This is a genomic window from Glycomyces dulcitolivorans (assembly GCF_003265355.1).
Classification (GTDB): domain Bacteria; phylum Actinomycetota; class Actinomycetes; order Mycobacteriales; family Micromonosporaceae; genus Glycomyces; species Glycomyces dulcitolivorans.
In genome coordinates, this window is record NZ_QFRW01000322.1 from 1 (window position 1) to 48,058 (window position 48,058).

The 48,058-nt window shown below is 71.1% G+C and carries 45 protein-coding genes and 1 pseudogene; 25 read left to right on the forward strand and 21 right to left on the reverse strand.

Features of this window, described 5'->3' with window-relative positions; translation table 11 throughout:
* Nucleotides 1–143 precede the first annotated feature (143 nt).
* The 6 genes from DI269_RS23970 (at nucleotide 144) to thrS (ending at nucleotide 10,195) form a co-directional block, all read left to right on the forward strand.
* Nucleotides 144–752, forward strand: a complete 609-nt coding sequence (locus tag DI269_RS23970) for an urea amidolyase associated protein UAAP2 (RefSeq protein ID WP_112140667.1) — start codon at nucleotides 144–146, stop codon at nucleotides 750–752.
* A gap of 1 nt (nucleotide 753) precedes the next feature.
* Complete coding sequence (locus DI269_RS23975) at nucleotides 754–4,359, forward strand: 5-oxoprolinase/urea amidolyase family protein (RefSeq protein ID WP_112140669.1); 3,606 nt, start codon at nucleotides 754–756, stop codon at nucleotides 4,357–4,359.
* 150 nt (nucleotides 4,360–4,509) lie between these two features.
* Complete coding sequence (locus tag DI269_RS23980) at nucleotides 4,510–5,655, forward strand: alkaline phosphatase PhoX (RefSeq protein ID WP_112140671.1); 1,146 nt, start codon at nucleotides 4,510–4,512, stop codon at nucleotides 5,653–5,655.
* Nucleotides 5,656–5,769: 114 nt separating this feature from the next.
* Nucleotides 5,770–6,744 (forward strand): NAD(P)/FAD-dependent oxidoreductase, encoded by a 975-nt coding sequence (locus DI269_RS23985; protein ID WP_112140673.1) that lies wholly within the window; start codon nucleotides 5,770–5,772, stop codon nucleotides 6,742–6,744.
* A gap of 101 nt (nucleotides 6,745–6,845) precedes the next feature.
* On the forward strand, nucleotides 6,846–7,808 hold the full coding sequence (locus tag DI269_RS23990) for an NAD(P)H-quinone oxidoreductase (protein ID WP_112140675.1): 963 nt from the start codon (nucleotides 6,846–6,848) through the stop codon (nucleotides 7,806–7,808).
* A gap of 374 nt (nucleotides 7,809–8,182) precedes the next feature.
* Complete coding sequence (gene thrS, locus DI269_RS23995; protein ID WP_232822884.1) at nucleotides 8,183–10,195, forward strand: threonine--tRNA ligase; 2,013 nt, start codon at nucleotides 8,183–8,185, stop codon at nucleotides 10,193–10,195.
* Nucleotides 10,196–10,240: 45 nt separating this feature from the next.
* Here thrS and DI269_RS24000 read toward each other — a convergent pair whose 3' ends face one another.
* The 6 genes from DI269_RS24000 to DI269_RS24025 all read right to left on the reverse strand — a co-directional run bounded on the left by DI269_RS24000 (nucleotide 10,241) and on the right by DI269_RS24025 (nucleotide 18,346).
* Entirely contained in the window at nucleotides 10,241–12,286 is a 2,046-nt protein-coding gene (locus DI269_RS24000; protein ID WP_112140679.1) for an Hsp70 family protein, read from the reverse strand.
* 24 nt (nucleotides 12,287–12,310) lie between these two features.
* On the reverse strand, nucleotides 12,311–14,170 hold the full coding sequence (locus DI269_RS24005; RefSeq protein WP_198667702.1) for a dynamin family protein: 1,860 nt from the start codon (nucleotides 14,168–14,170) through the stop codon (nucleotides 12,311–12,313).
* The gene (locus tag DI269_RS27315) at nucleotides 14,167–14,724 is read right to left on the reverse strand and encodes a hypothetical protein (protein WP_112140683.1); all 558 of its coding nucleotides are present in this window, start codon (nucleotides 14,722–14,724) and stop codon (nucleotides 14,167–14,169) included. The genes DI269_RS24005 and DI269_RS27315 overlap by 4 nt, the downstream gene beginning before the upstream one ends.
* A gap of 2 nt (nucleotides 14,725–14,726) precedes the next feature.
* Nucleotides 14,727–16,316 (reverse strand): dynamin family protein, encoded by a 1,590-nt coding sequence (locus DI269_RS24015; RefSeq protein WP_198667703.1) that lies wholly within the window; start codon nucleotides 16,314–16,316, stop codon nucleotides 14,727–14,729.
* Nucleotides 16,317–16,412: 96 nt separating this feature from the next.
* Nucleotides 16,413–16,811 carry a hypothetical protein gene (locus tag DI269_RS24020; protein WP_157975179.1) on the reverse strand — a complete coding sequence of 133 codons (399 nt, stop codon included), beginning with the start codon at nucleotides 16,809–16,811 and terminating at the stop codon, nucleotides 16,413–16,415.
* Between the two features lie 41 nt (nucleotides 16,812–16,852).
* Nucleotides 16,853–18,346 (reverse strand): potassium/proton antiporter, encoded by a 1,494-nt coding sequence (locus DI269_RS24025; RefSeq protein ID WP_112140690.1) that lies wholly within the window; start codon nucleotides 18,344–18,346, stop codon nucleotides 16,853–16,855.
* Between the two features lie 72 nt (nucleotides 18,347–18,418).
* On the opposite strand from DI269_RS24025, the gene DI269_RS24030 reads away from it, so the two are divergent.
* The 7 genes from DI269_RS24030 to pdxS all read left to right on the forward strand — a co-directional run bounded on the left by DI269_RS24030 (nucleotide 18,419) and on the right by pdxS (nucleotide 23,837).
* Nucleotides 18,419–18,964: an HIT family protein gene (locus DI269_RS24030; protein ID WP_232822885.1), complete on the forward strand. Its 546-nt coding sequence runs from the start codon at nucleotides 18,419–18,421 to the stop codon at nucleotides 18,962–18,964.
* A gap of 114 nt (nucleotides 18,965–19,078) precedes the next feature.
* Complete coding sequence (pgsA, locus tag DI269_RS24035) at nucleotides 19,079–19,708, forward strand: phosphatidylinositol phosphate synthase (RefSeq protein WP_112140692.1); 630 nt, start codon at nucleotides 19,079–19,081, stop codon at nucleotides 19,706–19,708.
* On the forward strand, nucleotides 19,701–20,591 hold the full coding sequence (locus tag DI269_RS24040; protein ID WP_112140694.1) for a phosphatidylinositol mannoside acyltransferase: 891 nt from the start codon (nucleotides 19,701–19,703) through the stop codon (nucleotides 20,589–20,591). The genes pgsA and DI269_RS24040 overlap by 8 nt, the downstream gene beginning before the upstream one ends.
* An 8-nt stretch (nucleotides 20,592–20,599) precedes the next feature.
* Nucleotides 20,600–21,715 (forward strand): glycosyltransferase family 4 protein, encoded by a 1,116-nt coding sequence (locus DI269_RS24045; RefSeq protein WP_112140759.1) that lies wholly within the window; start codon nucleotides 20,600–20,602, stop codon nucleotides 21,713–21,715.
* 105 nt (nucleotides 21,716–21,820) lie between these two features.
* Nucleotides 21,821–22,264, forward strand: a complete 444-nt coding sequence (locus DI269_RS24050; RefSeq protein WP_112140697.1) for an SPW repeat protein — start codon at nucleotides 21,821–21,823, stop codon at nucleotides 22,262–22,264.
* Between the two features lie 66 nt (nucleotides 22,265–22,330).
* The gene (locus tag DI269_RS24055; RefSeq protein WP_157975180.1) at nucleotides 22,331–22,819 is read left to right on the forward strand and encodes a hypothetical protein; all 489 of its coding nucleotides are present in this window, start codon (nucleotides 22,331–22,333) and stop codon (nucleotides 22,817–22,819) included.
* A 97-nt stretch (nucleotides 22,820–22,916) separates the two neighbouring features.
* Entirely contained in the window at nucleotides 22,917–23,837 is a 921-nt protein-coding gene (pdxS, locus tag DI269_RS24060; RefSeq protein ID WP_112140703.1) for a pyridoxal 5'-phosphate synthase lyase subunit PdxS, read from the forward strand.
* Nucleotides 23,838–23,887: 50 nt separating this feature from the next.
* On the opposite strand, the gene DI269_RS24065 is transcribed toward pdxS, so the two are convergent.
* Nucleotides 23,888–24,307 carry an SSI family serine proteinase inhibitor gene (locus DI269_RS24065; RefSeq protein WP_112140705.1) on the reverse strand — a complete coding sequence of 140 codons (420 nt, stop codon included), beginning with the start codon at nucleotides 24,305–24,307 and terminating at the stop codon, nucleotides 23,888–23,890.
* Nucleotides 24,308–24,367: 60 nt separating this feature from the next.
* Here DI269_RS24065 and DI269_RS24070 point away from each other — a divergent pair, with 60 nt between their 5' ends.
* Nucleotides 24,368–24,670, forward strand: a complete 303-nt coding sequence (locus tag DI269_RS24070) for a hypothetical protein (RefSeq protein WP_112140707.1) — start codon at nucleotides 24,368–24,370, stop codon at nucleotides 24,668–24,670.
* Here DI269_RS24070 and DI269_RS24075 read toward each other — a convergent pair.
* A complete protein-coding gene (locus DI269_RS24075) occupies nucleotides 24,667–25,269 on the reverse strand; it encodes a hypothetical protein (RefSeq protein ID WP_112140710.1) in 603 nt (200 codons plus the stop codon). The two genes, DI269_RS24070 and DI269_RS24075, sit on opposite strands and share 4 nt — an antisense overlap.
* A 34-nt stretch (nucleotides 25,270–25,303) precedes the next feature.
* Nucleotides 25,304–25,717: a hypothetical protein gene (locus tag DI269_RS24080; RefSeq protein WP_112140712.1), complete on the reverse strand. Its 414-nt coding sequence runs from the start codon at nucleotides 25,715–25,717 to the stop codon at nucleotides 25,304–25,306.
* A 177-nt stretch (nucleotides 25,718–25,894) separates the two neighbouring features.
* Between DI269_RS24080 and pdxT the strand changes: the two genes are divergently transcribed.
* Nucleotides 25,895–26,509 carry a pyridoxal 5'-phosphate synthase glutaminase subunit PdxT gene (pdxT, locus tag DI269_RS24085; RefSeq protein ID WP_112140714.1) on the forward strand — a complete coding sequence of 205 codons (615 nt, stop codon included), beginning with the start codon at nucleotides 25,895–25,897 and terminating at the stop codon, nucleotides 26,507–26,509.
* A gap of 40 nt (nucleotides 26,510–26,549) precedes the next feature.
* Complete coding sequence (locus DI269_RS24090; protein WP_112140717.1) at nucleotides 26,550–27,311, forward strand: YebC/PmpR family DNA-binding transcriptional regulator; 762 nt, start codon at nucleotides 26,550–26,552, stop codon at nucleotides 27,309–27,311.
* A gap of 53 nt (nucleotides 27,312–27,364) precedes the next feature.
* Here DI269_RS24090 and DI269_RS24095 read toward each other — a convergent pair whose 3' ends face one another.
* The gene (locus DI269_RS24095; protein WP_198667704.1) at nucleotides 27,365–28,615 is read right to left on the reverse strand and encodes a multidrug effflux MFS transporter; all 1,251 of its coding nucleotides are present in this window, start codon (nucleotides 28,613–28,615) and stop codon (nucleotides 27,365–27,367) included.
* A gap of 268 nt (nucleotides 28,616–28,883) precedes the next feature.
* On the opposite strand from DI269_RS24095, the gene ruvC reads away from it, so the two are divergent.
* From ruvC to secF, 6 genes are all read left to right on the forward strand, one after another.
* On the forward strand, nucleotides 28,884–29,435 hold the full coding sequence (ruvC, locus tag DI269_RS24100) for a crossover junction endodeoxyribonuclease RuvC (RefSeq protein ID WP_198667705.1): 552 nt from the start codon (nucleotides 28,884–28,886) through the stop codon (nucleotides 29,433–29,435).
* Complete coding sequence (ruvA, locus tag DI269_RS24105; RefSeq protein ID WP_112140720.1) at nucleotides 29,432–30,031, forward strand: Holliday junction branch migration protein RuvA; 600 nt, start codon at nucleotides 29,432–29,434, stop codon at nucleotides 30,029–30,031. The genes ruvC and ruvA overlap by 4 nt, the downstream gene beginning before the upstream one ends.
* Nucleotides 30,032–30,034: 3 nt before the next feature.
* Complete coding sequence (gene ruvB, locus DI269_RS24110; RefSeq protein WP_112140722.1) at nucleotides 30,035–31,123, forward strand: Holliday junction branch migration DNA helicase RuvB; 1,089 nt, start codon at nucleotides 30,035–30,037, stop codon at nucleotides 31,121–31,123.
* A gap of 66 nt (nucleotides 31,124–31,189) precedes the next feature.
* A complete protein-coding gene (gene yajC / locus DI269_RS24115; protein ID WP_198667706.1) occupies nucleotides 31,190–31,663 on the forward strand; it encodes a preprotein translocase subunit YajC in 474 nt (157 codons plus the stop codon).
* 167 nt (nucleotides 31,664–31,830) lie between these two features.
* Nucleotides 31,831–33,666 (forward strand): protein translocase subunit SecD, encoded by a 1,836-nt coding sequence (gene secD / locus DI269_RS24120; RefSeq protein ID WP_112140724.1) that lies wholly within the window; start codon nucleotides 31,831–31,833, stop codon nucleotides 33,664–33,666.
* A gap of 6 nt (nucleotides 33,667–33,672) precedes the next feature.
* The gene (secF, locus tag DI269_RS24125; protein ID WP_112140727.1) at nucleotides 33,673–34,866 is read left to right on the forward strand and encodes a protein translocase subunit SecF; all 1,194 of its coding nucleotides are present in this window, start codon (nucleotides 33,673–33,675) and stop codon (nucleotides 34,864–34,866) included.
* Between the two features lie 81 nt (nucleotides 34,867–34,947).
* Here secF and DI269_RS24130 read toward each other — a convergent pair whose 3' ends face one another.
* The gene (locus DI269_RS24130) at nucleotides 34,948–35,139 is read right to left on the reverse strand and encodes a YtxH domain-containing protein (RefSeq protein WP_112140729.1); all 192 of its coding nucleotides are present in this window, start codon (nucleotides 35,137–35,139) and stop codon (nucleotides 34,948–34,950) included.
* Nucleotides 35,140–35,282: 143 nt separating this feature from the next.
* On the opposite strand from DI269_RS24130, the gene DI269_RS24135 reads away from it, so the two are divergent.
* A complete protein-coding gene (locus tag DI269_RS24135; protein WP_112140731.1) occupies nucleotides 35,283–36,470 on the forward strand; it encodes an FAD-dependent oxidoreductase in 1,188 nt (395 codons plus the stop codon).
* 42 nt (nucleotides 36,471–36,512) lie between these two features.
* Here the strand turns inward: DI269_RS24135 and DI269_RS24140 are convergent, their stop codons facing one another.
* The 4 genes from DI269_RS24140 to DI269_RS24155 form a co-directional block, all read right to left on the reverse strand.
* A complete protein-coding gene (locus DI269_RS24140) occupies nucleotides 36,513–37,031 on the reverse strand; it encodes a hypothetical protein (RefSeq protein WP_157975181.1) in 519 nt (172 codons plus the stop codon).
* A gap of 22 nt (nucleotides 37,032–37,053) precedes the next feature.
* Nucleotides 37,054–39,402 carry a RelA/SpoT family protein gene (locus tag DI269_RS24145; protein ID WP_269814196.1) on the reverse strand — a complete coding sequence of 783 codons (2,349 nt, stop codon included), beginning with the start codon at nucleotides 39,400–39,402 and terminating at the stop codon, nucleotides 37,054–37,056.
* 145 nt (nucleotides 39,403–39,547) lie between these two features.
* Nucleotides 39,548–40,444 carry a peptidylprolyl isomerase gene (locus tag DI269_RS28465; RefSeq protein ID WP_112140738.1) on the reverse strand — a complete coding sequence of 299 codons (897 nt, stop codon included), beginning with the start codon at nucleotides 40,442–40,444 and terminating at the stop codon, nucleotides 39,548–39,550.
* Between the two features lie 31 nt (nucleotides 40,445–40,475).
* Nucleotides 40,476–40,811, reverse strand: a complete 336-nt coding sequence (locus DI269_RS24155) for a hypothetical protein (RefSeq protein ID WP_112140740.1) — start codon at nucleotides 40,809–40,811, stop codon at nucleotides 40,476–40,478.
* 125 nt (nucleotides 40,812–40,936) lie between these two features.
* Between DI269_RS24155 and DI269_RS24160 the strand changes: the two genes are divergently transcribed.
* Both DI269_RS24160 and hisS read left to right on the forward strand, forming a co-directional pair.
* A complete protein-coding gene (locus DI269_RS24160; protein ID WP_112140742.1) occupies nucleotides 40,937–41,605 on the forward strand; it encodes an MBL fold metallo-hydrolase in 669 nt (222 codons plus the stop codon).
* A gap of 52 nt (nucleotides 41,606–41,657) precedes the next feature.
* Nucleotides 41,658–42,983: a histidine--tRNA ligase gene (hisS, locus tag DI269_RS24165; protein WP_112140745.1), complete on the forward strand. Its 1,326-nt coding sequence runs from the start codon at nucleotides 41,658–41,660 to the stop codon at nucleotides 42,981–42,983.
* 43 nt (nucleotides 42,984–43,026) lie between these two features.
* Here hisS and DI269_RS24170 read toward each other — a convergent pair whose 3' ends face one another.
* The 6 genes and pseudogenes from DI269_RS24170 to DI269_RS24195 all read right to left on the reverse strand — a co-directional run.
* Nucleotides 43,027–43,269 carry a hypothetical protein gene (locus tag DI269_RS24170; protein ID WP_112140747.1) on the reverse strand — a complete coding sequence of 81 codons (243 nt, stop codon included), beginning with the start codon at nucleotides 43,267–43,269 and terminating at the stop codon, nucleotides 43,027–43,029.
* Nucleotides 43,270–43,276: 7 nt separating this feature from the next.
* Complete coding sequence (locus DI269_RS24175) at nucleotides 43,277–44,146, reverse strand: hypothetical protein (RefSeq protein WP_112140749.1); 870 nt, start codon at nucleotides 44,144–44,146, stop codon at nucleotides 43,277–43,279.
* A 151-nt stretch (nucleotides 44,147–44,297) separates the two neighbouring features.
* Nucleotides 44,298–45,128 (reverse strand): SDR family NAD(P)-dependent oxidoreductase, encoded by an 831-nt coding sequence (locus tag DI269_RS24180; RefSeq protein WP_112140751.1) that lies wholly within the window; start codon nucleotides 45,126–45,128, stop codon nucleotides 44,298–44,300.
* A gap of 43 nt (nucleotides 45,129–45,171) precedes the next feature.
* Nucleotides 45,172–46,371, reverse strand: coding sequence for an NAD(P)/FAD-dependent oxidoreductase (locus DI269_RS24185; RefSeq protein WP_112140753.1), 1,200 nt, complete (start codon nucleotides 46,369–46,371; stop codon nucleotides 45,172–45,174).
* Between the two features lie 102 nt (nucleotides 46,372–46,473).
* A complete protein-coding gene (gene sigJ, locus DI269_RS24190) occupies nucleotides 46,474–47,421 on the reverse strand; it encodes an RNA polymerase sigma factor SigJ (RefSeq protein WP_112140755.1) in 948 nt (315 codons plus the stop codon).
* Between the two features lie 53 nt (nucleotides 47,422–47,474).
* Nucleotides 47,475–48,058 (reverse strand): annotated as a pseudogene (locus tag DI269_RS24195) (hypothetical protein); the annotation flags it as partial.

The window sequence follows — 48,058 nt, forward strand, 5'->3', positions numbered from 1 at the left end:
CCGGCTCCGGCCTACACCGCCTCGCCGCTGCGCGTCCTCGCCTGGCGCGGGCGCCCCACTTCGCCCGGCGACCCCCGCTGGGACGCCGCCCCCGAGGGCCGCCGCGCCCTCGCCAACACCGCCGCCGCCATCGGAGTCGCCGCATGAGGACCGTCGCCGAACACGTCGTGGGCGCCCGCGCGCCCTGGTCCGGGGCCGTCGCCGCCGGGCAGACCCTCGTCATCACCGACCTCGAAGGCAACCAGGCCGTCGACTTTCTCCTCTTCGACGCCGCCGACCCGGCCCTGCGCTACAGCGCCCAGAACACGATCGCCGCCGCCGGGGCCCTGTACCTGTCGACCGGCTCGGTCCTGCGCGACGTCGAGCACGGCCCGCTCGCCACCGTCACCGCCGACAACTGCGGCCGCCACGACACCGTCGGCGGCGCCTGCTCCAAGGAGTCCAACACCCTCCGCTACGGCCACCACACGTGGGCGCAGCACGCCTGCGTCGAGAACTTCCTCCACGAAGGCGCCCGCTGGGGCCTGGGCAAGCGCGACATGACCGGCAACGTCAACTGGTTCATGAACGTCCCCGTCGAGGACGACGGCGCCCTCGGCATCGTCGACGGCCTGTCCGCGCCCGGCCTGGAGGTCGCCATGCGCGCCGAGCGGGACGTGATCGCGCTCGTCTCCAACTGCCCCCAGATCAACAACCCCTGCAACGCCTTCAACCCGACCCCGATCAAGATCGCCGTCACCGAGGAGTCCTGACTTGGCCTTCGACACCCTCCTGGTCGCCAACCGCGGGGAGATCGCCGTCCGCGTCATCGCCACCGCCAAGCGCATGGGGCTCAAGACGGTCGCCGTGTATTCCGACGCCGACCGCGCCGCCGCCCACGTCGACGCCGCCGACACCGCCGTCCGCATCGGCGGCCCCGCCCCCGCCGACTCCTACCTGCGCGCCGACGCGATCCTGGAGGCCGCAGCGGCCACCGGGGCCGGGGCCGTCCACCCCGGGTACGGGTTCCTGTCCGAGAACGCCGCCTTCGCGCGCGCCGTCGAGGACGCCGGCCTCGCCTTCGTCGGCCCCGCCCCCGCCCACCTGGACCTGTTCGGCGCCAAGCACACCGCCCGCGCCGCCGCCGAAGCCGCCGGGGTCCCGCTCCTGGCCGGGACCGGCCTCCTCGACGGCGTCGCGCACGCCCTCGACGAGGCCGAGCGCATCGGCTACCCCGTGATGCTCAAGGCCACCGCCGGAGGCGGCGGCATCGGGATGCGCCCCGCCGCCGGGCCCGACGAGCTGCGCGACGCCTGGGACGGCGTCGAGCGCCTCGCCCGCTCCGGCTTCGGCGACGCCGGCCTCTTCCTCGAACGGCTCGTGCGCCGCGCCCGCCACGTCGAGGTCCAGGTCTTCGGCGACGGCCGCGGCGGCGTCGCCGTCCTCGGCGACCGCGACTGCACCCTCCAGCGCCGCAACCAGAAAGTGATCGAAGAGGCCCCCGCCCCCGACGTCCCCGACGCGCTCCGCGAGCACTACCTCGACGCCGCCCGCCGCCTGTGCGCCTCCGTCGGCTACCGCTCCGCGGGCACCGTCGAGTTCCTCTACGACACCGAGCGCGGCGAGGTCGCCTTCCTGGAGGTCAACACCCGCCTCCAGGTCGAGCACCCCGTCACCGAGGCCGTCTACGGCGTCGACCTCGTCGAGTGGATGATCCGCCTCGCCCAGGGCGACGACGCCCCGATGCGCCGCCCCCTCAGGCCCGCCGGGCACGCCGTCCAGATGCGCCTCTACGCCGAGGACCCCGCCCAGGGCCACCGGCCCTCCACCGGCACCGTCACCCACCTCGCCATGCCCGAAGACGTCCGCGTCGACACCTGGATCGAGGCCGGGACCGTGATCGGCCCCGACTACGACCCGATGATCGCCAAGCTCATCGCCCACGGCCCCACCCGAACCGACGCCATCGCGACCGCCGCCGACGCCATCGCGGACCTGCGCATCGCGGGCGTCGAGACCAACCAGGGCCAGCTCGCCGCCGCCCTCGCCGACCCCGGCTTCACCGCCGCCCGCCACACCACCGCGACCCTCGCCGACGTCCCCGACCCGCGCCCGCGCATCGATGTCCTCGCCGCCGGCACCCAGACCACGATCCAGGACTGGCCCGGGCGCACCGGCTACTGGCAGGTCGGGCTCCCGCCCTCGGGCCCGATGGACGACCGGTCCTTCCGCCTCGGCAACCGCGCCCTCGGCAACCCCGAAGGCGCCCCAGGACTCGAATGCACCGCAACGGGTCCCACCCTCCGCTTCAGCGCCGGCGCCGTCGTCTGCGTGACCGGCGCCCCGGCCCCGGTCACCCTCGACGGCACCCCGGTCCCGCAATGGGAAGCGATCGACGTCCCCGCCGGAGCCGTGCTCGCGATCGGCGCCCCCGACCGCGTCGGCCTGCGCACCTACCTGCTGATCCAAGGCGGCCTCGACGTCCCGCTGTACCTCGGCTCGGCAGCCACGTTCACCCTCGGCGAGATCGGCGGCCTCACCGGCGGCGCCCTCCGCGTCGGCGACGTGCTCCGCCCCGCGACCGAAAACGATCGACCGATCGAAACTCTGGCGGCCGCGCCGGGCGCACCGGAGCGGCCGACCGGCAAGGACCGCACCGATACCGGTCAACCGACCGAAACCCCTGGCACCGTCCCCGAAGCCGACCGGCCCGTCTTCACCAACCACTGGGAGCTGCCCGTCGCCGCCGGGCCCCACGCCGCCCCCGACTTCTTCACCCCCGCCGACATCGACGACCTCTACAGCGCCGCCTGGGAGGTCCACTTCAACTCCGCCCGCACCGGCGTGCGCCTCACCGGCCCGAAGCCGCGCTGGGCCCGCCCCGACGGCGGCGAGGCCGGCCTCCACCCCTCCAACATCCACGACAACGCCTACGCGATCGGCGCGGTCGACTTCACCGGCGACATGCCCGTCCTCCTCGGACCCGACGGTCCCAGCCTCGGCGGATTCGTCTGCCCCGCAACGGTGGTCACGAGCGAGCGCTGGCGCATGGGCCAGCTCCGGCCCGGCGACACGGTCCGCTTCACCCGCGCCGACCGCGCCCCGGCTGTCCTCGGCGGCGCCCCCGCGGCCGCCGACCACCCCGCCGCGGCCTACCGCCGCTCCGGCGACGACAACGTCCTCGTCGAATACGGCCCCAACGTCCTCGACCTCGGCCTGCGCATGCGCGTCCACGCCCTCGCCGACGCCGTCGCCGACCGCTTCGGCGGCGAGGACTCCGGACTCCTCGACCTCACCCCCGGCGTCCGCAGCCTCCAGGTCCACTTCGACCCCGCCCGCATCGACCAGGCCGCGCTCGTCGATCAACTGACCGAAATCGAGGCCCGGCTGCCCTCGACCGAAGCGCTCGCCGTCCCCAGCCGCGAGGTCCGCCTCCCGTTGTCGTGGGACGACCCGGCCACCCGCGAGGCCATCGACCGGTACATGAACGGCGTCCGCGACGACGCCCCCTGGTGCCCCTGGAACATCGAGTTCATCCGCCGCGTCAACGGCCTCGACGACGTGGAGGCGGTGCGCCGCACCGTCTTCGACGCCGAGTACATGGTCCTGGGCCTGGGCGACGTCTACCTCGGCGCGCCCGTCGCCACCCCGCTCGACCCGCGGCACCGGCTCGTGACCACCAAGTACAACCCCGCGCGCACCTGGACGCCGCAGAACGCCGTCGGCATCGGCGGCGCCTACATGTGCATCTACGGCATGGAGGGCCCCGGCGGGTACCAGTTCGTCGGCCGCACCGTCCAGGTCTGGAACACCCACCGCGCCCGCGGCCCCTTCACCGAGGGCAAGCCCTGGCTGCTGCGGTTCTTCGACCGCATCCGCTGGTACCCGGTGTCCACGGAGGAGTTGGACGAGCTGCGCGCCGAGATGGCCGCGGGCCGCTTCACCCCCGAGACCAGCGAAGGCGTCTTCCGCTACAGCGACTACCGGGCCTTCCTGGAGGCCAACGCCGAAGGCATCGCCGACTTCAGGGCCCGCCAGTCCGCGGCCTTCGCCGCCGAGCGCGAGGCGTGGGAGGCCTCGGGCGAGTTCGACCGCCAGCAGGTCGAGCCGCCCGCGGCCGAGACCGGGACGGTCGAGGCCCCGCCCGGCGGCGCGGTCGCGTCCTCCCCGCTGGCCGCGGCGGTCTGGAAGGTCGCGGTCCGCCCCGGCGACGAGGTCGAGGCCGGGCAGGTCCTGGTCGTCCTGGAGGCGATGAAGATGGAGACCCCGGTGACCGCCCCGCAGGCGGGCCGGGTCCTGAAGGTCCTCGCCGAACCCGGCGGGCAGGTCGGCGCGGGCGCGCCCCTAGTGGTGCTCGACGGCCCCTCGTCAGCACCGTGACGGGTGAACCACCCCGGACGTTCAACGGAACGACTACAGTCCGTCACTGGAACGTCTCGTGAGATCTACTCGCAAAAGCCGCGATTTCCCTACGCTGGCCTGCGGCAGCGCTTCCGCTGCGTCCCATCATTCCGCAAAAGGACTGCCACCATGAAACGACGGAACGTCATGCGCGCCGCGGTCGCCGGCGCCGGATCGGTCGCCCTCGGCTTCACCATGACCCGCCCCTCCTTCGCGTACCCGGCCCTCCCCGGCACCAGCCCCTACGGCGCCCTCCAGGCCGCCGACGCCCGCGGCATCCAGCTGCCCGCCGGGTTCACCTCCCGCATCGTCGCCCGCTCCTCCCAGACCGTCTCCGGCACCTCCTACACCTGGCACAGCGCCCCCGACGGCGGCGCCTGCTTCGCCGACGGGAACGGCTGGATCTACGTCTCCAACTCCGAGGTCTCCTCCGGCGGCGGCGTCGGGGCCCTGCGCTTCGACGCCGCGGGCAACGTCGTCGACGCCTACCGCACCCTCAACGGCACCCGCACCAACTGCGCCGGCGGCGCGACCCCCTGGAACACCTGGCTCTCCTGCGAGGAAGTCGACCGCGGCTACGTCTACGAGACCGACCCCTGGGGCGACGACGCCGCCGTCCGACGCGACGCCATGGGCCGCTTCAAACACGAGGCCGCAGCCGCCGACGCCGACCACGGCGTCGTCTACCTCACCGAAGACGTCACCGACGGCGCCTTCTACCGCTTCCGCCCCACCACCTGGGGCGACCTCGCCACCGGCACCCTCCAGGTCCTCACCCAGACCGGCTCGACCCTCGCCTGGGCCACCGTCCCCGACCCCGACGGCTCCCCGACCGCCACCCGCAACCAGGTCGCCAACACCAAGCGCTTCAACGGCGGCGAGGGCTGCTACTACACCGACGGCATCTGCTTCTTCACCACCAAGGGCGACAACAAGGTCTGGGCCTACGACGCCGACGCCAACACCCTCGCCACCGTCTACGACGACAACGTCTCCGGCGCCCCGCTCTCCGGCGTCGACAACATCACCGGCGCCACCGGCTCCGGGGACCTGTTCGTCGCCGAGGACGGCGGCAACATGGAGATCTGCGTGATCACCCCCGACGACATCGTCGCCCCGTTCCTGCGCATCACCGGCCAGAGCGGCTCCGAGATCACCGGCCCCGCCTTCAACCCGGCCGGGAACCGCCTCTACTTCTCGTCCCAGCGCGGCACCAGCGGCTCCAGCAGCGGCGGCATCACCTACGAGGTCACCGGCCCCTTCCGCAGCCTCTGACCCGCACGGGGCCGCACGAGCGCATTTGTGCGGCCCCACCAAAGGCCCTCCGCCGCTAGGATCGTGGGAACTGCCGCGACAACGCTGTGCCTTTTTAGGGAGCCGTGAACGCCCTTGCCTCTCATCACAGTGGACCTAGCGATCGTCGGCGCGGGCCCGACGGGCCTCTTCGCCGCCTACTACGCGGGCTTCCGCGGCCTGCGCACCGCCGTCATCGACGCCCTCCCCGAGGCCGGCGGCCAGATCACCGCCATGTACCCCGAGAAGCAGATCTACGACGTCGCCGGATTCCCCGAGATCAAGGGCCGCGACCTCGTCGAGAACCTCCTGCGCCAGGCCGCCCCCTTCGAGCCGGTCTACCTCCTCGGCCACCAGGCCCAGAAACTCGAACACTCCGGCGGCCTGCCCGTCCTCGGCCTCTCCGGCGACGTCACCGTCGCCGCCAAGGCCCTGCTCATCACCGGCGGCCTCGGCAGCTTCGCGCCCCGCCCGCTCCCGGCCGCCGCCGACTTCCACGGCGCCGGGATCGTCTACTTCGTGCCCGAACTCGCCGCCCACGCCGGGCAGGACGTCGTCATCGTCGGCGGCGGCGACTCCGCGTTCGACTGGGCGCTGGCCCTCCACGGCGTCGCCCGCTCCACGGTGATCGTGCACCGCCGTGAGAAGTTCCGTGCCCACCACGCCACGATCGAGCGCGTGCGGGGCCTCGGCGTCCCGATCATCGTCAACGCCCAGGTCACGGCCATCCACGGGACGACGCACATCGAAGGCGTCGCCCTCGACGTCAAGGACGAGGGCCCGCGCGAGCTCCCCGCCGACGCGATCGTCGCCGCCCTCGGCTTCACCGCCGACCTCGGGCCGCTGGGGGAGTGGGGTCTGGACCTGGACCACCGCACGATCACCGTCGACTCGACGATGGCCGCGAGCCTGCCGCGCACCTACGCCGCGGGCGACATCGCCGCCTACCCCGGCAAGGTCAAGCTCATCGCGACCGGCTTCGGCGAGGCCGCCACGGCCGTCAACAACGCCGCCGTCGCGATCGACCCGGCCGCGCACCTCTTCCCCGGCCACTCCAGTGAGAACCCGTAAACCGTTGCAGCACAAGGGAATCGATCTATCGATGCGGTCCTGATATGACTTACTGACGGGTATGTCGCTTTGGGTTCCAGGCGCAGTCATACTATGCGGGAATGCTTGCCATGACCGTGTCCGGCGGGAGCCTCACCGCCGCCCAGGTGCCCGAGCCCGCGCCCGGACCCGACGAAGTCCTCATCGAGGTCGCCGCCGCCGGCGTCAACCGCGCCGACCTCCTCCAGGTCGCCGGCCACTACCCGTCCCCGCAGGGCGCGCCCGCCTGGCCCGGCCTGGAGGTCTCCGGGACCATCGTCGATGTCGGCAGCGCCGACAACGCGACCCTCCTCGGCGCCGAGGTCTGCGCCCTGCTCCCCGGCGGCGGCTACGCCCAGTACGCCACCGTGGACGCAGGACTCGTGCTCCCCGTGCCCGAGAACGTCTCCCTAGCGGACGCCGCCGGCCTGCCCGAGGCCGCCGCGACCGTCTACTCCAACCTCGGCTACCTGCTCGAAGACGCGTCCCGCAAGCGCCGCGTCCTCGTCCACGGCGGTTCCGGCGGCGTCGGCACCTTCGCCGTCCAGTTCGCGCGCAAGCTCGCCGACGCCGAGACCTGGACGACCGCCCGCGGCGAGTTCACCAAGCAGCTCGAAGCCCTCGGCGCCGACCGGGTCGTGGACTACCGCAGCGAGGACTTCGCGGCCCTCGCGCAGGAAGCCGGCGGAGCGGACGCGATCCTCGACGTCATCGGCGCGGCCTACTTCGAGCCCAACCTCAAGGCCCTCGCCCAGGACGGCCGCCTCGCCATCATCGGGCTCCAGCAGGGCAACGCCGCCCAGATACACCTCGGCGGCCTGCTCGCCAAGCGCGCCACCATCACCGGCACCACGCTCCGCGCCCGCCCCCTGGACCAGCGCCGCCAGATCCTCGCCGAGGTCTTCGAACGCGTCTGGCCCGCCCTCGACACCGGCGACATCAAACCCGTCGTGACGACGAAGCTCCCGCTCGGCGAGGCCGCCGAAGCCCACCGCCTCATGGGCGCGGGCGGCCACTTCGGCAAGATCGTCCTCACGGCCAAGTAAGCGACCGGCACCGCCGGATCGTCGGACCCTCCTGGCATTGTTGAAGCCGGGGGCGGCCGCGAATGCCCGATTCGCGTAGAACCGCCGAGACACGCCCGGCCGGCCCCGAACGGGGCCGGCCGCGGGCGACCACTATTTCTCGCAGCAGCCGTGGCAGCAGTCCTGGCCGCCGCACTTGCACGCCTCGTCGTTGCAGCAGTTGCAGCACTCGTCGCTCATCGCGCTCACCTCCGCCCGCCATTGTCCGGTCCGCATTTCCCGCGGGCGCGCCTCACCCGCCGGTAATGGGCTCGATCGCACTTCAGGGCGGCGACTACCATGGACCCGAACGTCAAGCGCCGGCCGCTCGACCGGCCCATTCCATGAGGAGAACCGTGGCTTCCGCAGCACCGAATCAGAGTCCCAGCGTCGTCGAACCCCTCTGGGTGACGGCTGGCACGACCGGTGCCGACGCGGTGGCCGAGGCCGGCCTCCCCGTCAACGGGCCGAACGCCATCGTCGTCGTCCGCGACGCCGAAGGCCAGCTCCGCGACCTCTCCTGGGCCCCCGAGACCGACCAGAAGGTCGAGCCCGTCGCGCTCAACAGCCCCGACGGCCTCAACGTGCTGCGCCACTCGGCCGCGCACGTCATGGCCCAGGCCGTTCAGGAGCTCCACGAGGCCAAGCTCGGCATCGGCCCGCCGGTCACCGACGGGTTCTACTACGACTTTGACGTCGCCGAGCCGTTCAACCCCGACGACCTCAAGGCCGTCGAGAAGCGCATGCTCCAGATCATCAAGCAGGGGCAGACCTTCCACCGCCGCAAGTACGCCTCCCTCGACGAGGCCCGCGCCGAGCTCGCGAACGAGCCCTACAAGCTCGAACTCATCGAGACCAAGGGCGAGGGCACCGACGCCGACGAGGTCATGGAGGTCGGCGGCGGCGAGCTCACCGCCTACGACAACCGCGACCGCACCGGCGAGAAGGTCTGGTCCGACCTGTGCCGGGGCCCGCACCTGCCCTCCACCAAGCTCATCGGCGCCGTCAAGCTCATGCGCTCGGCCGCCGCGTACTGGATGGGCTCGGAGAAGAACCCACAGCTCCAGCGCATCTACGGCACCGCCTGGCCGACCGTCCAGGAGCAGAAGGACTACCTCGCGCGCCTCGCCGAGGCCGAGAAGCGCGACCACCGCAAACTCGGACAGCAGCTCGACCTGTTCTCCTTCCCCGACGAGCTCGGCTCCGGGCTCCCGGTGTTCCACCCCAAGGGCGGGATCATCCGGTACGAGATGGAGAACTACCTGCGCGAACGCCAGCGCGAAGCCGGGTACGAGCTCGTCAACACCCCGCACATCACCAAAGAGGGCCTGTTCCACACCTCGGGGCACCTGCCGTACTACGCGGACACCATGTTCCCGCCCATGGAGTTCGAGGGCGCGAACTACTACCTCAAGGCCATGAACTGCCCGATGCACAACCTGATCTTCCAGTCGCGCGGGCGCTCCTACCGGGAGCTGCCGCTGCGCCTGTCGGAGTTCGGGACCGTGTACCGGTACGAGAAGTCCGGCGTCGTCCACGGCCTCACTCGCGTCCGCGGCCTGACCCAGGACGACGCGCACATCTACTGCACCGAGGAGCAGGCCCCCGGGGAGATCCGGAGCCTCCTCGAATTCGTGCTCCAGCTGCTGCGCGACTACGGGCTCAACGACTTCTACCTGGAGCTGTCGACCCGCGGGGACTCCGAGAAGTTCATCGGCGCCCCCGAGCTGTGGGAGTCGGCGACCGCGACCCTGCGCCAGGTCGCCGAGGAGTCCGGCCTCGACCTCGTCCCCGACCCGGGCGGCGCGGCCTTCTACGGCCCGAAGATCTCCGTCCAGGCCAAGGACGCGATCGGCCGCACCTGGCAGATGTCGACCATCCAGCTCGACTTCAACCAGCCCAACGGCTTCGGCCTCGAATACTCGGCGGCCGACGGCACCCGCAAGCGGCCGGTCATGATCCACCGCGCGCTCTTCGGCTCGATCGAGCGCTTCTTCGGCGTCCTCACCGAGCACTACGCGGGCGCGTTCCCGGCCTGGCTCGCGCCGGTCCAGGCCGTCGGCATCCCCGTCCGCGACGAGAACGCCGACTACCTGGAGGCCTTCACCCGCCGCCTGCGCGCCGAGGGCGTCCGCGCCGAGGTCGACCACTCCGACGACCGCATGCAGAAGAAGGTCCGCAACGCCCAGCTCCAGAAGATCCCGTTCATGGTCATCGCCGGCGACGACGACCAGAACGCCGGGACCGTGTCCTTCCGCTACCGCGACGGCTCCCAGCGCAACGGCGTCCCCGCCGACGAGGCCGTCGCCCACGTCACCGAGGTCATCCGCTCGCGCGTGAACGAGGGCCCCACGGCCGCAGCAGAGTAAGCGAGATCGCGGGCGCCCCCGGCATTACGGCCGGGGGCGCCCGCGTCAGTCTGTGGACGCGATGAGGAACGACGCCGCTGCGAGGTTCGCGACGGCGAACGTGATGGCGACCCCGAGGCCGCCGGGGACGTTGTAGGCGACGATGGTCGCCGCGGCGGTGAGCACCATGCACACCAGGACGAACCCCTGCTGGTGGTCCTCGGCCACGTTCTCGTCCATGACGAAGATGCAGAAGACGGCGATCGCGACGGCCGCGGCGGCGGCGAGGGTGCCCACCAGGCCGCCGATCCATCCGGTCGCCCAGAATTCCCACCACCGCGGCTCCAGGTAGGCCGCGAGCCTGCCGTACGCGGCCGCCGACCACCAGGTGAAGAGGGCGACACCGCCCACTGCGAAGAGCGCGGCCCAGGTCTCCTCCATCGCGTCGCCGAGGCCCCAGTCGAGGTACGAGGCGTGCTCCGCCGCGACGGCGTAGGCGATCACCGCCACGTTGACCAGTATCGAGACGGGGATGGCGGCGTCGTCCCAGCCTGCGGCGTGGTGCCAGACCACGGCGCCGACGGTCGCCGTGAAGGCCAGGGTGATCCACGGGGACACGAGGTCGCCGTCCCGCTCCTCGATGATGTAGACGTACACCAGGGTCGCCACGAGCACGACCGCCAGCATGCAGACGGTCCCGGCGATCCCCGCGACCCACCCGCTCGGGACCCACTCCCATGCGTGCTCGTCCAGGAGCGCGGCGAGGCCCGCATAGGACAGCAGCCCGAGCTTGAGGATCCCGGCCATCCCCGCGAGACCCGCGAGCATGACCCCGGCGACCTTCGCAGGGCTCGCCCTGCTGGTCATGGCCGAGAGCCTGGACGGGTACGCGGGGGGCGTGTACGGGGTTTCGGGCGCCGGCCGCTCGGCGGCGTCCGGCAGCGGCACGGTCGAGTGGGTCGCGGACTCCTCGGCCGCCTCGCCGGTCTCGACCGGGGCCTCCTCCTCCGAGAACCGGTCCTCGACGCCGTTGATGAGGTCCTTGGCGTGCAGCGCCGCCCCCAGCGCCACGGCGAGTTCGGGTTCGGCGACCTTGACGACCCGGTTCGCGCTGTCGCGCAGGAGCTTCGCGATGAGCGTGAGGCGGGTGCTGCCGCCGACCGGGACGACCTGGCCGATGTCTTCCCAGGTCAGGTCCGCCGTTCGCAGCAGCTGGTCGCAGGAGGCGATGGTCTCTTCGAGCATCTGCCCGATGGAGTCCTCCAGGGTCGCCTGGTCGACCTCGACCGGGTCGCCTTCGGGCAGGTGCAGCCACGCCGACGCCTGGGTCGAGAGCACGCGCTTGGCGCTCTCGCACTCGTCGCGGAAGCTGAGGTACATGCGGGAGGCCTGGTCGTCGTCGGGGTCGATCTCCAGCCAGTCGGGGCGCGGGGGCTCCAGGTCGTGCGCGACCTTCTTCATGAGGGCGGTGGTGAAGTCGATGCCGCCGATGTCGGGGCAGCCGCCGGGCCGGCCGACGACCGCGTAGCCCTCGGCGGTGTTGCCCCGGGCGAGCACGCAGTCGAAGGTGCCGCCGCCGAGGTCGTAGACGAGCACCGTGGTCTCGGCGATGAGCAGGTCCCGGTCGAACGCGTACCGCAGGGCCGCAACGGGTTCGGGCAGGAGCACCACCGTGGCCGGGTCGAATCCGGCCGCGGCGGCCGCATCGGTCATGCGGCGGCGCTGCACTTCGTCCCAGGAGGCCGGGATGGTGATCACGACCTGCTGGGCGGGACCGGGGATGCGGTCGAGGGCGCATTCGCGCAGGCGCTTGAGCAGGGCCGTGACGAGTTCGTCGGTGCGCAGGGACCGGTTCCCGAGCTGGTTGGGCACCGTCGACCGGAACTCGCGCTTGAACTCGGTGCGGAAGGCGCTCAGGTCGAGGCGCTTCTGCCGCTCGGCGGCGGTGCCGACGAGCAGGTCGCCCTGGGCGTTGACGAAGGCGCTGGAGGGGAACGTGTACGAGGTGTGGGCCGACTCCGGATCGGAGATCCGGGTGACGGTGCCCTCGGCGTCGACGACGATGATCGCCGAGGTCGAGGTGCCGAAGTCGATGCCGTATCCGATGGCCATGGGCGGGGCGCTCCTGTCTGGGGGTCAGAGCCGTGCGAGCCGGTCGTGGAGGGCGGTCAGCCGCTCGCCCAGGAGCCGGTACTCCTCGGTGCGGCGCCGCAGGTCGGCGAGGTGGCGTTCGAGGTCCCGCGCGTCGCGGTTCGAGGAGGCCTCCAGCCGCTGGACCGAGGCCTCCAGGCTGGCGAGCGACCGGCCCGCCTCGGATTCGAGGAGGCCCTCCAGGCTGCCCCGCTGCTGCCGGACGGCGGCGTCGAACCGGCGCCCGATCTCCAGGATCTCTCGGTCCAGGGCCGGCACCACGTACCGGACCATGCGCTTGACCTGGTGGGTGCGCCGCTCGCCGCGCTGCTCCTGGATCTGCTCGGTGGCGCTGACGAACCCGATGATGTTGAACAGGAGGCCGCCGACGATGCCGCCGATCACCGACCCGGCCCCCGGCGCGAACAGGGAGGTCACCATCGCCCCGATGGTCGCGCCGAACGCGCCCGCGGTCATCGACGACTCGAACCCGGTGCGGAGCCAGCCGAGGTTGCGCTTGCGGCCGAGCACTTCCCCGGGCACGGCGATCGCGGGCAGGTACCGCTCGTGCTCGGCGCCGGTCACGGTGAGCGGCACCGCGATGCGCTCGGCGATCTCGGCGGCGGCACGGCTGGTCCGCTCGATCATCGCGGCCTCGACCTCGTCGACGATCGCCCCGATCTCGGCGCACACCTGCCCGAGGAGCTGCCTCGCGTCGGTCCCGGTCGGGTTCTCGGCCTGGACCTTGAAGTCCCGCTTCGCCTCCTGGCACCGGTTGTCGAGTTCGACGCGCAGTTCGCGTTCGATCTCGCCGACCCGTCGGCGCAGCTCCATCCGCCACGGGGCGGCCGGGCCGCGCAGGTCGGCGGCGCGGGTGCGCTCCTTCGCGATGTGTTCGAGGGTCTCGCCGAGGTCGGTGCCCGGGCCCATGCCCGCGAACTCGTTGACGACCGGCGCGGACGACTCGCGCACCACCGCGGTGAGCTCGCCCAGCGCCCGCCCGATCCGCGGCGCGATGCAGGTCGAGGCCAGGCCGTCCCACAGCTCCCGCTCCAGTTCGGGGAACCCGGACCCGCCGTCGTCGCGGCCCTCGGCGAGTTCGGCCTCGCGCTCGGTCGCGGAGACGGCGACGACGCGGACCTGCGCGGCGGGGACGTCGAGCGCGCCGCCGATCCGGGCGGCGATGTCGGCGACGGCCCCTTCGGTGTCGTAGATCCGGTCGGCCTTGGTCGCGGCCACCAGCACGGTCGGGCAGGACCGCTCCGCCCGTTGCAGGAACTCCAGCTCTGGCTTCGACAGCGGGTCGATCACGTTGCACACGAACAGGATCCCGTCGGTGCGCGGCAGGAGCGCGTTCGTGATCGCGGTGTGCTCGGTGTACAGGGTCCCGATGCCGGGCGTGTCGACCAGGACCAGGCCCCGGCGCAGCACCTCGGACGGGAGCGCGACGTCGATCGAGCGGACGCGCTCGCGGTTGCGCGGGTTCCCGGTCTGCGAGCCGTACCGGGCGAGGGAGGCGACCGGGACGGCGCGCTCGACCAGGCGCCCGGCCTCGTCCTCGGTCCGGATCGCGGCCTTCAGCTCCGGGCCCCACCGGACCGCGGCGATCGCGGAGGTGGTCGCGCGGATGCCGACCGGCAGCAGGTCGGGGCGGCCGACGAGCGCGTTGACCAGGCTCGACTTGCCGCGGCTGTACTCGCCGCACACGGTCACCGTGTACGCGTCGGAGGCGAGGCGGGACCGGCTCTCGCGCAACCGGACCGCCGAGGCGCCGGACAGGTCCCCTCCCGCGACGCGGGCGACCTCCTCGTACAGGTCCAGGACCTCGCGGCGCAGGGCCGTGACCGCGGCGTGCGCTCCCGTCACCGGTCCTCCTCCACGTAGGCGACCACCTGTTGCGGCCGGATGAGCAGGCCGTTCCACCGCACGCCGGACCGCAGCGTCCGGGCCACGTGGTGGACCAGGGCCGGGTCGGCGGTGGCGGCGGTGGTGATGACCTCGTGCAGCGGGGCCCGCACCGGCCCGGCCTCCTCGACCAGGTCCGCCCCCGACAGGGCGAGCATGGCGGCGACGTCCTGGCGCATCCGTTTGACGTCAGGCGAGGGCCCGCCGTCGCGGCCCGCGGTCATCTCCAGCCAGTCGTAGGTCCTCACGAGCGACAACACGATCGGGGGCGGCCCGTCCGCCGCCCGGTCCGGTTCCGGGATGGGCGCGTCCGCGACCGGCGGCAGGGAGTCGAGGACCGCGAGCGCGAACTCCAGCTCGGCGACCTCGTCGACCCGCCGCGCCGACTGGTCGGCCTTCCCCTCGCCCACGCCGTACAGCTCGGCGACGCGGAACGCGACCTGCGCGACCAGCTCGCGGCGCCGCCGCGAGCGCCGCCCGCCGCGCGGCCGCAGCCGCAGGAGGTCTCTCATCATCGTCACTCCTTGATGTCCAGCAGCGATTGCGCCTGCCTGATGCGGTAGAGGATCCGCTGGTAGCTGTTGCGGATGATCCGCGCGACGTGGCGGCTGCGGCCCGGCAGCGACGCCCCCTCGCACCGGCGCGACCAGTGCGCGGCGCGTTCGAGCGCGAGCCGCTCCAGCTCCGCCAGCGGCGTGTCCGCGCCCCGGCCCAGCCGCTGCTCGCAGCGCGTCCCGTGCTCGCCGGTCACCCGCAGGATCTCCTCGCGCTCGGCCAGGGTGAACCCGAGGTCCCCGGCGTAGAACGCGGCCAGCGCGTCGAGTTCGTCGAGGCTGGAGTCCTCGTATTCGAGCTCGTTGAGCTTCTGCTCGACCAGCTCCAGGACCGCCAGCTCGGCCCGCTCCGCGCCGGCCTTCGCCGCGGTGACGCCCTGGCGCACCCGGTGCAGTCCCGAGTGGAGCTTGATGAACGCCGCCCGGTTCCCGAAGTGCCGGGCCAGCTTCTCGTTCAGACCCCCGACGCCGCTGATCTCCCGCAGGTGCGCCCGCAACTGCGCGGCCTCGGCCCCGGGGTGCTCGGCCAGGAACCGGCAGGCCCGGTACAGGCCCCACGCCTGGAGGGCCTCGAACAGCTCCAGCCGCATGCTGGCGGGCACGTCGGGCGCGAAGTCGGCGCCGTCGACGAACCGGCGCCCCGACAGCAGCCGGTTCGCCAGCTCCGCCGGGTCCGCCTTCGCCAGGGCCCGCAGCGCGTCGACCATGCCGGGGGTGAGCCGGGCCGCACCGTGCGCGGCGACGGCCGCGACGGCGACCATGTCGAAGAAGTACCGCGACAGCTGCGGGGACGCGTGGCGGCTGCCCGACACCGCCCGCATCTGCTCCAGCGGGTCGGCCTCGGGCAGGCCGGGGCGCCAGTGCATGTCGCACTTGGCGTACACCCCGATCGCGAAGACCGGCGTGACCTTCCCGGGGGTCTTCTCGGCGAACCGCTCGACCAGCGCGAAGTCCTCCTCGTGGACCTCGGAGTCGATGAGGAACACGAGCGCGTCGGCCGCGAGCAGGGCCGTCTCGCTGTCGCGGTGGGACCGCAGCCCGAGGGCGTCCTCGGTCGCCGTGCCGTCCTCTTCGTACACGCTCGCCAGGCCCGGGGTGTCCAGGAGCCGGAAGGACTTCAGGAACTCGCTGGGGACGCCGTACTTGACGCGGGCGACTCCGGGCGCGGGGTGCGCGCCGTCGCGGTCCCGGACCGTCAGCCGGTGCAGGTCCTGCGGGTGGCCGTGGACGGCGCCGCCGTCCTCGTACCGGACGGTGACCGCGGGAGCGGCCGCATAGGACAGCTCGGTGACCACCGAGGTCGTCTCCGAGCGCCCGACCGCGACCTCGTCGCGGTCGATCATGGCGTTGACCAGCGTCGACTTGCCGCGGCTGGCCCGGCCCGCGATGGCCACGCGCAGCGGCTGGCCGAGGCGTTCGAGGGCGGCGGCGAGCGCGGCGTGCAGCTCGGCGAGGCGCGGCTGGCCGCGCGTCAGCTTCAGGCACTCCGCGAAGGCGGTCTGGGCGCGGGTGGGGCGGTCGGATTCGGGCGGGCTCGGGGGGTGTCCGGACACACGTGCCTCCACGCGGGAAGGGAACGGCCGTCGACCCCAGTATGGCGCAACGGTGCACGTCGCGCTGGTCGCGTTCACCCCTGCGGGGTCCGGCGTCTAGGACACGACCAGGTCGACGCGGGCGGTCTCGCCCGGCTCGACGACGACCGCGTCGAGGTCGTTGACGGTGCCGTCGTCGAGGATGGTGGCGACTTCGAAGGCGCCCAGCAGGTTCGTCAGCTCGATCGTGCCGTCGGGGCCGGTCATGGGGGCGGACTCCCAGTCGGGGGCCTCGTTCCCCTCGTCGAGGCCGGTGAGTTCGAGCGGGACGTTCGCCTGCGGCGTCCCGTCCTCGTCGGTCACCGAGACGAGGAGCGCGCCCCATTCGGGCCGGTCGTCGGGGACCGGTTCGACCCGGGCCGCGTCGGTCGCGGGGTCGACCGGGGTCAGGGTGGGCGTGAAAGTGCAAGCGGCGGTGGCGAACAGGAGCAGCAGGCCGGCGGCGAGGAGCTTCATGGGCATGAGTATGGGACGCGCTTGCACGCCGACCGGTTCCGTCAGTCCCTGCCGGTCTCGCCCAGCCAGCGCGCCAGCCGCCCGGCCCGCGCGAGGGCCGTCAGGCGCTGCTCGGTCGCCTCGCGCAGCTTCGGCGTCGTCACCACGATGAGCTGGTCGCCCGACCGCAGCCGGTCGGCTTTGGCGGGCACGAACAGCCGGTCGACGCGCACCACCCCGGCGATCGCGCTCCCTTCCGGCAGCCGCAGCTCGAATATCCGGATGCCCGCCAGCCCCGACCCTTTCGGGACGGTGATCGTCAGGACCTCGCCGTCGACCGCGTCCAAAGGCGCCGTCTCGATGTCGACCTCCTGGACCACTCCGGCCCGCGCCAGTCCGAGGCGCTTGGCCACCCACGGCAGCGTCGGGCTCTGGAACAGCGTGAACACCACCACGAGGATGAACACCAGGTCCCACAGCGACTGCGCGCCAGGCAAATGCTCGGAGCGCGGGATCGTCGCCAGGACGATCGGCACCGCCCCGCGCAGGCCCGCCCACGACAGCAGCGCCTTCTCCTTGCCGGAGAACCGGAACGGGATGAGGCACAGCCACACCGAGACCGGCCGCGCCACGAACGTCAGCACCGCGCCCAGCAGCAGCGCCGGCAGCAGCATGTGGATGAGGTTGTCCGGGGACGCCAGCAGCCCCAGCATCACGAACATGCCCAGCTGCGCCACCCAGCCCAGCCCGCTGGCGAACGACTGCGTCGCCGCCCGGTGCGGCAGGTGCGAGTTCCCCAGCACCAGCGCCGCCAGGTACGCCGCGATGAACCCCGACGCGTGCAGCGTCCCCGCCGCCGCGAACGCCGCCATCCCCAGGCTGAACACGGCGAGGGGGTACAACCCAGACACCGGCAGCGCGAGCCGCCGCAGCAGCCACGCCCCGCCGAAGCCCACGACCAGGCCGATCACCGATCCGGCCGCCAGCTCCCACACCAGCAGCCCCACCAGCTCGAACGTGTTCGGCAGCCCCTCCGCGGCCGAGAACGCCAGCACGAGGATCACCGCGGGCGCGTCGTTGAACCCCGACTCCGCCTCCAGGGTCCCGCTGAGCCGCTTGGGAAGCCCCACCCCGCGCAGCTCCGAGAACACCGCCGCCGCATCGGTCGACGCCAGCACCGCGCCCATGACCAGGGCCGTCTGCCACTCGAACCCGAGCAGGTAGTGCGCCCCCAGCGCCGTCACCGTCACCGACACGCCCACGCCGAACGTCGCCAGCATCGACGCCGGCGCCAGCTGCCCCGAGATCGCCCGCCACCGCGTCGACAGGCCGCCCTCGATCAGGATCAGCGCCAGCGCGAACGTCCCCAGCACCTGCGCCAACTCGAAGTCCTCGAACGGGATCCCCACCCCGTCCTCGCCCAGCACCATCCCCACCGCCAGGAACACCAGCAGCGCCGGCAGCCCCAGCCGGTGGGTCGCGCGGATGGCCGCGATGGAGACGAGCACGGTGACGCAGCCGATGAGCACAACGAGGTACAGCTGGGGCAACGTCACGTCCGGAGCTTATCCGAGGTGGAGTGTCCCGGGGATTTCGTCGCATTACCGCTTTCCGACTAGGATCGTCCCGTGGAAGAGCGCGAAGGCGAAGGCGTCGGCGTCCCCGACGGGTACCAGCGGCTGTGGACGCCGCACCGCATGGCCTACATCCAAGGGGAGGGCAAGCCCACCGGCGACGACGCCGACATCGAGGGCTGCCCCTTCTGCGAGATCCCCAAGCTCGACGACCGCGACGGCAACATCGTCGCCCGCGGCCAGACGATGTTCGTGGTGCTCAACAAGTACCCCTACAACTCCGGCCACCTCATGGTCGTCCCCTTCCGGCACGTCCCCGACTACACCGACCTCGACACCGACGAGATCCTGGAGATGGGCCTGCTCACCCAGCGCGCCATGGCCGTCCTGCGCTCCGCGCTCGGCGCCCACGGGTTCAACATCGGCATGAACCAGGGCCAGGTCGCCGGCGCCGGCATCGCCGGGCACCTCCACCAGCACATCGTCCCCCGCTGGGGCGGGGACGCGAACTTCATGCCCATCATCGGCCGCACCAAGACCCTCCCGCAGTACCTCGCCGACACCCGCGACCAACTCGCGGCCGCATGGGAGCGGGTGTGACCGCTCCGGCACGATTAGAGTCGAAGGCACAGCCCCCGCACCGGCCGGCCGGGACGGGCGCCGCACCCACTTGCCCGAACACCCACTTGGGCGCTGCCGAGAAACCAGGAGACCATGGCGAAGTTCCTTCGGACCTCCGGCCGAGCGGGCGTACGCCGCTACGTCGACGCCGCCGCGAGGCTCCTCATCCGCGTCGGCGTGTCCGCCAACGCCGTCACCATCACCGGCACCGCGATCGTGGTCGCCGCCTCCCTCACCCTGCTCTCGCAGGGCCACCTGCTCTCCGGGCTCATCGTCATCGGCCTGTCGGTGTTCACCGACATGTTCGACGGCGCCATCGCCCGCGTCAACGGCACCACCAGCCGCTTCGGCGCCCTCCTCGACTCGGTCTGCGACCGGCTCGCCGACGGCGCGATCTTCGCGAGCCTCGCCTACCTCCTGCTCGCCCAGGACCGCTTCCTCGGCGCCGCGCTGGCGCTGACGGCGCTGGTCGTGGGCCAGGTCGTCTCGTACGTGAAGGCCCGCGCCGAGTCCCTGGGCATCGAGTGCAACGTCGGGATCGCCGAGCGCCCCGAGCGCCTGATCCTCGCCGGGGTCGCGGTCCTCGCCGAGGTCTTCGGGGTCCCGTTCGCGCTGGAGGCCGGCATGGGCCTGCTCGCGGTGCTCTCCTCGATCACCGTGGTGCAGCGGCTCGTCCACTCCCGCGCGGCCTTCGCGGCCGGCGAGGAGCGCGTCGATGCCTGAGCGCCTGACCGAGTTCGCCTACCTGGCGGCCTGGCGGGGCGTGCGGCTCCTGCCCGAGTCCGCGGCGTACGGCCTGAGCAGGCGCTTCGCCGACCGGGCGGCGCGAAAGAACGGCCGCGGCGTGCAGCAGCTGCGCAGGAACCTCGCCCGGGTCGTCGGCGGCGAACCCGACGAGGACCTCGTCCGCCGGGCGATGCGCTCGTACGCCCGGTACTGGATCGAGGCGTTCCGGCTGCCGTCGATGGACGACGCGCACCTCCAGCGCCGCTTCGAGATGATCGGCTGGGACCCGGTGCACGCCCGCTCCGAGCAGGGCCTGGGCTCGGTCATCGCGCTGCCGCACTGCGGGAACTGGGACCTCGCCGGCGCCTGGGCCACCCGCATCGCGGGCGACCCGGTCACCACGGTCGCCGAGCGGTTGAAACCCGAAGGGGTCTACCGGCGGTTCCTCGAATACCGCGAGTCCCTGGGGATGCACATCATCCCGACCTCCGGCGGCGACCGCAACCCCCAAGCGGCCCTTGGCGAAGCACTGAACGCCGGGCACGTGGCGGCGCTGGTCGCCGACCGCGACCTGGGCCGCTCGGGCACCGAGGTGAAGTTCTTCGGGGAGGCCACGACGTTCCCGTCGGGCCCGGCGCTGCTGGCGATCCGCAACCGGGTCGACCTGTTCACCGCCGCGATCCACTACGAGGACGACCGGGCGGTCTGCCGCATCTCCGGGCCCGTGGACACCGGAACCGGGTCGCTGCGCGAGCGCCTGGCGTCCACCACGCAGCGCGTCGCCGACGCGTTCGAGGAGGGCATCCGCGCCCACCCGGCGGACTGGCACATGCTCCAGCGGTTCTGGACCGCCGATTTCCAGCCCCCGCCGGCGACCTGATGGGGGACCTGCGGATCGGGATCGTCTCCCCGTACTCCTTCGACGTCCCCGGCGGCGTCCAGTTCCACATCCGCGACCTGGCCGAGACCCTCATCGACGCCGGGCACGACGTCTCGGTCCTGGCCCCGGCCACCGAGACCGAGGGCCTGCCGGACTTCGTCGTCTCCGGCGGCAAGGCCGTCGCGGTGCCCTACAACGGGTCGATCGCGCGACTGGCGTTCGGGCCCATGTCGGCCGCGCGGGTCCGCAAGTGGTGCAACGAGGGCGGCTTCGACGTCATCCACGTCCACGAGCCGCTCACGCCGAGCCTGTCGTGCCTGGCCGTGCTCAACGCCCGCTGCCCGGTGGTGGCGACCTTCCACACCGCGATGACCCGCTCGCGGATGCTCGCGGCTGGCAAGCACATGGCCCAGCTGGTCCTGGAGAGCCTCTCGGCGCGGATCGCCGTCAGCGCCTACGCGCGCAAAGTGCAGGTCGAGCACCTCGGCGGCGGCGCCGTGGAGATCCCCAACGGCGTCCCGGTCGCCTTCTACCGCAAGGCCGCCCCGCTCGCGGACAAGCCCGAGGGCCCCACGATCGGGTTCATGGGCCGCTTCACCGAGCCCCGCAAGGGCTTCCCGATCCTGCGCGAGGCCTTCGCGCGCCTCGCCGCCGACCGCCCCGACCTGCACCTGCTCGTCGTCGGCCGCGGCGACCCCGAAGCGGCCGTCGCGGGCCTCGACCCCGAGATCGCCTCCCGCATCCGCTTCCTCGGCGCCGTCTCCGACGAGGAGAAGGCCTCCATGCTCGCCGGCGTCGACCTGTACGTCGCCCCCAACACCGGCGGCGAGTCCTTCGGGATGGTCCTGACCGAGGCCATGGCCGCGGGCACCTGCGTGCTCGCCAGCGACATCGAGGCGTTCCGCTCGGTCCTGGACGACGGCCGGTCGGGGGAGCTGTTCGCCGTCGGCGACGCCGCCGACCTCGCCGCGAAGGCCGGGCGGCTCCTGGACGGGCCCGCACTTCGTACGGCGTACGTCGAGCGCGCGAACGAGTGGGTCAAGCGCTACGACTGGCCCGAGGTCGCCGCGCGTCTGCTGGAGGTCTACCGGGCCGCGATCGAGGCCGGCGCGGAAAGACGCTGAGTGCCCGACTCTTTACTCAACGTCACAACGGGTCCATAATGTGAGTAGCGGTCCGCGTATTCCCGTGCAGCCGCACGCGCGCGGACCGGACGGAGGGCAGTCGGTATGGCCGATGTCTCGCACCGCGGTGATCTCACCACTCACCCGGACGTCCACGAAATGCGAGCCCGCTACGACAAGATGCTCGGCCGAAGGGATGTGGCGCTCATCGACGCGCCGGTCTTCCTCGTCGGCCTCTACTGCGTGATCTCCCCGTGGGTGGTCGGATTCTCGGCCGCACAGCCGGAGTTCGCGACGCACAACCTCATCATGGGCATCGCGATCGGCATGCTCGCACTCGGATTCACCATCGCGCCCGAGCGCATGTACGGCATGAGCTGGGCCATGTGCGCGGTCGGCATCTGGCTGGCGGTCTCGCCCTGGGTGCTCATCACCAATCCGGACATGGGTCTGGCCTGGAGCAACGTCATCGTCGGCGCTTTGACGTTCCTGCTCGGACTCATGGCCGCCTGGCAGGTCCGCGGCGCGCGCGAAGGAGGCGAGGCGTAACACCGCTGTCCTTGCAGCCGAACGCGGCAGCGGCCGGAACTCCGGCCGCTGCCGTATGCCCGTACGATGACACCGATGTGGTGGCTGGCGGTGCTCGTGACGGTCGTGGCCGTTGCGGGCGCCTACGCGACCTGGACGGTCGCGCGGGTCGAACGCCTGCACCGCCGCGCCCGCGCCGCCGAGACCGCGCTCATCGCCAAGCTCGACGACCGCGCCGAGACCGTCCTCAAGTTCGTCGGCAACCCCGGCTTCGAAGCGGTCGTGGCCCTCGCGCTCTCCGTCGTGGCCGTCCCCGCCGCCACCCAGCGCCAGCGCGAACTGCGCGAGTACGCCGAGAACGACCTCACCCACGCCCTGCGCGAGCTCTCGCGCAACCCGGTCTGGACCGACGACCTCGAATCGGCCAACCGCCGCGTCGCCCTGGCCCGCCAGATCCACACCGACTTCGTGCGCGACGCCGTCGCCTCCCGGTCCCTGCGCGTGGCCGTCCTGCTGCGCCTGCAACACCGTCTTCCCCGCCCGGAATACTGGGACATCGACGACCCCGTGCATTGACCGCTCACCCGCCCTCCGCTTTGTATCAACGGGCTTGTGAGGTCCGTCGCGGCGTAGAATCGGCCAGGTCAGCACCCCTGAAGCCCGACGTACCCAGATGGAGCCGGTGACCGTGTCAGAGACCCAGAAGACCGAGGCCGAGGTCGGGACCGCCCGCGTCAAGCGCGGCATGGCCGACATGCTGAAAGGCGGCGTCATCATGGACGTCGTCACCCCCGAGCAGGCCAGGATCGCCGAGGACGCCGGGGCCGTCGCGGTCATGGCGCTCGAACGCGTCCCCGCGGACATCCGCGCGGAGGGCGGCGTCTCCCGCATGTCCGACCCCGACATGATCGACGGCATCATCGAGGCCGTGTCGATCCCGGTCATGGCCAAGGCCCGCATCGGCCACTTCACCGAGGCCGCGGTCCTGGAGTCCCTCGGGGTCGACTACGTCGACGAGTCCGAGGTCCTCACCCCCGCCGACGAGGCCAACCACATCGACAAGTGGAAGTACAACGTGCCGTTCGTGTGCGGCGCGACCAACCTCGGCGAGGCCCTGCGCCGCATCGCCGAGGGCGCGGCCATGATCCGCTCCAAGGGCGAGGCCGGGACCGGCAACGTCGTCGAGGCCACCCGCCACATGCGCCAGATCCGCCAGGACATCGGCCGCCTGCGGATCCTCGACGAGACCGAGCTGTACGCCGCCGCCAAGGAACTCCGTGCGCCGTACGAGCTCGTCGCCGAGGTCGCCAAGCTCGGGAAGCTCCCGGTCGTGCTCTTCACCGCCGGCGGCATCGCCACCCCCGCGGACGCGGCCATGATGATGCAGCTGGGCGCTGAGGGCGTCTTCGTCGGCTCGGGCATCTTCAAGTCCGGCGACCCGGCCAAGCGCGCCGCCGCGATCGTCAAGGCCACCGCCTTCCACGACGACCCGAAGATCATCGCCGAGGTCTCCCGCGGCCTGGGCGAGGCCATGGTCGGCATCAACGTCGACACCCTCTCCGAGGAGCAGAAGCTCGCCAAGCGCGGCTGGTAGCAGCGCAAGCGAAAGGGCCCGGGCATCAAGCCCGGGCCCTTTTCTCGTCGCTAGCGTTCGAGGATGTCGAAGACGGTCCCGCCGGTGGCGAGCGCGCCTTCGCAGTGGTTGCCGAACCCGCTCTCGTAGTAGACGAACCGGCCCTCCCAGATCCCGAAGCCCTTGAGGGTCACCGGGGCGTACTCCTTGGTGCAGATCCCGTCGGCCGTTTCGAGGGCGCCGATCTCGCCGTCCACGCCGGTCAGCTGGATGCACGCCTCCTCGCCGCGCGAGTGCCCCTGCCCGCCCGGGCACGACAGCACCGCGCGCTCGGTCGGGCCGCTCTCGCGGTCGACCTCCAGGTACAGGAACCCGGTCCCGATTCCGCTGCCGATCCCGGGGTCGACCGGAATCGGATCGGCTTGGGCGGGAGCGGAACCGAGTCCCGCGAAGGCGACCGCGCTCAAGGCGGCGACGGCGAATGTGCGCATGGGCCGATCCTAGGAAGCCGACGGGCTCCGGCGCGGCTCCGACACGCCTAGTCTTGGGCCATGAACGCAACCGAACTGGACCAGTACCCGACTCCCGAGCTCCAGAAGCGCGCCTTCGCGCTCGCGCGCGACCGCCGTGACTGGCGGTTCTTCATCGACCTGTTCCGGCACACCCCGACCGCGCTCGAAGCCGAGGACATCGACCCCGACGTGTCCGAGATCGGCGTCGCCATCGACGACCTGCTCAGCATCTGGCACGAGGGGACCAGGGGCGAGTGGGGCTCGGCCGAGCCGCTGGCGCGGGCGGCCTTCATCGACTACATCTCCAAACACGGGGACGGCGCCGACGACGGCAGCGACTAGTCCTCGTCGTCCTTCGCGCCCTTGGCGTTCCGCGGCTCCGGCTCCTCGGCCGGGGCCGCGCCGCCGTCCATCCAGTACCGGATGTCGGAGGAGAACAGCCACCACAGCGACAGCACCGCGGCGAACACCCACGGGGCGACGTACAGGCCGAAGACCGTCGAGTTGAACATGCCGACGATGAACAGGACCGCGGTGGCGCCCACGGCCCACCAGCGGACGGCCTTCTGGCGGGTCTTGAAGCGGATCGCGCACATGGCGGCGACGATCGCGGCCACGACCGCGAAGCCGGCGATGGCGAGGTTCGAGGCCAGGAAGTTCGTGGACTGGTACAGCTCGTACGCGTCCTGCGCGGTCTTGGCCGGGTCGTCGATCTCGGCGTTCGTGTAGATGTCGGTCAGCTCGGATACGGTGGCCGAGCGCAGCGAGAACGCGTAGAACGCGAGGATGTTCCCCGCGATGACGGCGCTGACGACCTGGACCCACAGGGCGATCTGGAGGCGCAGGACCTTCTTGGGCTTGGCGTTCGGGTCGTCCCCCTCTGGCTCGGGCGCGCCCTTGCCTGGATCGCGGTCGCGGCCGAAGTTCGGTTGGGGGAGCATCTGCGTGCCTCTCGGACGGGGATCGGGTCGGCGCCTAGTGGTTGAACCAGCGGCGGGCGAAGCGCTCGGTAAGCGTTCCCAGAATCGTAATCGGGACGATGGCCAGGCCGATGCACAGCGCCCAGTAGAGCCCGCCGGTGAACAGCAGCCAGCCGAGCCCCGCGAGCGCGCCGAGCTGGACCAGCAGGTTCAGGATCCACAGGATCCGCCACTGGAACCGCATGAGCAGCGTCGAGAGCAGCAGGAACACCGCGAGGCCGCCGAGGCCGACCGCGCCGCGGTAGACGTCGTGCTCGGCCGCGGACGGGACGAAGTCGTCGGCGTAGTGGTGGAGCAGCACGATCACCCCGCCGATGAGCAGGGCGAGGACCGCCTCCAGCCACATGGTGTTCCGGGCGGCCCGCACCGAGGTGGGCATCGGGTTGCGCTTCGAGGTCTTGGTCGCCATTGCTAACTCCCGGGCATCAAGGGGTGCGTCATGTTCGATCGGTGACTTTAACGGATCGTCACCCATCGCCCGTGATCAGGCCGGTTTCGGTCACAGCGCCGATCGACCAGGTAGTCGCCCCGGCGGCACGCGATTACCCTTGAGGCGCCCGCAGCCGCCTACTTTTGGAGTTCTCTGATGACCGTGCCCCGGATCGGCGTGCTCGCCCTGCAGGGCGACGTGGTGGACCACATGCGCGCCCTGGAGGCCGCCGGCGCCGAGGCCGTACCGGTGCGGCGCCCCGCCGAGCTCGACGCGGTCGAGGGCCTGGTGATCCCCGGCGGGGAGTCCACCACCATGAGCAAGCTCCTCGACATCTTCGACATGTTCGACCCGGTCAGGAAGCGCCTCGACGAGGGGATGCCGGCGTTCGGGTCCTGCGCGGGCATGATCATGCTCGCCGAGGAGGTCCTCGACGGCCGCCCCGACCAGCGCTCCTTCGGGGTCATCCCGATGACGGTGCGCCGCAACGCGTTCGGACGCCAGGTCGACTCGTTCGAGACCGAGATCGGCATCGCCGGCGTCGCGGGCGGCCCGTTCAAGGCCGTGTTCATCCGCGCGCCGTGGGTCGAGCGGGTCGGCGACGGGGTCGAGGTGCTGGCACGGGTCGACAGCGGTGGGGAGGGCCCCGATGCGCCGGGCGGTAGGATCGTCGCGGTACGTGCGGGCGCCTGCCTGGCCACCTCCTTCCACCCGGAGGTGGTCCCCGACGCGCGGGTGCACCAGTACTTCGTGGACATGGTCCGAGGCTGAGAGCCGGACCGGACGAGCAAGAGGAACGAGGAACGCCGGGATGAGTGGTCACTCCAAGTGGGCGACGACCAAGCACAAGAAGGCCGCGATCGACGCCAAGCGGGGCAAGATCTTCGCGAAGCTGATCAAGAACATCGAGGTCGCGGCGCGGACCGGCGGCGCTGACCCCACGGGCAACCCGACGCTCTACGACGCGATCCAGAAGGCCAAGAAGAGCTCGGTCCCCAACGACAACATCGACCGCGCCGTCAAGCGCGGCGGCGGCCTCGACGGCGCCGGGGTCGACTACGAGACGCTCATGTACGAGGGCTACGCCCCCGGCGGCGTCGCGGTCCTCATCGAGTGCCTGACCGACAACCGCAACCGCGCCGCGGCCGAGGTCCGCGTCGCGCTGACCCGCAACGGCGGCTCCCTGGGCGAGGCCGGCTCGGTCGGCTACATGTTCTCCCGCCGCGGCGTCATCATGGTCCCCGCCGCCGACGGCCTCACCGAGGACGACCTCCTCATGGCCGTCCTCGACGCCGGCGCCGACGAGGTCAACGGCCTCGGCGAGGACGGCTTCGAGATCCTGTGCGAGCCCACCGACCTGGTCGCGGTCCGCACCGCCCTCCAGGAGGCCGGCATCGACTACGACTCGGCCGAGGCCGGGTTCCAGGCCTCGGTGCACATCGAGGTCGACGTCGAAGGCGCCCGCAAAGTCATCCGCGTGGTCGACGCCCTCGAAGACTCCGACGAGGTCCAGAACGTGTGGACCAACGCCGACTTCTCGGACGAGGTCCTCGCCAAGCTCGACGAGGACTAGGACGAACGCGAAAGGGGCCCGCAGCCAATGCTGCGGGCCCCTTCCCTTGTCTCCTAAGCGATCCCCGGCACCGGGTCGCGGCGGTACACCACGATCGTCCACACGACCGCGGCCGCCGTCGCCAGCGCGTACACGCCCAGGCCGAAGGACATCGCCGCCAGCGTCACGCCGCCGATGGTCGCCAGGGCCGGCATGACGCCGCCCGCGGCCATCTGGAGCGAGCCCATGAACGCCGAGGCCGTTCCGGCGATCTGCGGCGGCTGCGAGGACATCGCCGCGGCGCCGGCGTTGGGGAACACGACGCCGCAGCCGAGCATCATGAGCACGATCCCGATCGGGACCGTCCACAGGTTCGCCGCGCCCGCGAGCTGCACCCCGCCCAGGAACGCCACGCCCGCCAGCGAGATCGCCATCCCGGTGATCATGCGGCTGGAGGACTTCGTGCGGTCGATCATGAGCATGTTCGCCTGGTTGCCCGCCAGCAGCGCGAGTGTGCCGACGGCGAACAGCAGCGAGTAGAACCCGGGGGAGGCCCCCAGCTCGTTCTGCGAGATGAAGCTGAACGTCGACACGTACGTGAACAGCATCGAGAAGTTCATGAGCACCGCGATCGTCGGCGCGATGAAGTGCGCGTCGCGCACCAGCGTCGACACCGCCGACCCGAACTCGCGCACCGTCATCGCCCGGCGGTCCTCCGCGGGGAGGCTCTCGGGCAGGAACTTCCACACCAGGAACGTCGACAGCGCCGACAGCACCGCCATGAAGTAGAAGATGAGCGGCCACGGGCCGAACCGGATCAGCTGCGCGCCCACGATCGGGCCGAGCATCGGCGCGAGCATCGTGACGAACATCATCTTCGCCGTGAAACGGGTCATGTCGTCCCCGGCGAAGTGGTCGCGGATGACCGCGCGGGCCACCACGACCCCGGCCGCGCCCGACAGGCCCTGCACGAAGCGCAGCGCGATGAGCAGGTCTGCGCTGGTCGCCACCGCGCACAGCAGCGACACGAGCGTGAACACGGACATGCCGATGAGCAGCGGCTTGCGGCGCCCGAAGCGGTCCGAGAGCGGGCCGACCACCGCCTGGCCCAGCCCCATGCCGATCATCATCGCCGTCAGGGTCAGCTGGATGCGGCTCTCGGGGGTGCCGAGCGCGTCGGCCATCGCGGGGAAGGCGGGGAGGTAGAGGTCGATCGCGATCGGCGCGGTCGCGGAGAGGGCGCCGAGGACGAACACCATGGTGGCGATGAAGCGTCGGGAGTGGCCGGTGGCCACGACGGGCGGCATGAAGGCGGCAGCAGACACAGTTGTTCCCAACCAGTGGTTCACGGAGCGGAGGAAGGCAGGGCGGGCCCGCGGGTTCGCCTCGTTGCGCCGATGGGGGGCGAGTGCGGTGCGACCGGCCGACTACAACCAAACCATGTGACCTGCCGACCGGCAAGTGCTTTATGGGCAACACCACCAGTCCGATTCCCGACCGGATCCGGTCGGCGAACCCGCCGCCGCGCCGCTTGCGGGCCGAACGTCGTACCGGCCGGATAAGCTGACGCGAATCGAGCGACAGGAGGAGCGCGTGCGCGTCATGGGGATCGACCCGGGCCTGACCCGCTGCGGCGTCGGGGTCGTCGAAGGACGCCCCGGAGCCCCCGGCACCATGATCGCCGTCGACGTCGTCCGCACCGACCCCGAAGCGCCCCTTGGCGACCGACTCCTCGCCCTCGACGAGGGCCTGCGAGCCCTCCTCGACGCCCACCAGCCCGAGGCCGTCGCCGTCGAACGCGTCTTCTCCCAGCACAACGTCGCCAGCGTCATCGGCACCGCCCAGGCCTCCGGCATCGCACTCCTCGCCGGCGCCCGCCTCGGCCTCCCCACCGCCACGTACACGCCCTCCGAAGTCAAGAACGCCGTGTGCGGCAACGGCACCGCCGACAAGCGCCAGGTCACCACCATGGTCACCCGCATCCTCCGCCTCAAGGAGGCCCCCAAACCCGCCGACGCGGCCGACGCGCTGGCCATCGCCATCTGCCACTTGTGGAGAGGCGGCGTCAAAGCCCGCATCGCGGCCGCGCACACGGCCGCCTCGCAAGCGTCGGCGGCTGCCGCAGCGAAGGAGCGCACCCGATGATCGCCCAGCTCACCGGAACCGTGGCCGCCGTCGGCGAGGCCTACGCCGTCGTCGACGTCAACGGCGTCGGCTACGCCGTCCACGCGGGCGGGCGCACCCTCGCCAACCTCAAGGTCGGCTCCACCGCCGTCCTGGCGATCTCCACGATCGTCCGCGAGGACTCGATCACCCTGCACGGCTTCAACACCGCCGAAGAGCGCGACCTGTTCGAACTGCTCCAGTCCGCCCAGCGCATCGGCCCGCGCATCGCCCGCGACGCCATCGAGGTCCTCAGCCCCGACGCCCTCCGCCACGCCATCGCCACCGGCGACACCACCACGCTCTCGCGCATCCCCGGCGTCGGCAAGAAGGGCGCCGAGCGCATCGTCCTCGACCTCGCCGACAAGATCGGCCCCGTCGACCTCCACGGCCTCCCCAAGCAGCCCGGCGGCCGCCCCGGCGGCTGGCGCACCCAGGTCGGCCAGGGCCTCCAGGCCCTCGGCTGGACCGCCAAGGAAGCGGAGACCGCCATCGAGAAGCTCGACGCCGAAGGCGCCGACGGCCAGGACGTCCCCACCCTCCTCAAGCAGGCCATCCGACTCCTCGGGAAGCGGTAGCGCATGGAAGACGAGTACGACGACATCGACGTCACCGCCGATCTTGAAGTGAGCCCTGAGGAGTGGGACCGGGCCCTCACCGCCGCCGAGGCCACCGAACTCGAACGCAAGGCCGAAGCCGGCATCCGCCCCGGCAAGCTCGACGAGATCATCGGCCAGGGCCGCGTCCGCGAGCAGATCGGCCTCATCCTCGAAGGCGCCCGCCACCGCGGCACCCCGCCCGACCACATCCTCCTGTCCGGCCCGCCCGGCCTCGGCAAGACCACCCTCTCCATGATCATCGCCGCCGAACTCGGCGTCAGCCTCCGCCAGACCTCCGGCCCCGCCCTCGAACGCTCCGGCGACCTCGCCGCCATCCTCACCAGCCTCGAACCCAACGAGGTCCTCTTCATCGACGAGATCCACCGCATGGCCCGCCCCGCCGAGGAACTCCTCTACACCGCCATGGAGGACTTCCGCGTCGACGTCGTCGTCGGCAAGGGACCCGGCGCCACCGCCATCCCCCTCGAACTCGAACCGTTCACCCTCGTCGGCGCCACCACCCGCGCCGGACTCCTCACCGGCCCCCTCCGCGACCGCTTCGGCTTCCTCGGCCAGCTGGAGTTCTACTCCGAGGACGAACTCGAAGCGATCGTCCACCGCTCCGCCGCCATCCTCAAGGTCGGCATCACCGCCGAAGGCGCCGTCCAGATCGCCGGCCGCTCCCGCGGCACGCCCCGCATCGCCAACCGCCTCCTGCGCCGCGTCCGCGACTTCGCGCAGGTCCGCGCCGCCGGCACCATCACCGAGACCGTCGCCGTCGACGCACTCCACCTCTACGACGTCGACGACCTCGGCCTCGACCGCCTCGACCGCGCCGTCCTCTCCGCCCTCGTCAAGACCTTCAACGGCGGCCCCGTCGGACCCAAGACCCTCGCCGTCGCCGTAGGGGAGCAGCCCGACACCGTCGAAGAGGTCTGCGAGCCGTTCCTCGTGCGCGCCGGCCTCCTCGCCCGCACCCCCCGCGGCCGCGTCGCCACCGACGCCGCCTGGCACCACCTGGGCCTGCGCCCGCCGAGCGCCGAAGGACTCTTCCGCACCGGCGACGCGTAGGGTGGGCGTGGGGACGGGGCGTCACCACGCACCGGATAGACTCCGCGCACGTCACCCTCCCAGACCGTGACCACCACGACGAAAGGCACCACCGTGCTCGCAACCGCAGACGTCCTCGCACAGGACAGCGCCGGCGGCTCCAACCTCATGTTCCTGATCATGATCGTCGGCTTCATCGCGCTCATGTACTTCGTGATGATCCGCCCGCAACGCAAGCGGCAGCGCGAGCAGCAGGACATGCAGAGCAACGTCCAGCCCGGTGCCCGCGTCATGACCATCGGCGGCCTCTACGGCACCGTCGTCGACTCCGACGACGAGACCATCACCATCGAGGCCAGCGACGACACCTTCCTCGTCTTCGCCCGCCAGGCCGTCGCCAAGGTCGTCACCCCCGCCGAGACCGAGGCCGAGACCGCCGAAGAGACCGTCGCCGAGGAAGAGGCCGTCCTCACCGACGCCGACCTCGAGAAGCTCGCGAACGGCGACGAGAAGACCGACGGCGACAAGCACTCCGGGAACCCCGACCGCAAGGAGTACTAGGCCCTGCTCGCCCTTTGCGGCACCCGTCCTAGAATGAGCCCCGCCGAGGGTACGTGTGCGAGCCCACTCCCTCCGGCCCGCCCTCACGGCGGGCCGGCGCCCGCTACCGTCTGCGCGGGCCGCACTGCGCCCGCCCCTGTCCGAGTTCTGAGGAAGAGACCGAACCATTGGCTTCAGTAACGGGCGCTGACCGCCCACGGAAGAAGATCCAGCGCAAGCGCCTCGCAGTCGCCCCGTACTTCACGGCGCTGCTCGCGGTGCTCGCGGTCCTGTGGCTGTCCGCGCTGGCGGGTTCCGGGTGGAAGTTCCCCACCGCGAAGCTCGGGCTCGACCTCCAGGGCGGCCTGTCCATGACGCTCACGGCGTACCAGCAGGGCACCGACGAGCCGCCCTCGGCCGAGACCATGGAGCAGGCCCGCCAGATCATCGAGAACCGCGTCAACTCGACCGGCGTCTCCGAGCCCGAGGTCTTCGTCGAGGGCAGCGAGAACATCGTCGTGAACGTCGCCGGCGACGACATCGACGAGGAGGCGCTCCGCGACGTCGGCGCCCCGGCCGAGCTGCGGTTCCGCATCGTCACCAACTCGACGATGGACACCTCCGCACTGGAAGAGGCCCTCGCCGAGGAGACCCCGACCGACGAGCCGACCGACACGGCCTCCGAGACCCCCACCGAGGAGTCCAGCGAGACCGCCACCGACGACGCCTCGGCCGATCCCACCGAGGAGACCACGACCGAGGACGCCTCCGGCTCGGGCCAGGCCCCGACCACCGACGAGGACGTCACGATCGACGACGTGTGGGCGAAGGTCGGCGCCGACGCCGCCGCGACCGCCCAGGCGCTCACCGCGGCCCCCGCCGACGAGGCGACCATGGCGCTGCTGGAGCCCTTCGGCGAGCTCACTCCCGAAGAGGTCTCGCTCCTGCCGGCCAACGTCCAGTTCTTCGTCCCGCAGATCACCTGCGAGCAGCTCGACAACCGCCCGCCCGGCGCCGTCCAGCAGGCCGACATTGAGGTCGTGGCGTGCTCCGCGCCCGAGCCGTACTCCGCGGACGACCCGGACCTGACGGTCTCCTACAAGTACCTGCTCCAGCCGGCCACCGTGCTCGGCTCGGACGTCACCCAGGCCGACGTCGGCACCGACCAGGCCAACCCGAACATGTTCGTCGTCAACGTCCAGTTCTCCACCTCCGGTGCCGAGAACTGGGGCGCCCTGACGGCCGAGAACGTCGGCTCCCAGGTCGCGATCGTCCTCGACAACGAGGTCGTCTCCGCGCCGACGATCAACGAGGCGTCGACCAACTCGACGCAGATCTCCGGCGACTTCACCGCCGACGAGGCCAACCAGCTCGCCGACCAGCTCAACTTCGGCTCGCTGCCGACCACGTTCGTGGTCGAGACCATCAACGAGGTCACCGCGACCCTCGGTGTGGACCAGCTCAAGGCCGGCATGATCGCCATGATGCTCGGCCTGATCCTGGTGTTCCTGTACTCGATGATCTACTACCGCCTCATGGGCTTCGTCGTCCTCGGCTCGCTCATCGTCGCCACCGCCGTGCTCTACCCGGCGATCGCGCTGCTGGGCTCGCAGGTCGGCCTGACGCTGACCCTCGCCGGCGTCGCGGGCTTCGTGGTCTCGATCGGCATCACCGCCGACTCGTTCATCGTGTACTTCGAACGCATCAAGGAGGAGATGGCCGGGGGCCGCTCGGCCCGCTCCGCCATCCCGCGCGCCTGGGTCCGCGCCCGGCGGACGATCCTGTCCGCGAACGCCATCTCGATGATCTCCGCGGTCGTCCTGTACATCCTGGCCATCGGCCCGGTTCGCGCGTTCGCGTTCTCGCTCGGCATCTCCACGATCGTCGACGTCATGATCGTCTTCCTGTTCACCCACCCGATCGCCGAATGGCTCTCGCGCGGGAGGGTCCTCAACAGCCAGGCCCTCTCCGGCCTGCACACCAAGACCGCCCCGGCCACCGGCGACGCGGCCGCGAAAGGCTAAGGACCGATGAGCACCAAGCAGACCGAGAAGCGGCCGAGCGTCCTCAGCCAGCTCTACCGCGGCGAGACGAACTTCCAGTTCATCGCCAACCGCCGCAAGTTCTACCTCGCCTCCGGGATCGTCATCGCCGCCCTCGCGGTGGTCATGGTCTTCAAGGGCTTCGTCCTCGGCATCGACTTCGCCGGCGGCGTCCAGTACGCCGTCCCGGCCGCCTCCACCTCGGCGAGCCTCGAAGACGTCGAGAACGCCGCCGAGGCCGCGGGCGCCGAGGTCGGCACCGGCCAGGTCGCCGGCTCCGGCGACGGCAGGTCCTACATCATCCGCGTCGGCGAGCTGGAGAGCGACCAGTCCACGGCCGTCCGCGACGCCATGGCCGCCGAGGCCGGCGTCGGGGCCGACTCGATCTCCGTCTCCGAGGTCTCCGCGACCTGGGGCGCGGCCGTGTCCAAGCAGGCGCTCATCGCCCTCATCGTGTTCCTGGTGCTGGTCTCGGCCTTCATCTGGATCAGGTACGAGCGGCGCATGGCGATCGCCTCCCTGGGCGCGCTCGCGCACGACATCGTCATCACCGTCGGCATCTACTCGCTCGTCGGCTTTGAGATCACGCCCTCCACGATCGTCGGCCTGCTGACGATCCTCGGGTACTCGATCTACGACACCGTCGTGGTCTTCGACAAGGTCCAGGAGAACACCGCGCAGCTGCTCAAGTCGCGCAACCAGACCTTCGCCGAGGCCGTCAACGACGCGGTCAACCAGACGCTCATGCGCTCGATCAACACCTCCATCATCGGCGTCCTGCCGGTGGCGGCGCTGCTGTTCGTGGGCGTGGGCATGCTCGGCGTCGGCACCCTCAAGGACCTGGCGCTCGTGCTGTTCGTCGGCATGATCGTCGGCGCGTACTCCTCGATCTTCCTGGCCGCCCCGTGGGTGGTCGACCTGGCCGAGCGCAGCGCCGCCTTCCAGCGCCACAACAAGAAGGTCGCCACCGCCCGCGCCGCGGGGGAGAAGTCCGAGAAGCCCGCCGCCAAGGCCGCGGACGACGAGGACGAGGACGACGACCGCCTGGAGCTCGCCAAGACCGACGACCTCCCGCTGGAGCTGCTGGAGGAGCCGGTCAAGACCGGCAGCGCCCCCCGCTCGGGCCCGTCCCGCTCCGGCCAGTCGCGACCGAACAACGCAAAGAAGCGCAAACGGCGCTAAAACTCCACATACAAGAACGGCGGGCGGACCAACTGGTCCGCCCGCCGTCTTCAGCTGGCTGGCTCAACGGGAGCCGGACTATTACTCGGCGCCCTTGTCGCCCTTGAACTTGGAGAGCAGGCCCTGGGCCTTCTCCTTGACCTGGTCCGAGACGTCGTCGAGCTTGTCGCCCATCGGCGAGTCCTTGGCCTTGTTGTACAGGTCCTCGGCTTTGTCCTTGGCGTCGTCGGCCATGTCGCCGGCCTTGTCCTTGAACTCGTTGAACTTGTCCACGTGAACCCCTCCCTACGTGAGTCGGTTTCACTATAAGAGCGGATCGGGGGTCCCGAAGAGGTTTCCCGTACAACCCCGGTCGAATCCCGAACGCTACCGCAGGGTGACGCGGGACGGGCGACTTGCGCCATACGGTCGCCCCTATGACGAACCAACAGCTCCGCAAGGCCCGGACCGCCCTGGTCATCGGCGGCGGCGTCGCCGGCCCCGTCGTCGCCCTCGCCCTGCGCAAGGCCGGCATCGACGCGCAGGTCTTCGAGGCCTACCGGCCCGGCACCGGCTCCAAGGGCGGCCCGCTCGGCCTCGCCTCGAACGGCCTCAACGCCCTCCGCGTGGTCGACGCCGACGCCGGCCTGGCCGATGCGGGCATCCCCACGCCGCGCATGACCATCAGCTCCGGCACCGGCAAGGTCCTCGGCACCATCGGCACCGACCCGGCCCTCCCCGAGCGCCTCACGATCCCGCGCGGCCGCCTCGCCGAGCTCCTCCAGGCCCGCGCCGAGGCCGAAGGCGTCCCGTTCACCTACGGCAAGCGCTTCGAAGGCGCCGTCGACACCGGCTCCAGCGTCATCGCCCAGTTCGACGACCACACCACCGCCGAAGCCGACGTCCTCATCGGCTGCGACGGCATCCGCTCGGCCGTCCGCGGCCTCGTCGACCCGACTGTCAAGCCCCGCTACACCGGCCTGGTCGGCCTCGGCGGCTACATCGACGGCCCCGCGGGCGTCGGCGACACCGGCGGCGACTTCCGCATGGTCTTCGGCCGCCGCGCCTTCTTCGGCTACCTCTCCGACGGCGCGCGCACCGGCTGGTTCGCCAACCTGCCCTACCGCGACCTCGCCGCCGCCGGCCTCCCCGGCACGACCTTCGACACCTGGATGGACCGCCTGCGGGCCGCGTTCAAGGACGACGCCGGACCCGCCCTCCAGATCCTCGACCACGTGACGCCGGACGGGTTCATCCCCGCCTCGCCGCTCGAAGACCTCCCGCACGTCCCCGTCTGGTCCAAGGGCCGCACCGTCCTCGTCGGCGACGCCGCCCACGCGACCTCGCCCAGCTCGGGCCAGGGCGCCAGCCTCGCCGCCGAATCCGCGATCGAACTCGCCCGGTGCCTGCGCGACCTCCCGATCACCGACGCCTTCAAGGCCTACGAGTCCCGCCGCCGTGCGCGCGTCGAACGCGTCATCGCCGAAGCCGCCCGCACCAACCAGTCCAAGGCCGCCGGCCCCGTCGCCGCCCGCTTCCGCGACGCCCTCATGCCCTTCTTCATGTCCCGCTTCGCCACCCCCGAACGCACCGCCTGGCAGTACGCCTACACGATCGACTGGTGACACGCCGAAGGCCCGCGCCGCGGCGCGGGCCTTTTCGGTCTTCTACGGCTGGAGGGCGCGTTCGAGGTCGTCGAGGAACATCTGCTCGTTCTCGGTAATGGCGACCTTCTTGCTGAAGAGGCCGCCTTCGCGGGTCTTGACGGCGCTCGCGACCTCGGTGGCGAGGTGGAGGAGCCAGGCGGTGTACGCGGCGGCGTCCTCAGGGGCGGCCTTGCGGTGCAGGAGGTCGGCGACCTCGGCGGCGAGCTTCAGGGCCTCGGACATGGCGACGTCGTCGACGGGGAGGTCCGCGTCCTCGCCGTCGGCGCCGCGCTCCTTGAGCGCGAGGGCGACCGACTTGACGAAGGGATTGTCGTGCTTATGGGCCTGCTTGAAGACCTTCGCCCCCGCGGTGACCTCCTTGAGGAACACCAGGGCGTTCTTCGAGCCGTCGGAGACGACGGCCCCCTTCAGCACCACGCCGGGGGTGTTCACGATCAGGGCGCGCTCGTCGTCGTCGAAATGGGACAGCTCGGGCATCGTCTGGCTTTCTGGTGCGCTGGTGTCGGTCGGGCACACCATAACCCGGGTATGCGAGGCCGGGTCAGGTGCGTTCTGCGCCCGTGAGGCGGTAGGCGTCGTAGACGCCGTCGACCTTGCGGATGACCTTGATGATGTGGTCGAGGTGCTCCGGGTTCGCCATCTCGAACGTGAAGCGCGACAGGGCGACCCGGTCACGAGTCGTCGTCACGGTCGCGGACAGGATCGAGACCCGCTCGCCCGACAGGACCTGCGTGACGTCCGCGAGCAGCCGGTGCCGGTCGAGGGCCTCGACCTGGACCGTCGCGACGAACGTCGCCTGGTCGTCCTCATGGGACCAGTGGACCTCCAGGACCCGGTCGGGCTGGAGTTCGATGCGCTCCTCGGCGTTCTCGCAGTCCCTGCGGTGCACCGAGATCACGTGGTACCGCGTGGCGAAGCCGATGATCGAGTCGCCAGGGATCGGGTTGCAGCAGTGGGCGAGGCGCACCGGCATCTCGCCCTCCTCCATCCCCGCGACCGTGACGGCGGCGTGGATGTCGCCGTGGGCCTCGGGGACGATGCGGGCCGGCTGGGTCGGGGCGGTGGCCTCGGCCATGTCCTCGGCGGCGCCTTCGGCCCCGCCCTGGACTTCCAGGAGCTTCTGGACGACCGAGGACGCGGAGATGTGGTGCTCGCCGAGCGCGGCGTACAGCGCCTCGACGTCCTTGATGTTGAGGTCCTTGGCGAGGGACGTCAGGTTGTCGTGGGTGAGCATCCGCTGGAGCGGCAGGCGGCGCTTGCGCATCGCGCGCGTCAGCTCGTCCTTGCCCAGTTCGATGGCCTCTTCGCGCCGCTCGCGCTTGAAGTGCTGCTTGATCTTCGTGCGGGCGCGGGGGCTCTTGACGAACGCCAGCCAGTCCTCGCTGGGCGTCGCGTTCTCGGAGTTCGAGGTGAAGACCTCGACGACGTCGCCGTTGGACAGCGTCGACTCCAGCGGCACGATCTTGCCGTTGACCTGGGCGCCGATGCAGCGGTTGCCGACCTCGGTGTGGACGGCGTACGCGAAGTCCACGGGCGTGGAGCCCGCGGGCAGGGCGATGACGTCGCCCTTGGGCGTGAACACGTACGCCTCGGAGGAGGCGAGGTCGAAGCGGAGCGCGTCGAGGAACTCGGACGGGTCGGCGGCCTCGCGCTGCCAGTCGAGGAGCTGGCGCAGCCACGCCATGTCGTCGATGTGCGCGGGCGGGCCGGCGACGGTGGAGTTCTTGGTCTCCTTGTACTTCCAGTGCGCGGCGATGCCGTACTCGGCGGTGCGGTGCATGGCCCAGGTGCGGATCTGCATCTCGACGGGTTTGCCGTTCGGGCCGATCACGGTGGTGTGCAGCGACTGGTACATGTTGAACTTGGGCATCGCGATGTAGTCCTTGAAGCGCCCCGGCACCGGCTGCCAGTTCGCGTGGATCACACCGAGGGCCGCGTAGCAGTCGCGCTCGTCCTCGACGAGGATGCGCAGGCCCACGAGGTCGTAGATGTCGTTGAAGTCGCGGCCGCGGACGATCATCTTCTGGTAGATCGAGTACAGGTGCTTCGGCCGCCCGGAGACCTCGGCCTTGATGCGCGAGCCCTTGAGGTGGTCCTTGACCTGGGCGACGACCTGCTGGAGGAGCATCTCGCGCTGCGGGGAGTGCTCGGAGACCAGGCGTGCGATCTCGGCGTAGCGCTTCTTGTAGAGGGTGGCGAAGGACAGGTCCTCCAGCTCCCACTTGATGGTGTTCATGCCGAGCCGGTGGGCCAGCGGCGCGAGGATCTCCAGCGTCTCGCGGGCCTTCTGCTCCTGTTTCTCGGGCGGCAGGAACGTCAGCGTGCGCATGTTGTGGAGGCGGTCGGCGAGCTTGATGACCAGGACGCGGGGGTCCTTGGCCATGGCGACGACCATCTTGCGGATCGTCTCGGCCTTGGCCGCGTCGCCGAGCTTGACCTTGTCGAGCTTGGTGACGCCGTCGACCAGGAGCGCGACCTCGCCGCCGAACTCGTCGCCGAGCTCGTCGAGCTGGTAGTCGGTGTCCTCGACGGTGTCGTGCAGGAGCGCGGCCACGAGCGTGTTCGTGTCCATGCCGAGCTCGGCGAGGATCGAGGCGACCGCGAGCGGGTGCGTGATGTACGGGTCCCCGGACTTGCGGAACTGGCCGTTGTGCAGCTGCTCGGCGCGCGTGTACGCCTGCTGGAGGAGCCGCACGTCCGCGCGGGGGTGCGCGGCCCGGTGGGCGGCGACCAGGGGCTCCAGGACCTCGGGGAGGGTGGAGGACTGCCAGGGCGCGTTGAAGCGCGCCAGCCGGGCCCGCATGCGGCGCCCGGTGGGGGGCCCTGTCGGGCCGCCCGACGTGGGCGCGGCGTCAGCAGGTCTGCCGGACGCGGCTCGCTCGGTCACCACGCACGCCTCCTCGGTCTCCCACGGCACTGATCATCCACGGCACTGTGGCCTCTCAAAGCCTCAACAAGGCTCCGATACGCATTAATCCTAGCCGCGCGCGACAGCCCGGGCCGCCGACGCTGCCCGGACTGTGCGCGCGACTGGATCACATGACGCCCGCGGCGGCGACCTGCTCGACGATGTCCAGGCCGGAGGTGATCTGGCCGAGGATCGTGTAGTCGGCGGGGAGCGTGGTGTCCTCGTAGACGATGAAGAACTGGCTGCCGGTGGTGCCGGCGCCGGCGTTGGCCATCGCGATGGTCCCGGCCGGGTAGTTCGCCTCGGCCTCGACCGGGGTGTTCTCCTCGCCGTACTGGTAGCCCGGGGAGCCCGCGCCGGCCATCTCGGGCGTGCCGGCCTCGATCGCGGCGCGCGCGTCGGGGTCGCCGCACTGGAGGACCCAGATGCCGTCGGTGGTCAGGCGGTGGCACTGCTGGCCGTCGAAGTAGCCGTCCTGGGCGAGGAACGTGTAGGACCCGGCGGTGCACGGGGCGCCGGCGGTGTCGATGTCGGCGGTGATGACGCCGAGGTTGGTCACGATGGTCATGACCTGCTTCCCGGCAGCGGGCTCGGTCGCGAGCGGGACCGGGCTGGTGCCGTCCATCGAGGTGTACATGCACGGCGCGGTCTCGGAGGCGTCCGGCGTGCTCATCTGGAGGCATTCCAGGTAGATGTCCTGGACGGGGCGGCCGTCGGTGAGGCCCTCGGCCGCGGTGCCGGTGGCGCCCTCGCCGCTGGGCTCGATGCCGTCGCAGCGGGTCGAGGCGGCCTCGGCGTCGTTCACCAGCTGCTGGACGTCGGGGTCGGTCGAGCCGCCCGCGCCGTCGTCGCCGCCGAGCCAGGCGAACGCGCCCCATGCCACGAGCACGAGCGCGACGAGGGCGCCGACGCCCCCGATGCTCCAGGCGACGGTGCGCTTGTGGCGCTCCTCCTCGGCCTTGACGGCCATGCGCTGCTGCAACTGCTGGCGGGCCGCCAGTCGCTGTGCCTGTTTCGACGCCACCGTCGGATCTCCTTCGCGCGGTCGGGGGTAGTTACTCGGACTCGGTCTCGGTGGGGGTCTCGGTCGCCGTGTCGGTGGCCTCGTCGGTCGCGGCGTCGGTGGCCGCATCCGTGGCCGTCTCGGTCGCCAGCGGGTCCACCGACTCGGTGATCTCCGAGGTCGGGGTCTCCTCGGCGGTGGGCTCCTCGTCCTTGAAGAACCCGTCCTGCCACAGGTATACCAAGGTCAGCACGGCCGCGACGGCGAGGAGCCCGCCCAGCGCCTGGAGCCGGCGGCGACGGCGCAGCTTGCCCGCGAGGCGCGCGTTCTTCTTCGCGTTCGCGATGCGCTGCTTGCGCTGCTCCATGTGCTTGGACTTCGCGGGCACCTGGACTCCTCATGACGTTCGCTTGTGTTGGGGGTTACGAGTTCCGCAGTCTAACCGGGTCAAGTCAGGCGCGTCACCGCAGGATGCCCGGTGTATCCTGACCCCGCGAAGGAGGGGGAGGGCGGGTGCTCATCGAGACGCTGGTGGCGGATGCGTTCGGCACGAACTGCTACGTGCTGTCGTCCGGTCCCGGCGCCGAGTGCGTCGTCGTCGACCCGGGCATCGGCATCGCCCCGCGCCTGGAGGCCCTGCTCGGCGAGCGCGGCCTCAAGCCCGTCGCCGTGGTCCTCACCCACGGGCACCTCGACCACACGTTCTCGGTGACCCCGGTGTGCGGCGCGAACGACGTCCCCGCCTACATCCACGCCGACGACGCCCATCTGCTGGCCGACCCGGCGCAGGGCTTCAGCGCGAACATGATGTCGCTCGTCGGCACCGGCCTGGACTGGACCGAGCCCGACGACGTGCAGGTCCTCAACGACGGCGGCGTCGTCGAACTCGCCGGGATGCGCTTCACCGTGGACCACTCGCCCGGGCACACCGCCGGTTCGGCGATGTTCCACACCAGGGGCGACGAGGCCGCGTACACGCTGACCGGCGACGTGCTCTTCCGCGGCGCCATCGGCCGCACCGACCTGCCCGGCGGCTCCGACGCGGCCATGCAGGAGACGCTGCGCACGAAGGTCCTCCCGCTCGACGACGGCGTCGTCGTCCTCCCCGGGCACGGCCCGGCCACCACGATCGCGGCCGAGCGCGCCCGCAACCCGTACCTGAGGCGCCTGACCGCCCATTAGGCGCGCCTTCCGCTTTCTGTCGTTCGATCGAAATCCATTTGAGGAGACACCCATGTCACGACCCCAGCCGCTCTCGGGCTTCCCCGAACTGCTGCCCCGGCAGCGGATCGTCGAGCAGCAGGTCGTCGACCATCTCCGCCGCGCCTTCGAGCTCCACGGCTTCGCGAACCTCCAGACCCGCGCCGTCGAGCCCATGGACCAGCTGCTGCGCAAGGGCGAGACCTCCAAGGAGGTGTACGTGCTGCGCCGCCTCCAGGCCGACGCGCGCGACACCTCCGACGCCGAGCTGGGCCTGCACTTCGACCTGACGGTGCCGTTCGCGCGGTACGTCCTGGAGAACGCCGGGAAGCTCAACTTCCCGTTCCGCCGCTACCAGATCCAGCCGGTCTGGCGCGGCGAGCGCCCCCAGGGCGGGCGCTACCGCGAGTTCTGGCAGGCCGACATCGACATCGTCGACCTCGGCGAGCTGCCCGCGCACTACGAGGTCGAGGTCGCCCTCGTCGTCGCCGACGCCCTCCGGGACCTCCCGATCCCCAAGGTGCGCATGCACGTCAACAACCGCAAGCTCTCCCAGGGCTTCTACCAGGGCCTCGGGATCGCCGACACCGAAGAGGCGCTGCGGATCATCGACAAGCTCGACAAGATCGGGCCCGACGCGACCGCGAAGCTCCTCATCGACGGCGTCGACGCGACCCCCAAGCAGGCCGAGGCGTGCCTGAAGCTCGCCTCGATCCGCTCCGAGGACACCTCGTTCGTCGACGAGATCCGCGCTCTCGGCGTCACCGACCCCCTCCTGGAGGAGGGCCTGACCGAACTCGCCGCGGTGGTCGACGCCGTCGCGAAGGAGGCCCCGGGGTTCGTGGTGGCCGACATGAAGATCGCGCGCGGCCTCGACTACTACACCGGCACGGTCTACGAGGTCTTCATCGAAGGCGAGGAGCACCTCGGCTCGGTCTGCTCGGGCGGCCGCTACGACAAGCTCGCCTCCGACGGCAAGAACACCTACCCGGGCGTGGGCCTGTCCATCGGCGTCTCCCGCCTCCTGGTCCCGCTTCTCCAGGCCGGCAAGCTCGACGCCACCCGCGAGGTCCCCACCTGCGTCCTGGTCGCCCTCACCGCCGAGGACGACCGCCCCGACGCCAACGCCCTCGCCCAGCGCCTCCGCAAGCGCGGCATCCCCACCCAGGTTTCGCCCTCGGCCGCCAAGTTCGGCAAGCAGATCAAGTTCGCCGACAAGCGCGGCATCCCCTTCGTCCTCTTCGTCAATGACGAAGGCACCCAGATGAAGGACATCCGCTCCGGCGACCAGCTCACGGTCGACGTCGACACCTGGAACCCCCCAGCCGAAGACCTCCACCCGACGATCACCACGAACTAAAACGAAGCGGGCGTCCCGAGGGGCGCCCGCTTCGTTTCAAGCGTCAATCTGAATGAGCGTGATTCTCGACTGCGAACCTAACTACCCGCTTCACCCAGGCCCGGAGAATGGTGATGTCGTTGCTGGCGTCGATCTCGCGGCGCTCATGCTCGGAGAGCGTCATTCCGAATTCGTCGATGTATTCCAGGAGCACTTCTCGGTACCCGAGTAGGAAACCCGCTGCGTATCCCCTTCCGTATCGCTCGTTGAGGAGCTTGCTGGGGTGCGGGTAGACCACCTCCTCCATCGGTTGGTCATCCGAGGATGTCGGCGACCGACGGTGCGGTTGCGGCACGCTTCAACCAGGAATTGAGCCGGTTCAAGTCCTGGCAGGTTTCGATCTTCCGGCGTTCGTTCTCGGTGATCGCCAACCCGCGAGACTCGATGATGATGAGCAGTGCGTTCGATTCTCCCTCAGCTTTGCCTTCGGCTCGACCCTCGGCTTTGAGATCGGCGACGAGCTTGCTCTGGTATGGGTAGGTCTCTTGCTGCACTAGGGCCTCCAGGATGGTGCGGGCGTGCTCGCTGAGCTGCCCCAACATGTATTCAGTGTACCGTTTGACTTCTTCGTAGGAGCGCTGCTCAAGTTCCGCGGATGCGGCGGTGAGCAGCTGCTCGATCTCATCCGAAGTCTCGTGGATGAGCGTGCCGAGCACCATCTGCTCGGCCAGATAGCCCGAACCGGACGGCTCGGTGAGCTTCGGGTAGTTGTGCTGGCCGAGTACCAGCGGTTGGAATGTGAAACCGGGGTGGCCGAGTTCGATTGCTTCGGCCGCCCAGGCCGCGACCGCAGGCTGCGGGCAGATCACGATCAGTGCGACCGGCGCGGTGATCCGATGTCGGATGTTGACTTGGTATGCGGGCCATGAGAACCGCTTGCGGTTGTCTTTTCCGCGCTGGACTTCGAGGATGATGCCGATCTGGGTTTTGTCGTCTTTGGAGCAGACGACCACGTTGTCGGCGTTCAGGTCCCGTACTTCGCGGTCGGTGGCCGACTCGGAGTAGGGGAGGATCTGGTCGTGTTCGGGGATCGGGATGCCGAGGAGGTCTCTGGCGAGTTCGACCGCGAAGCCCGGCTTGAACCTTGCGAGCTTCAGCGGGGTGTCGTGAATGTTGGTAGTCACATGCGCAACGCTAGAAACCGGAGGCGACAGCCGCCAAACACGTAACCCGCTGGAATTTCACGTAAGCGATCGAGTTCACATTCGGCTGCGGTACATGGGATTTGGGGCAGCGCAGAGGCGGGCGCCCGAGGGGCGCCCGCCTTCTTTTCGTTCAGCCTTGGGCCTTCTGGGAGAGGTCGAGCCACTCGTCCCAGTTCTGGAGGCGCTTGGCGTAGGCCTGTTGGACCATGGGGTAGAAGCCAGTGCCGAAGAGGATGCGGACCGGGGCGGTGTCGGCGTCGGCCAGTTCGAGGAGGACTTGGGCCGCGGCGGCCGGGTCGCCTGCGGGCTGCTTGCTGGCCATGGCGCCGAGGCGTTCGCGGAGGGCGTCGTAGGCGGGCTTCTTCTCGGCCATGAAGCCGTTGTTGAGCGGGTCGGGGTTGACGCCCTTGCGGGTGGCGTAGCCGCCGGGCTCGATGATGGTCACCTTGATCCCGAACTGGGCCACCTCCCCGGCGAGCGCCTCGTTCAGGCCCTCCAGCGCCCACTTGGAGGCGTGGTAGGCCCCGCCCAGCGGCATCGCGATGAGGCCCGCAGCCGAGGAGAGCTGGAAGATGTGGCCCGAGCCCTGGGCCCGCAGGTGGGGGAGGACCGCCTGGACGACCCACACAGCGCCGAACAGGTTGGTCTCCATCTGGGCGCGCAGCTCCGCCTCGGACAGCTCCTCGACGGCGCCGACCTGCGCGTAGCCCGCGTTGTTGACCACGACGTCGAGCCGTCCGAAGTGGGCGACCGCGCGTTCGACCGCTGCGGCGACCGCGACCTTGTCGGTCACGTCCATCGCCAGCGGCAGGACCGCGTCGCCGTAGGACTCGACCAGGTCGGCGAGGCTCTCGGCGCTGCGGGCCGTGGCGGCGACCTTGTCGCCGCGCTCCAGCGCCGCGGTGACGAACTCGCGGCCGAGTCCGCGGGAGGAACCGGTGACGAACCAGACCTTGCTCATGATGGTTTCCAATCCTGTTGCCGTGAAAGGGGAGTGAAGGTTTCTAGGCCAGGGCCTTGATCGCGGTGCCGCCCGCGTTCTGGGCCGCCGGAGCGATGCGGCGGCGGCGGACCGGCATGCCGAGGGTCGGGTGGGCGGCGCCCCAGGCGGCGAACGAGCAGACCAGCTCCTTCATGCGCGCGGCCAGGGGGCCGCGGAGCGAGGAGTCCTTGGTCCGGTCGTCCGCGGTGACCCACTGGACCAGGCCGTCCTTGCGGCCCAGGCTGATGCACTGCCCCGAGTACTTCAGGGGCGTGCGGCCGGCCTCGGTGCCGGTGAGGCGGGCGACGATCGAGTCGGCGGCCTGCCAGGCCATCGGGGTGCCGGTGGCGCAGGACATGCGCAGCGGGTTCCCGGCATCGCCGAACGCGAAGCCGGAGTCGCCGACGGCGAACACGTCCGGGTGCGAGACCGAGGCCATGTCGCGGTCGACCACGATCCGGCCGTCGGCGGCCGTCTCCATCGTGGTCGCGGCCGCGATCGGGTGGACGGCGAAACCGGCGGTCCACACCGTGACCGCGGACGGGATCGCCTCGCCCGCGGCGGTGCTGATCGCGTCGGCGCCGACCGCGGCGACGTCGGTGTGCTCGTGGACGGTGATCCCGAGCCGTCCGAATACCTTCCGCAGGTGCTCCTGCGCCTTCGGCGAGACCCAGTCGCCCAGGCCGCCGCGGGCGATGAGCGCGACCTTCAGGTCGGGGCGCGACTCGGCGAACTCGGTGGCCGCCTCGACGCCTGTGAGGCCGCCGCCCACGACGGTCACGGTCTGCCCGGCGTCCATGCGGGCCAGGCGGTCCCGCAGCTTCAGGGCGCCGGTGCGGCCGGCGACCTCGAAGGCGTGCTCGGCGACCCCGGGGACACCGTGGTCGTTCAAGCGGCTGCCGAGGGCGTACACGAGCGTGTCGTATTCGAGCCGCTCGGCGCCGTCCGCGCCGGTGACCGCGACGGTCTTGGCGTCGGCGTCGACGGCGTCGACCTTCGCGAGCTTGAACTCGACGCCGGTCCCGGCGAACATCTCGTCGAAGGGCCGGTGCTTGAGGACCTGACCGGTCGCGACCTGGTGGTTGCGGACGCGCTCGACGAAGTCGGGCTCGGCGTTGACGAGGGTGATCCGGACGTCCTCGGGGTGCAGCCGCTTCGCGAGGCGGCCGGCGGCGCTGGCCCCGGCGTAGCCGGCGCCGAGGACGATGATGCGGTGCTGCATGGTCTTGCTCCTGTCTGCTTCGTGTTCGCGACCTGAACCGGGCAGGCCTGCGAAAGCTGACAAGAACTAGATATGAAGCACGTCACATGATGTCACACCTGGCTAGAACGCCTGGTGGACGAGGGGTTCGCCGTGGTCGAGCGTCGCCCACAGGGCCGTCGCCCGTTCGAGCTTGTCGGGGTTGACCTGGTTGCGGAACGCGGCGATGCCGTCGGGTCCGACCTCCAGGCACATGACGCCGATGACACGCCCGTCCAGGACCGCGACCGCCGCCGGCTCGCCGTTGGCCGTCCACGCGTACACCTCGGGCGAGCCGCCGACGAACTTGCGCTTGGCCTCGGCGGGCCGGAACAGGCCCCACAGGAACTTCGCAACCGCCCTCGCCCCGGCGTACGGGGTAGCCTTGGCAGGGACCCTGCCGCCGCCGTCGCCGTGGGCGACCGCGTCGCCGGTGAGCAGCTCCAGCAGCGGGGCGACCGAGCCGCCGGTGGCCGCGGCGAGGAACTCCTCGACGATGCGGCGGGCGGCGGCCTCGTCGATCTCGGTGCGGGCGCGGCCCTCGGCGATGTGCTTCTTGGCGCGGTGGAAGATCTGCTGGCTCGACGCCGAGGTGATGTCGAGGATCTCGGCGATCTCGCGGTGCGGGTAGTCGAAGGCCTCGCGCAGCACGTAGACGGCCCGCTCGTTGGGCGACAGGCGCTCCATGAGCGTCAGGACCGCGTAGGACACCGATTCGCGCTGCTCGGCGGTGTCGGCCGGGCCGAGCATCGGGTCGCCGCCCAGGAGCGGCTCGGGCAGCCACTCGCCGACGTACGTCTCGCGCCGCGCCCGCGCCGACGTCAGCTGGTTCAGGCACAGGTTCGTGAGGACCTTCGTCAGCCACGCCTCGGGGATCTCGATGCGTTCGATGTCGGCCGCCTGCCAGCGCAGGAACACCTCCTGCACCGCGTCCTCGGCCTCGCCGGCGGAGCCGAGCATGCGGTAGGCGATGGCCGCCAGGCGGGGCCTGGCGGCCTCGAAGCGGTCGACGTCGAGGGCCGTGAGGGTCATGGCCGAATCCTAGCCCGCGAACCGCGCTGCGGCGTCTTCCTTGGGGCCGTGGGCTACTCGACGGGCCGGACGCAGTAGATCGCGGTGATGGAGTCGATGTCGGGGTCCCATTCGCGGCTGGCGGCGATCGCGGTGTCGGTGTAGTAGTACTGGGTCCACTCGTAGCCGTCGCAGGCGTCGGCGGCGGCCACGGCGTGGTACTGGTCGCTGGGGTCGGAGTCGGCCGGGCTCTGGGCGATGTGCACGACGTACCAGAACGCGTCGGCGGAGGCGCAGTCGACGACGTAGAAGCCGGTGGTGACGTTCTCGATGCACTCGCCCTCGATCGGGACGCGGTACTCGGACTCGCCTGAGGTCGTGGCCTCCTCAGAAGGCTCGGCGGCGGTGGTCTCCTCGGCGGCCTCGGTCGTCTCCTCCTCGGCCGCTTCGGAGGTCTCGCCCTCGGTGGCGACCTGGTCGTCCTTCTCGTCCCCGCCCAGGCTCAGGGCGAGGGCGGTGCCGCCGATGGCGACGACGAGGACGACGGCGATGAGGCTGACGATGAGCGTCGTGTTGCCGCCCGAGCGCGGCGGCGGGGGCGCGGCCTGGCCGGGCTGGAACGCGCCGCCGGGCGGCTGGAAGGCGCCGGTGGGCTGGG

What these genes read in the sequence shown, in the direction of transcription:
- DI269_RS23970 (WP_112140667.1), top strand. Translation starts at nt 144, where the DNA reads ATGAGGACCGTCGCCGAACACGTCGTGGGCGCCCGCGCGCCCTGGTCC.
- DI269_RS23980 (WP_112140671.1), top strand. Translation starts at nt 4,510, where the DNA reads ATGAAACGACGGAACGTCATGCGCGCCGCGGTCGCCGGCGCCGGATCG.
- DI269_RS23990 (WP_112140675.1), top strand. Translation starts at nt 6,846, where the DNA reads ATGCTTGCCATGACCGTGTCCGGCGGGAGCCTCACCGCCGCCCAGGTG.
- DI269_RS24000 (WP_112140679.1), bottom strand. Translation starts at nt 12,286, where the DNA reads ATGGCCATCGGATACGGCATCGACTTCGGCACCTCGACCTCGGCGATC.
- DI269_RS27315 (WP_112140683.1), bottom strand. Translation starts at nt 14,724, where the DNA reads ATGATGAGAGACCTCCTGCGGCTGCGGCCGCGCGGCGGGCGGCGCTCG.
- DI269_RS24020 (WP_157975179.1), bottom strand. Translation starts at nt 16,811, where the DNA reads ATGAAGCTCCTCGCCGCCGGCCTGCTGCTCCTGTTCGCCACCGCCGCT.
- pgsA (WP_112140692.1), top strand. Translation starts at nt 19,079, where the DNA reads ATGGCGAAGTTCCTTCGGACCTCCGGCCGAGCGGGCGTACGCCGCTAC.
- DI269_RS24040 (WP_112140694.1), top strand. Translation starts at nt 19,701, where the DNA reads ATGCCTGAGCGCCTGACCGAGTTCGCCTACCTGGCGGCCTGGCGGGGC.
- DI269_RS24050 (WP_112140697.1), top strand. Translation starts at nt 21,821, where the DNA reads ATGGCCGATGTCTCGCACCGCGGTGATCTCACCACTCACCCGGACGTC.
- DI269_RS24055 (WP_157975180.1), top strand. Translation starts at nt 22,331, where the DNA reads ATGACACCGATGTGGTGGCTGGCGGTGCTCGTGACGGTCGTGGCCGTT.
- pdxS (WP_112140703.1), top strand. Translation starts at nt 22,917, where the DNA reads ATGGAGCCGGTGACCGTGTCAGAGACCCAGAAGACCGAGGCCGAGGTC.
- DI269_RS24065 (WP_112140705.1), bottom strand. Translation starts at nt 24,307, where the DNA reads ATGCGCACATTCGCCGTCGCCGCCTTGAGCGCGGTCGCCTTCGCGGGA.
- DI269_RS24070 (WP_112140707.1), top strand. Translation starts at nt 24,368, where the DNA reads ATGAACGCAACCGAACTGGACCAGTACCCGACTCCCGAGCTCCAGAAG.
- DI269_RS24075 (WP_112140710.1), bottom strand. Translation starts at nt 25,269, where the DNA reads ATGCTCCCCCAACCGAACTTCGGCCGCGACCGCGATCCAGGCAAGGGC.
- DI269_RS24080 (WP_112140712.1), bottom strand. Translation starts at nt 25,717, where the DNA reads ATGGCGACCAAGACCTCGAAGCGCAACCCGATGCCCACCTCGGTGCGG.
- pdxT (WP_112140714.1), top strand. Translation starts at nt 25,895, where the DNA reads ATGACCGTGCCCCGGATCGGCGTGCTCGCCCTGCAGGGCGACGTGGTG.
- DI269_RS24090 (WP_112140717.1), top strand. Translation starts at nt 26,550, where the DNA reads ATGAGTGGTCACTCCAAGTGGGCGACGACCAAGCACAAGAAGGCCGCG.
- ruvA (WP_112140720.1), top strand. Translation starts at nt 29,432, where the DNA reads ATGATCGCCCAGCTCACCGGAACCGTGGCCGCCGTCGGCGAGGCCTAC.
- ruvB (WP_112140722.1), top strand. Translation starts at nt 30,035, where the DNA reads ATGGAAGACGAGTACGACGACATCGACGTCACCGCCGATCTTGAAGTG.
- secF (WP_112140727.1), top strand. Translation starts at nt 33,673, where the DNA reads ATGAGCACCAAGCAGACCGAGAAGCGGCCGAGCGTCCTCAGCCAGCTC.
- DI269_RS24135 (WP_112140731.1), top strand. Translation starts at nt 35,283, where the DNA reads ATGACGAACCAACAGCTCCGCAAGGCCCGGACCGCCCTGGTCATCGGC.
- DI269_RS24140 (WP_157975181.1), bottom strand. Translation starts at nt 37,031, where the DNA reads ATGGTGTGCCCGACCGACACCAGCGCACCAGAAAGCCAGACGATGCCC.
- hisS (WP_112140745.1), top strand. Translation starts at nt 41,658, where the DNA reads ATGTCACGACCCCAGCCGCTCTCGGGCTTCCCCGAACTGCTGCCCCGG.
- DI269_RS24170 (WP_112140747.1), bottom strand. Translation starts at nt 43,269, where the DNA reads ATGGAGGAGGTGGTCTACCCGCACCCCAGCAAGCTCCTCAACGAGCGA.
- DI269_RS24180 (WP_112140751.1), bottom strand. Translation starts at nt 45,128, where the DNA reads ATGAGCAAGGTCTGGTTCGTCACCGGTTCCTCCCGCGGACTCGGCCGC.
- DI269_RS24185 (WP_112140753.1), bottom strand. Translation starts at nt 46,371, where the DNA reads ATGCAGCACCGCATCATCGTCCTCGGCGCCGGCTACGCCGGGGCCAGC.
- sigJ (WP_112140755.1), bottom strand. Translation starts at nt 47,421, where the DNA reads ATGACCCTCACGGCCCTCGACGTCGACCGCTTCGAGGCCGCCAGGCCC.